This window comes from Escherichia sp. UTM R2 (assembly GCF_048593455.1).
GTDB lineage: Bacteria > Pseudomonadota > Gammaproteobacteria > Enterobacterales > Enterobacteriaceae > Escherichia > Escherichia coli.
This window is the reverse complement of the sequence record NZ_JBFWDY010000002.1, coordinates 1,898,544-1,955,601: the sequence shown is the minus strand read 5'-3', so window position 1 is coordinate 1,955,601 and position 57,058 is coordinate 1,898,544. Positions and strand designations below refer to the sequence as shown.

Sequence of the window (57,058 nt, the reverse complement as noted above, 5' to 3'; positions counted from 1 at the left end):
TTCGCGAACTGTTCAACATCGCTTGCCAGCAGCACGTTGTGGCTGTAATCGAGCAGATTCAGGTAGCGGTCAAAGATTTTGGCCGAAAATGCCTGATCGAGGTCGAACTGGCGATAATGAGAACGGGTGAAGCGCGACGTTACGCGCTCACTTACCGTCGCATGCTGCGTCTCTTCCTTTAATACCGGAATTTGATCAGCACGCGTGATATCTTCTACAGCGAAGGTCTGGCCTGCTATTGCAAGCAGGCCAGCTAACGCGGTAAGCCTAAAAAACATGTTCATGCCTGGCCCGGCCTCCGTTTCAGAACACCAGGTGTTCTGCGCGCACAATCAAAGACATACCCGAATTCAGCTGGACGCGGACGCCGTCTTTGGTGATTTCTAATACGGTGGCATCCATCGCGTTTTGACCCGCTTTCACCTTCAGGGCTTGTCCGACAGTCAGAGCTGAAATGTCAGAAACCGGGGTGTGCTGTTCTTCGCGAGGTGCTTTTACTGTTTTTGGCGCTTTCTCTACCGGCTTTTGCGCACGAGGTTTACGTTCAGCGCCTTCTTTGCGGCGTGGCGTGGTCGGACGTGGCTTGCGTTCGCGGCGCGGTGCGTCTTCTTTCTCACCAGCAGCTGCGGCAGCTTCGCGTTTTTTCGCTTGCTGTTCAGCACGCTGTGCCTGAACACGCGCTTTCGCTTCTTCAAGCTGCTTGCGAGCATGCTCTACATGTTGCTCGTCCAGCTCACCGCATGGGTTGCCGTCAAGATCGACACGCGTTGCGCCGGGTTTAACACCGTAAAGATAACGCCAGCTCGAAGTGTAGAGACGTAAAGCGGATCGTAATTGCGTTTTGCTCAGGTTCATTTCCCCGGCAACACGATCGACCAAATCCTGAAAAATACCGATTTTCAGCGGACGCGCTTCACCTTCCGCACTGAAACAGTGGGGAAAACGTTCGGCCAGAAACGCGATTACTTCTTTACTGCTATTCAACTTAGGTTGATTTTCCATGAAATTTCCTGATTACAACGGACGTAGCCAACAAGCGCAGGCATGAACAGGCGTCATTATAATGACGCTACCAGTAAATGCTACGTTATCCGTTGATTATCCTGCGACGCTCGCAAAGAATTTTTTGTAATCCGTCGTTGCAAGCACTTTTTCAAGCTGTGCCACAAGCTGACGTAAGCCTTGCTCGTCCTCGTCTGTAAAGCGACCGAAGACGGTACTATCGATGTCAAGAACACCAATAATCTGATTTTTCACCACCAGCGGCAGAACAATTTCAGAATTACTCGCCGCATCACAGGCAATATGCCCGTCAAACGCGTGAACATCCTCGATACGCTGCACTTGATTGCGGGCAACCGCAGTGCCGCACACCCCGCGCCCGACGGGTATCCGGACACAGGCAATTTTGCCCTGAAATGGTCCGAGTACCAGTGTATCGTCCTCAAGCAAATAAAAACCTGCCCAGTTTACGTCAGTGAGACGCTCGTATAACAACGCACTGGTGTTCGCAAGCGTTGCCAGAAAACTGGTTTCTCCCGCCATCAGCGCGTTAAAGTCGCGATTTAAATCCGCGTAAAATTCTGTTTTGTTCATTATATAATCACTTGTTTGTCTTACCTGGAACTGCCAGCCTATTAAAATAAGCATTAAATGCGTTAATGCTCAAGATCATTCCCATCATGGGTTAAGATTAATGTTAATTCTTATTACATTTGGCACGTCATGGCTCTTAACACACCACAAATTACGCCGACAAAAAAGATAACAGTGAGGGCAATCGGCGAGGAACTGCCGCGTGGTGATTACCAACGTTGCCCGCAATGTGACATGCTGTTTAGCCTGCCCGAGATAAATTCTCATCAGAGTGCCTATTGTCCGCGCTGTCAGGCAAAAATTCGCGACGGGCGCGACTGGTCGCTAACGCGCCTGGCGGCAATGGCTTTCACCATGCTGTTGCTGATGCCGTTTGCCTGGGGCGAACCGCTGTTGCATATCTGGCTGTTAGGTATTCGTATCGACGCCAACGTCATGCAAGGCATCTGGCAAATGACCAAACAGGGCGATACGATAACGGGGGCGATGGTCTTTTTCTGCGTTATTGGTGCCCCCCTCATTCTGGTGTCCTCCATAGCATATTTATGGTTTGGTAACCGACTGGGAATGAATTTACGTCCGGTACTGCTGATGCTTGAGCGACTTAAAGAGTGGGTAATGCTGGATATCTACCTGGTCGGCATTGGCGTTGCTTCTATAAAGGTACAGGATTATGCCCATATCCAGGCGGGTGTCGGCTTGTTCTCTTTTGTGGCGTTGGTGATTTTAACGACGGTGACGTTGTCACATCTTAATGTCGAGGAGCTGTGGGAGCGATTTTATCCGCAGCGCCCCGCTACGCGTAGGGACGAGAAACTTCGTGTCTGTCTTGGGTGCCATTTTACCGGCTATCCTGATCAGCGTGGTCGCTGCCCGCGTTGCCATATCCCGCTACGCCTGCGTCGCCGTCATAGTTTGCAAAAATGCTGGGCGGCGCTGTTAGCGTCAATCGTTTTGTTGTTACCTGCCAACCTGTTGCCTATTTCTATCATTTATCTGAACGGAGGACGGCAGGAAGATACAATTCTTTCCGGAATTATGTCGCTGGCAAGTAGCAACATTGCAGTTGCGGGAATCGTGTTTATCGCCAGTATTCTGGTACCGTTTACTAAAGTGATCGTCATGTTCACTTTACTGTTGAGCATTCATTTTAAATGCCAGCAAGGTTTACGCACACGCATTCTGTTACTGCGGATGGTGACCTGGATTGGTCGCTGGTCGATGCTCGACCTGTTTGTCATATCTTTAACCATGTCGCTGATTAATCGCGATCAGATCCTCGCTTTTACTATGGGACCGGCTGCGTTTTATTTCGGCGCAGCGGTAATTTTGACTATTCTTGCTGTGGAATGGCTGGACAGCCGCTTACTTTGGGATGCACATGAGTCAGGAAACGCCCGCTTCGACGACTGAAGCGCAGATTAAAAATAAACGCCGTATCTCACCTTTCTGGCTGCTGCCGTTCATCGCGCTAATGATTGCCGGTTGGCTGATTTGGGACAGTTATCAGGACCGGGGTAATACCGTCACCATCGACTTTATGTCGGCGGATGGTATTGTCCCGGGCCGTACGCCTGTTCGTTATCAGGGCGTTGAAGTCGGAACAGTGCAGGATATCAGCCTCAGCGACGATCTTCGTAAGATTGAAGTCAAGGTCAGCATCAAGTCCGATATGAAAGATGCGCTGCGCGAAGAGACTCAGTTCTGGCTGGTGACGCCAAAAGCATCGTTGGCAGGTGTCTCCGGGCTGGACGCCCTCGTCGGTGGTAACTATATCGGCATGATGCCAGGTAAAGGTAAAGAGCAGGATCACTTTGTCGCACTCGATACCCAACCGAAATATCGACTGGACAATGGCGATCTGATGATCCACCTGCAAGCCCCCGATCTCGGTTCGCTGAACAGCGGTTCATTGGTCTATTTCCGCAAGATCCCTGTGGGAAAAGTCTACGACTATGCCATCAATCCCAACAAGCAAGGCGTGGTGATTGATGTCCTGATCGAGCGGCGTTTTACCGACCTGGTGAAAAAAGGTAGCCGTTTCTGGAACGTTTCCGGCGTTGATGCCAACGTCAGTATCAGTGGCGCGAAGGTGAAACTGGAAAGTCTGGCGGCACTGGTTAACGGTGCGATTGCCTTCGATTCACCTGAAGAGTCGAAACCTGCCGAGGCGGAAGATACCTTTGGTCTGTATGAAGATCTGGCCCACAGCCAGCGCGGCGTAATAATAAAACTGGAACTGCCGAGTGGGGCAGGATTAACCGCCGACTCGACGCCATTAATGTATCAGGGACTGGAAGTCGGACAGCTAACTAAACTGGATTTAAATCCTGGTGGTAAAGTCACTGGGGAAATGACCGTTGATCCCAGCGTCGTTACCCTGCTTCGTGAAAATACCCGCATCGAATTACGTAATCCGAAATTATCCCTTAGCGATGCCAATCTCAGCGCCCTGCTGACTGGCAAAACCTTCGAGTTGGTACCCGGCGATGGCGAGCCACGCAAAGAGTTCGTTGTTGTGCCAGGCGAAAAAGCACTGCTGCATGAACCTGATGTTCTGACGCTGACCCTGACCGCGCCGGAAAGTTACGGTATTGATGCGGGTCAGCCGCTCATTCTTCACGGCGTGCAGGTAGGCCAGGTTATCGATCGTAAACTCACCAGCAAAGGCGTCACCTTTACCGTCGCCATCGAGCCTCAGCATCGCGAACTGGTAAAAGGCGATAGCAAATTTGTCGTCAACAGCCGTGTCGATGTGAAGGTGGGGCTGGATGGCGTTGAGTTTCTCGGTGCCAGCGCCTCAGAATGGATCAATGGCGGGATACGTATTCTGCCGGGCGATAAAGGCGAGATGAAAGCCAGCTATCCACTGTATGCCAATTTGGAAAAAGCGCTGGAGAACAGCCTTAGCGATTTACCCACCACAACCGTGAGTTTGAGTGCAGAGACGCTGCCGGATGTGCAGGCAGGATCGGTAGTGCTGTACCGTAAATTTGAAGTTGGTGAAGTGATTACCGTGCGTCCGCGAGCTAACGCGTTTGATATCGATCTGCATATTAAGCCGGAGTATCGCAACCTTCTGACCAGCAATAGCGTGTTCTGGGCAGAAGGCGGGGCGAAAGTTCAGCTGAATGGTAGTGGTCTGACCGTACAGGCATCCCCGCTCTCCAGAGCATTAAAGGGAGCCATTAGCTTCGACAACCTCAGCGGTGCCAGCGCCAGTCAGCGTAAAGGCGATAAGCGTATTCTGTATGCTTCCGAAACAGCGGCCCGTGCGGTTGGCGGGCAGATTACGCTTCACGCTTTCGATGCCGGAAAACTGGCGGTCGGGATGCCAATTCGCTATCTCGGTATTGATATCGGGCAAATCCAGACGCTGGATCTGATTACCGCACGCAATGAAGTACAGGCAAAGGCGGTACTTTACCCGGAATATGTCCAGACCTTTGCTCGCGGTGGTACGCGCTTCTCAGTGGTCACACCGCAAATTTCGGCAGCTGGCGTTGAGCATCTTGATACTATCCTCCAGCCGTATATCAACGTCGAACCAGGCCGGGGCAATCCTCGCCGCGACTTTGAATTACAAGAGGCCACCATTACTGATTCGCGTTACCTGGATGGCTTAAGCATTATTGTTGAAGCGCCGGAAGCCGGTTCGTTAGGCATCGGTACGCCTGTGCTGTTCCGTGGTCTGGAAGTCGGTACGGTTACAGGAATGACGCTGGGGACATTGTCAGATCGCGTGATGATTGCGATGCGCATCAGTAAACGCTATCAACACCTGGTGCGTAACAATTCCGTCTTCTGGTTGGCATCGGGTTACAGTCTGGACTTTGGTCTGACGGGCGGCGTAGTGAAAACCGGCACCTTTAACCAGTTTATCCGTGGCGGCATCGCCTTCGCCACGCCTCCGGGGACGCCACTGGCACCGAAAGCCCAGGAAGGCAAGCACTTCCTGTTGCAGGAAAGTGAACCGAAAGAGTGGCGTGAATGGGGTACTGCGCTTCCCAAATAATGCCCACTGCTCCGGCGTGCCTGCGCCGGAGCGTTTATGCTAAACTGCGCGCCTGTTTTTTTGCCAGTGGTATATGCTCGTGGCCCAACACACCGTTTATTTCCCGGACGCCTTTCTGACGCAAATGCGCGAAGCGATGCCTTCGACGCTCTCTTTTGATGATTTTCTTGCCGCCTGTCAGCGCCCGTTGCGCCGCAGTATTCGCGTTAATACGCTGAAAATCTCCGTTGCTGATTTCCTGCAATTAACCGCTCCTTATGGCTGGACGCTTACGCCAATTCCGTGGTGTGAAGAAGGTTTCTGGATTGAACGCGACAATGAAGATGCATTGCCATTGGGTAGTACCGCCGAGCATTTAAGCGGCCTGTTTTATATTCAGGAAGCCAGTTCAATGTTGCCCGTCGCCGCCTTGTTTGCTGACGGTAATGCACCACAGCGGGTGATGGATGTCGCTGCTGCGCCAGGCTCCAAAACGACGCAAATTGCCGCACGGATGAATAACGAAGGGGTAATCCTTGCCAATGAGTTTTCCGCCAGTCGGGTAAAAGTGTTACATGCCAATATCAGCCGCTGTGGCATCAGTAATGTTGCGCTCACACATTTTGATGGCCGCGTGTTTGGTGCGGCAGTGCCAGAAATGTTCGATGCCATTTTGCTGGACGCTCCCTGCTCCGGCGAAGGCGTGGTGCGTAAAGATCCCGATGCGCTAAAAAACTGGTCACCAGAAAGCAATCAGGAAATCGCAGCTACCCAACGGGAGCTTATCGACAGCGCCTTTCATGCATTACGTCCTGGTGGTACGCTGGTTTACTCGACCTGTACCTTAAACAGGGAAGAAAACGAAGTCGTTTGCCTGTGGCTGAAAGAGACTTACCCTGACGCAGTAGAGTTTTTACCACTTGGCGATCTCTTCCCTGGTGCAAACAAAGCGCTGACCGAGGAAGGCTTTTTGCATGTTTTCCCACAAATTTACGACTGCGAAGGCTTCTTCGTTGCTCGTCTGCGTAAAACTCAGGCCATTCCCGCCTTACCCACCCCAAAATACAAAGTGGGCAATTTCCCGTTCAGCCCGGTGAAAGATCGCGAAGCCGGACAAATTCGTCAGGCGGCTGCAAGTGTTGGTTTAAACTGGGATGAAAATCTGCGCCTCTGGCAGCGTGACAAAGAACTGTGGTTGTTCCCGGTGGGCATTGAAGCCCTGATCGGTAAAGTCCGATTTTCTCGCTTGGGGATTAAACTTGCCGAAACGCACAACAAAGGTTATCGCTGGCAGCATGAAGCAGTTATTGCCCTTGCCACCCCCGACAATGTGAACGCTTTTGAACTGACACCGCAGGAAGCGGAGGAGTGGTATCGCGGGCGCGATGTTTACCCGCAAGCCGCGCCAGTGGCGGATGACGTGTTGGTTACTTTCCAGCATCAGCCGATTGGTTTAGCCAAACGGATTGGTTCGCGACTGAAAAACAGCTACCCGCGTGAACTGGTGCGGGACGGGAAACTTTTTACCAGTAACGCATGACAGCGCACAAAAAAAGCGCACTTTTTGACTGGCACATTCGGCGGCCTCAACTAGGCTGAAAAATGGTGCGATCGGACTGGTCGTACCACAATCGGCAGCTAAATGGAGAGCACGAAGATGAAAACCAGTGTGCGCATAGGCGCTTTTGAAATCGACGACGGCGAATTACACGGTGAATCGCCGGGTGATCGAACGTTAACCATTCCTTGTAAATCTGACCCCGATTTATGTATGCAACTGGATGCCTGGGATGCTGAAACCAGTATCCCTGCCCTGCTAAATGGCGAACACTCTATCCTTTACCGTACCCGTTACGATCAACAATCTGATGCCTGGATTATGCGTCTTGCCTGATCCAAATAGAACCCGTCGGCATGGCGGGTTATTTGTCCTGGTTATTCCCCCGTTGTAAAATCTCTCCTAAACTTAACGGTACGGCACCACACTTCGGGGATGAAATGTTCGCGCTGGTACTTTTTGTTTGCTACCTGGATGGCGGTTGTGAAGATATTGTTGTGGATGTCTACAACACGGAACAGCAGTGTCTTCATTCTATGAGCGATCAACGGATCCGCCAGGGCGGTTGTTTTCCGATTGAGGATTTTATAGATGGTTTCTGGCGACCTGCGCAGGAGTACGGTGATTTTTAATTATTGCAATTGCACAAGAGTCAGTTCGCCCCCAAAGGCAGCACCGGTATCAATATAATGCAGGTTGCCAATATCCACGCGATGTCGCAACGGTGTATGACCAAACCAGAAATGATCAGCACCTGTAATTCCCTGCCCTTTTGGGCGTTCACCTAATCGTGAGCGGCTCCACAAGACCTGATGCAAATCAACGTCCTTTTGCCATTCATAAACATCATCTGGATAATCGGCATGAGCAATAACATGTTTGCCGGTGCGGCTGTGTACTTCAAGAATAAAGGGCAAATGCTGACATTTTTCCAGCGCCGTTTTCGCTTGTTTCTGTTGATTATCTGCCAGCGCAATAAACCAGTCGCCGCCATTCATCAACCACAAAGACATCTGCTGGGATGCCAGCGCATCCATCGCCATCTGTTCATGATTGCCTCTTACCGCACGAACCCAATGTTGTTCCAGTAACTGCAGACAACGTAAACTTTGCGGCCCACGATCGATAACGTCTCCCACTGAGATAAGTAAATCTCGCCACGGATCAAAACGACAATGCCATAATTTGCGGCGCAACTGCTCAAGACAACCGTGTATATCGCCAGAAAGCCAGATATGTCGCCATTGATGACCCGCAATTCTCTGATAAACGGGCGCAGGCTGTTTCATCAATATTTTCCTCCCGCGCTAAAGATCACATAATCTTAACAAGAATGTTAAAAAACGCTGGACTCAGACAGTAGAGTGTGTGTTATGGTTGACTATAAAGTCAGCGAAGGAAATGCTTCTGGCTTTTAACAGATAAAAAGAGACCGAACACGATTCCTGTATTCGGTCCAGGGAAATGGCTCTTGGGAGAGAGCCGTGCGCTAAAAGTTGGCATTAATGCAGGCTTAGTTGCCTTGCCCTTTAAGAATAGATGACGACGCCAGGTTTTCCAGTTTGCGTGCAAAATGGTCAATAAAAAGCGCGGTGGTCATCAGCTTAAATGTTAAAAACCGCCCGTTCTGGTGAAAGAACTGAGGCGGTTTTTTTATTGGAAATCAAAAGGCTATTTTAGGTAATTAACAGAGTTTTTCAGCTCGTTCTATAAACGGTGCCAGACTCATTTTTTCGCCGGGATTGTTAGGATCATCAATCTGAATCACCGAAATGGGTTGGGCTTTAGTCTTCCCACTGGCAACTTCCTTTTGTGCGATATCGTTTAAAGGATACTGCACGAGGGTACTTGGGTTGATGACATACAAAGCATTACCCGGTCGGCAAGTCAGCATCACCTCTTCGCGATTAAACGCCCATTTGTCTTTACCCACTTCAAAACGGCTGACGGTAATCACCTGCGGTGCCGCCAGCGCCGCTGCAGAACTGGTGAGTAACAGAAACGCCAGAATACTTTTTTTCATCATTTTCGTAATCCATCAAAAAGGTTCGAGAGTCGCAAGCAGGCTGATGATCACCAGCACTACCGCACCTATCGCCCATTCGAGTTTAGTCATCCACACAAACCAGGGTGCCGCACGATCTTCATCCTGCCTCATGCGCGGTACAAGAACATAACGATTAGCCAGCGCAATGACCACCATAATCATCACCAGGATGGCTTTGAGCAATAAGAGTTGGCCCCAGTAAGTCGTAAGCGTGGGGGGAAATCCGGTAATCAACAATGCATTAAGCACGCCGCTTGCCAGTACGCCGATCACCGCAAAATGCCCGCACCAGGAAAAACGCATCAGCGCCTGAATAGTCTGGTGTCGCCAACGGCCTTTGATGAGTTGCATACACCAGAGCACCGGCAGTAATCCCCCAAACCACGCCGCCGCACAAATCAGGTGAATCGCGTGATTAGTCTGATGGATTTTCTCCGTTACCCCTTCATTCAGCGTCGCATGCCCCACTCCCGCCAGCAGAAAAAATTGCGCGGTAGTGAGCATAAACAGCAAACGTGGCATATTCCGCGGTTGCATAAGGGCGACGATCAACGTTACGAGGGCGAGAACAATTTGCCATAACCAGACGCCACCAAACTGCGTTTGTAAAACAGCCTGCCAAATGTTTGGCGAAAATACATCTGTCCATCCCGTTCCCATCAACCCGCCCTGAACGGCGAGCATTGCAGTGGCACTGATCAAACTCCAGACGGCAGCGTGCTGTTGTAAACGCAGAAAACGCTTCGCCAGCAAACGACGAATCGTTAAGGGGGCCAGCCAGGCACCGTACATTGCGAAGCCAAAAACCAGCATCAGCGAGGTGAAATGGATAAATCGCAGCGCGATCCAGGTAAACGCCAGCATGATTTATTTCACGCTAAAGGTGTAGTGTCCTTTCGTTTTATGCCCGTCCACCGAAACAACATGCCAGTCAACGGTGTAGGTTCCGGGTTTCAGCGAATCGGCCAGTGGAACAATCAGTTGCTTTTGGTCCTGCTCATTTCGCTTCGCCGGTAATGTTTTAATATTTTCGTTTTTTGGCCCCGTGATTTTTGCACCACTGAATCCTGTTTCCACACCTTCCGAGAAGTTTAAAGTGATTGCCTGCGGTGCAGCTGTCACTTGCGCGTTTGCCGCAGGATACTGATGCGTTAAATGCGCATGTGCCCAGACGGAAGGTGTCACCAACGAAGTGGTCAGGATTGCCAGCGCGTAGCGAAGGGAGCGTGCAGTTGAAGCCATATTATCTATTCCTTTTTGTAATAACTTTTTTACAGAGCATAACCTTGTCTAATGTCTGAGTCGAGGATCATCAATTCCGGCTTGCCATCCTGGCTCACTCTTAGTAACTTTTGCCCGCGAATGATGAGGAGATTAAGAATGCTGAAGAATCTGGCTAAACTGGATCAAACAGAAATGGATAAAGTGAATGTCGATTTGGCGGCGGCCGGGGTGGCATTTAAAGAACGCTACAATATGCCGGTGATCGCTGAAGCGGTTGAACGTGAACAGCCTGAACATTTGCGCAGCTGGTTCCGCGAGCGGCTTATTGCCCACCGTTTGGCTTCGGTCAATCTGTCACGTTTACCTTACGAGCCCAAACTTAAATAAAACTTATACAGGGTTACACTTTCTTACATAACGCCTGCTAAATTATGAGTATTTTCTAAACCGCACCCATAATTTGCAGTCATTTTGAAAAGGAAGTCATTATGTCGTTCTGGAAAGTTGCAGCAGCGCAATATGAGCCTCGTAAAACCTCACTCACCGAACAGGTAGCTCATCATCTGGAGTTTGTGAGGGCCGCCGCCAGGCAACAATGTCAGCTGTTAGTTTTTCCATCGCTTTCTTTACTGGGGTGTGATTATTCGCGACGTGCCCTTCCTGCCCCACCCGATCTCTCACTGTTAGACCCGCTTTGTTATGCCGCAACGACCTGGCGAATGACCATCATTGCCGGCCTTCCCGTTGAATATAACGATCGCTTTATTCGTGGAATTGCGGTGTTCGCACCGTGGCGAAAAACGCCTGGGATCTACCATCAGAGTCATGGTGCATGTCTGGGCCGTCGTTCCAGAACCATCACGGTGGTCGATGAACAACCGCAAGGTATGGATATGGACCCGACCTGTTCACTGTTTACGACAGGGCAATGTCTGGGAGAACCCGACCTGCTGGCGTCGGCCCGTCGCTTACAATTTTTTTCACATCAGTACTCGATTGCCGTGCTGATGGCAAATGCCCGTGGTAACAGTGCACTATGGGATGAATATGGTCGTCTCATCGTTCGCGCCGATCGTGGTTCATTATTGTTAGTCGGTCAGCGTTCATCACAGGGTTGGCAAGGCGATATCATTCCATTACGCTAGGCTTTTTCGGCCTGGAGCATGCCATGTTGCGCATTATCGATACAGAAACCTGCGGTTTGCAGGGAGGGATCGTTGAGATTGCCTCTGTTGATGTCATTGACGGAAAAATCGTCAACCCCATGAGCCACCTGGTGCGCCCCGATCGTCCTATTAGTCCACAAGCGATGGCGATTCATCGCATCACCGAAGCCATGGTCGCCGATAAACCGTGGATTGAAGATGTGATCCCACACTATTACGGTAGTGAATGGTATGTCGCGCATAACGCCAGCTTTGACCGCCGCGTACTGCCTGAGATGCCCGGTGAGTGGATTTGCACTATGAAACTGGCCCGTCGTTTGTGGCCAGGGATCAAGTACAGCAATATGGCGTTATATAAAACACGGAAGCTCAATGTACAGACGCCGCCGGGCCTGCATCATCACCGCGCGTTGTATGACTGTTATATCACCGCCGCGTTGCTTATCGATATTATGAACACCTCCGGCTGGACGGCAGAACAGATGGCCGATATCACCGGACGTCCGTCGTTGATGACGACCTTCACCTTTGGCAAATACCGTGGCAAAGCGGTTTCCGACGTTGCCGAACGCGATCCGGGCTATCTGCGCTGGTTATTTAATAACCTGGACAGCATGAGCCCGGAGCTGCGTTTAACACTGAAACATTATCTGGAAAATACTTAATCCGCAGGCGTAGCGGGTAATGTTCCCTGCGCCAGCGCGACCAGAAAAGCATATTCCATCGCTACGCCTTCGTACGATTTAAAGCGACCAGATTTACCGCCATGGCCTGAGTCCATGTCGGTACAGAGCAATAAAAGATGGTCATCGGTTTTCAGCTCGCGCAATTTAGCGACCCATTTTGCCGGTTCCCAATATTGCACCTGAGAATCGTGCAAACCGGTCGTTACCAGTAAATGCGGATAAGCCTGTGCGGTGACGTTGTCATATGGGCTGTAGCTTTTCATATACTCGTAATATTGCGGATCCTGCGGATTCCCCCACTCTTCAAACTCACCAGTGGTAAGAGGAATTGATTCATCAAGCATTGTTGTTACAACATCAACAAACGGTACCTGGGCGATAACGCCGTGGAATAATTCCGGGCGTTGATTAATTGCAACGCCCATCAACATGCCCCCCGCACTCCCGCCCATCGCATAACAAAGCGAAGGAGAGCCATAGCCCAGTTTTAACAATGCATCGCAGGCATCAAGATAATCATTAAACGTATTTTTCTTCTTCAGAAATTTTCCGTCTTCGTACCATTGTTGCCCCAGCTCACCACCGCCGCGAACATGGACAATGGCGTAGACAAAGCCACGATCTAATAAACTCAAGCGGCTAAAACTGAAATCGGCATCAATACTTGCGCCGTAAGAACCATAGCCATACACCAGCAACGGGTTGTGTCCTTTGCGAAAATGTTTGCGATGGTAGACCAACGAAACCGGAACTTCGACGCCATCACGGGCGACTATCCACAGGTGTTCACTGCGGTAATTCGCCGCATCAAAACCGGGCACTTCTGTTTGTTTTAATACACGACGCTCACCGGTATCCATATCCAGTTCAAACAAAGTGTCTGGTGTGGTCATGGAAGAATAACCATAACGCAATCGCGCGGTTTCAGGTTCTGGATTGTAGGCAATCCAGGTCACATAGGCTGGATCATCAAAGGCAATACCAATGACTTCCCGGGTCTTGCGGTTAATTTGGCGCAAACTGGTTAACCCGCGCTGACGCTCTTCAACCACCAGCCAGTCGGTAAACAGCGTAAACCCTTCCAGCATGATGTTTTCGCGTGGCGGAATTAACTCTTCCCACTGTTGCTCATCACGCATACGGGTACGGTATAAGCCAAAGTTTTTGCCGTGGCGGTTGGAACGCAGATAAAAACGATGCTGGTAGTGATCAAGGCTGTATTCGTGATCTTTGCGGCGCGGCAGAAAAACAAACGGCTCGGCATCGGCCATTTCCGCGTCCAGCAGGCGAACTTCACTGGTGGTGGCGCTGGCCAAATGAATAACTACATAGTGCTTCGAGGTCGTTTTATGCAGGCTGACGTAATAGGTATCGTCTTTTTCTTCGTAAATCAGTTTATCTTGCGATGCTGGCGTACCGATGGCGTGACGCCAGACCTGATAAGGCAGCAGCGTCACCGGATGCTTGCGAACATAGTAGAAAGTCCAGGAGTCATTTGCCCAGACAAAGCTGGGTTCAACGTTATCCAGCAGTTCCGGGTACCAGTTACCAGTTTCCAGATTACGAAAACGAATGCCGTACTGGCGTCGGGAAAGAAAATCTTCTGCCAGCGCCATAATGGTGTTATCGGGCGTAATCGCCATTCCGCCCATCGAATAAAACTCACTATGAGCTGCGCGCTTATTGGCATCGAGCAATGTTTCCCACTCATCCCACTCTTCACTGAATGCCGATTGACGCTGGTAGATAGCATATTCACAGCCTGGTTCATAAATATGCCGATAGCGGTAGCCATTTTTGATGTAGGGCGCAGAAACTTCTCGTTGCGGAATGCGGTCGATGATTTCCTTTAAGATGCGATCCTGCAAGGCTTGTTGTGAGGCCATCACCCGATGACCGTAACTATTTTCTTGTTGCAGGTAGTCCAGAACTTCCGGCTGAGAACGCGTATCGTCCCGCAGCCAGTAGTAATTATCGATTCGCGTATCGCCATGAAGCGTCATGGCGTGGGGAATGCGGGCGGCTTTTGGTAGCATGTTATTGTTCTTTCTGGTTGAAACATCTTATAAGGGTGGCAAAACTCACCGGGGATGCAAGCGAAACAGGGGAGTCATTGCTTAGATGATGACAGGTAATGGCGCGGATATCGAATGTTATGCAGACAGAGAAAATCAGCCTGTTCAAATGGCTGTGCGATTCTGGATAGCCCGAAATAGTCAACTTCAGGCTATCCAGAGAGCGGAATTATTCCGCCAAAGTGCGTTTTTGCTGTTCGAGATCGCGTTCAATGCCGTCACGAACATCCTGGGGGATTTTCAGCGCGTCACCCAGTGCATTCAGGTAACTGCGTTCCATAAAATGGTCAATATCAATAGCCGCGCAACTCAGGAAATAGATTTCCAGCGCCTCTTCTTCATTGCGGACCCCGGTAGCCAGGCGTTGTGGATCCAGCGGTTGTTCGATTGCCTGCTCAATGAGTACACGCCCCTGCTCTTCCACGCCGGCTTCACGCAATTGCTGGTCGATTGCCGCACGTTCTTTGGCATCAATATGACCATCACTTTTAGCGGCAAAGACCAGCGCAAGGATCAAACGTTCTGTACGCTCATCCAGCGGCGTACTTTGCGCGCCAAACTGCGGTTCGTCCTGATGCGCCGCGCGAATTTTATCTTTGTATTTATTCCACAGCACCGTACCCGCTACCGCTCCGCCGCCAACCAGTAACGCGTTGGTGCCATATTTCGTAAGAAGTTTACGTGCTGATTTATTTGCGACCAGCAGCCCAGCCAGTCCGCCTAATGCGCCTGGCACTAACAGTTTGCCCAATCCCTGATCCGCAGACGAGGAGGTAGAAGAACTGCTTTGCCCAAGCAGGGATTGCAGTTGATTTAACCAGTTAGCCATATTTGCTCCTCAATAACCATTTTTAGTGCCTGTAGCATAGCGGATGAGGATGTCAGAAAATGTATATCGAGACAAAAGATGCGCAAATAAGCGGGGCGGTAGGCCGTTATTCAAAGAAATTCGCGCCAGGTAAGGTATTTACTGTATATCAGGTGATAAGGGTATTTTAGGTGAAAGTAGTTTGTCGTTTTGAGTGGCATTGTTTGATGCTGATTGCCCGATGCGACGCTGTTGCGTCTTCTCAGGCCTACGATTGTGGTGCGTTCTGGGGCGGACAAGGCACTCGCGCCGCATCCGCCAACGGTCAATCGAATTATCAGAAGCCATTAACGCCGCTGATATTCCGCCATTCCCGCTTTGCAGTCCACGCTGACCTGGTAATGAATATCGGCACTTTTACCACGCACGGTTAGCGGTACTGACCATTTATCATCTTTACCCTGAATGTCCTGCAAACTGACCCAAGCCACGGGATCGGCCTGACCGACAATTTTTTGATCATCTGCCCAGCGCGCCACGCGATTTTGTTGATAATCACGTTTTACGCTCGCGGCAATTCCGGCAGCATCCAGACCTTCACACTTTGGGAAAGTGACCGACTTGCTGGTTTCATTATTGGCAGCGAAAACTGATGCGCAGGCAGAAACCAACAACAGCCCTAAAAACGCCCCTCTTTTTTTCATGTTTTTCTCCATAGCACAATGATTCAGGAGAAAGCATGGTACAAATTGTCAGGAGCGCAAGTTGCTTCAGGCCGCGTGTGAGGCATCTTCCTCTTCGGATTCAGCACCGACGACCTGTGGGGACGGTAATTTGCCGGTTTTCAGAATGGTGCTCAGCACATCTTTTTGTTCTGCCAGCCATAGCGAAAGGGCTTCACGTTGCTCGTCTTCCATTTGCACTGGAGAATTTGTCAGCCAGGTGTCAAGCAGATCCGCCGTATCAAGCATTTTATCATAAGCATCGGCTTCCTTTTTGCTGGTAAACGACATTTTCTCTTCGCCCTCACGAATGACTACGTATTTAACTTCAACCGCCATTTGCAGCCTCTCATAATAACTGTGATTTTATACAGTATATTTCTTTTCGGTTGAGAAATCAACATCAGCAATAAAGACACGCGCAAACGTTTTCGTTTATACTGCGCGCGGAATTAATCAGGGGATATTCGTTATGACGTTATTAGGCACTGCGCTGCGTCCGGCAGCAACTCGCGTGATGTTATTAGGCTCCGGTGAACTGGGTAAAGAAGTGGCAATCGAGTGTCAGCGTCTCGGCGTAGAGGTGATTGCCGTCGATCGCTATGCCGACGCACCAGCCATGCATGTCGCGCATCGCTCCCATATCATTAATATGCTTGATGGTGATGCATTACGCCGTATGGTTGAACTGGAAAAACCACATTATATCGTGCCGGAGATCGAAGCTATTGCCACCGATATGCTGATCCAACTTGAAGAGGAAGGACTGAATGTTGTCCCCTGCGCTCGCGCAACGAAATTAACGATGAATCGCGAGGGTATCCGTCGCCTGGCGGCAGAAGAGCTGCAGCTGCCCACTTCCACTTATCGTTTTGCCGATAGCGAAAGCCTTTTCCGCGAGGCGGTTGCCGCCATTGGCTATCCCTGCATTGTAAAACCGGTGATGAGCTCTTCCGGCAAGGGGCAGACGTTTATTCGTTCTGAAGAGCAACTTGCTCAGGCATGGGAGTACGCTCAGCAAGGCGGTCGCGCCGGAGCGGGCCGCGTAATTGTTGAAGGCGTCGTTAAGTTTGACTTCGAAATTACCTTGCTAACCGTCAGCGCGGTGGATGGCGTCCATTTCTGTGCACCGGTAGGTCATCGCCAGGAAGATGGCGACTACCGTGAATCCTGGCAACCACAGCAAATGAGCCCGCTTGCCCTTGAACGTGCGCAGGAGATTGCCCGTAAAGTGGTGCTGGCGCTGGGCGGTTATGGGTTGTTTGGTGTCGAGTTGTTTGTCTGTGGCGATGAGGTGATTTTCAGTGAAGTCTCCCCTCGCCCGCATGACACCGGGATGGTGACGCTAATTTCTCAGGATCTCTCGGAGTTTGCCCTGCATGTACGTGCCTTCCTCGGACTTCCGGTTGGCGGGATCCGCCAGTATGGTCCTGCAGCTTCTGCCGTAATCCTGCCACAACTGACCAGTGAGAATGTCACGTTTGATAATGTGCAGAATGCCGTAGGCGCAGGTTTGCAGATTCGTTTATTTGGTAAGCCGGGAATTGATGGCAGCCGTCGTCTGGGTGTTGCGCTGGCGACCGCTGAGAGTGTTGATGAAGCGATTGAGCGCGCGAAGCACGCCGCCGGACAGGTAAAAGTACAGGGTTAAACCCGGCAAAAAAACGCTACAAAAATGCCCGATACGCGATCGGGCATTTTGACTTTTACAGCTTAGCGCCTTCTACAGCTTCACGCGCCAGCTTAGTAATGCGGTCGTAATCGCCCGCTTCCAGCGCATCTGCCGGAACCAGCCAGGAACCACCGATGCACAGCACGCTTTTCAGCGCCAGGTAGTCACGGTAGTTAGCCGGAGAAATACCACCTGTCGGGCAGAAACGGACCTGGGAGAACGGACCCGCGATCGCCTGCAGGGCTTTCACGCCGCCGTTAGCTTCAGCCGGGAAGAATTTGAACTCTTTCAAACCGTAGTCCATACCCAGCATCAGTTCGGAAACAGTGCTGATCCCCGGAATCAGAGGAATAGTCCCTTCGGTAGCAGCTTTCAGCAGCGGCTCGGTCAGACCCGGGCTAATTGCGAACTGTGCACCCGCTTCGGTGACTTCTGCCAGCTGCTGTGGATTCAGCACCGTACCGGCCCCCACAATCGCTTCAGGCACTTCTTTGGCGATAGCACGGATAGCGTCAACTGCACACTCGGTACGCAGAGTCACTTCCAGAACGCGCACCCCACCAGCAACCAACGCTTTTGCCATCGGCACCGCGTGTTCCAGTTTTTTTACCACGATAACCGGTACAACCGGGCCGGTGGTCAGGATTGATTCTGCACTTGTTTTCCAGTTTTTCATCAGAGTTTTCTCTCGCCTGATTACAAATTTGTCGTCTTAAAAAGTGATACAGGTTGCGCCCTGTTCGGCACCGGACAGTTTTTCACGCAAGGCGCTGAATAATTCACGTCCTGTTCCCACGCGTGACGCGCTCAGGTCAGGAATGTGCGGTTCGCGAGCAGCCAGTTCCGCTTCGTCTACCAGCAGCGTCAGTTCGCCTGTCTGTCCATTCACACGAATGATGTCCCCGTCGCGCACTTTTGCCAGCAGCCCGCCATCGTAGGCTTCTGGTGTTACGTGGATAGCTGACGGCACTTTACCTGAAGCGCCGGAGAGTCGTCCATCGGTAACTAACGCAATTTTGAAACACCGGTCCAATAATACACCAAGTGGCGGCATGAGTTTATGTAATTCTGGCATTCCGTTCGCTTTTGGCCCCTGATGACGGACAACAACGACACAATCGCGGTCCAGCAAACCCGCTTCAAAGGCCGGCATAACGTCATGCTGGCTTTCAAAAACAACCGCTGGCGCTTCAATCACCTGGTTCTCAACCGGCACGGCAGAGGTTTTCATAACCGCACGGCCCAGGTTACCGCTTAACACTTTTGTCCCACCATGATGAGAGAAAGGTTGTTCGAAGGAAGCGATCACATTGCTGTCGAGTGATTTTTCCGCCCCTTCCCGCCAGTCCAGTTCACCATTATTCAGCCATGGTTCAAGGGTATAACGAGACAGACCAAAGCCTGCCACCGTATTGACATCTTCATGCAGCAGGCCTGCTTTGAGCAGTTCACGCACCAGAACCGGTACGCCACCTGCCGCCTGGAAGTGGTTAATATCGGCCGGACCGTTCGGGTAGAGACGTGCCATCAGCGGTACAACATCAGAAAGGTCAGAGAAGTCATCCCAGTTAATCTGAATACCGGCCGCGCGCGCCATCGCCACCAGGTGCATGGTGTGGTTAGTGGAACCACCGGTCGCCAGCAGTGCAACGATACCGTTCACCACCACTTTCTCATCGATCATCTTACCGATCGGCATCCATTCATTACCATTACCGGTCATGCGTGTAACCTGACGCGCAGCGGCAGCGGTCAAAGCATCGCGCAGCGGAGAATCCGGATGAACAAAAGAAGAGCCTGGCAACTGCATCCCCATAAACTCCACCACCATCTGGTTGGTGTTGGCAGTACCGTAGAAAGTACATGTTCCCGGCGCATGGTAAGACGCGGCTTCTGACTCCAGTAAGGCCATGCGGTCCACTTTACCTTCGGCATAAAGCTGACGAATACGCACTTTTTCTTTATTTGGCAAACCGCTTGCCATCGGTCCAGACGGCACAAACACCGCAGGCAAATGACCAAACGACAGGGCTGCCATCGTCAGACCCGGGACAATCTTGTCGCACACACCGAGGAACAGAGCACCATCAAACATGTTATGGGACAGCCCGACCGCCGCAGACATCGCTATCACTTCGCGGCTTAGCAGCGACAATTCCATTCCATCCTGCCCCTGGGTGACACCATCACACATCGCCGGAACACCGCCCGCAACCTGACCAACCGCATTCGCTTCATGCAGGGCTTTACGAATGATTTCTGGATAGTGTTCATAAGGCTGGTGAGCGGAGAGCATGTCGTTATAGGAGGTGATGATGGCGATATTGTTACGCAACATGCTTTTCAAAGAGGCTTTGTCTTCTGGCTGGCAGGCAGCGAAACCGTGTGCCAGGTTACCGCATGCCAACTGCGAACGATGAACGGTCGACGTTTTCGCTTGTTCTATCCGGGCGAGATAAGCAGAGCGAGTCTCGCGCGAACGTTCAATGATTCGATTTGTTACGCGTAACAATTGTGGATTCATAAAGGCTCCTGAAATTGAGTTGTCAGAGCAGGATGATTCACAACGCGTTTCATTCAGAGGATTTATGACTGAAACGCCTGTAACCGGAGCTCATAGGGCAAAAACGTTTCAGTCAGTGTAATAAAAAAAGCCTCGTGGGTGAATCCGCACGAGGCCTGAAAGTGTAAAAATTGTTCTACAATCTGCGCAAGATCATGTTACCGGTAAAATAACCATAAAGGATAAGCGCAGATATTACTCAAACTCATTCCAGGAACGACCATCACGGGTAATCATCGCCACCGAGGCAACGGGTCCCCAGGTTCCGGCCTGATACGGTTTCGGCGCATCATTGTCCATCGCCCACGCCTCAGTAATGGAGTCTACCCATTTCCAGGCTTCTTCCACTTCATCACGACGTACAAACAGTGCCTGAATACCACGCATGGTTTCCAGCAGCAGACGTTCATAGGCATCCGCCAGATGCGTCTGATTAAAGGTTTCTGAATAGCTCAGATCCAGCTTGGTGATTTGCAGGTTATGTTTGTGGTCAAGGCCAGGAACTTTATTCAGTACCTGGATATCCACGCCTTCATCAGGTTGCAGACGGATAGTCAGTTTATTCTGCGGCAGATCCTGCCACGACTCTTTAAACAGATTCAGTTCAGGTGTTTTGAAATAGACCACGACTTCAGAACATTTGGTCGGCAGACGTTTACCAGTACGCAGGTAGAATGGCACACCGGCCCAGCGCCAGTTATCAATGTCGACGCGGATCGCCACGAAGGTTTCTGTATTGCTGCTCTTGTTCGCGCCCTCTTCTTCCAGATATCCCGGCACTTTTTTGCCCTGGGCGAAGCCCGCAGTATATTGCCCGCGTACGGTTTTTTCGCGTACGTTGGAGCGGTCGATGCGGCGCAGGGACTTCAGTACTTTCACTTTTTCATCGCGGATGCTGTCTGCGCTCAGGTCAGATGGCGGAGACATCGCAATCATGCAGAGAATTTGTAGCAGGTGGTTCTGAATCATGTCACGCATCTGACCGGCTTTATCAAAATAGCCCCAGCGCCCTTCGATCCCCACTTCTTCTGCCACGGTAATCTCAACATGATCAATGGTGCGATTGTCCCAGTTATTCACAAACAGGGAGTTAGCAAAACGCAGCGCCAACAGGTTCAGCACCGTTTCTTTACCAAGATAGTGGTCGATACGGTAAACCTGGCACTCCTCGAAGTATTCGCCAACCTGATCATTGATTTCCTGCGAGGTCGCCAGCGACGTCCCCAGCGGTTTCTCCATGACTACGCGTGCCGGTTTAGCATTCAGTTTTGCCTCGCCAAGCCCTTTGCAAATTGCGCCAAAAGTGCTGGGCGGCATGGCAAAGTAGTTAATGGTGATACGATTTTTTTGATCCAGCATCGCGCCGAGACGGCTGAATGCAGCAGTGTCATTGACATCGAGATTACAAAAATCCAGACGTGCACTCAGGGTGTCCCATAAACCTTCATCAATGGTTTCTTTCATGAAAGTTTCGAGCGCCTCGCGGACAACTTTGGTATATGCCGCTTTATCCCAGTCAGCACGCCCTACGCCGATAATCCGGGTGTCCGGGTTGAGCTGACCGGCTTTTTCCAGTTGATACAGGGAAGGCAGCAATTTACGACGCGCAAGGTCGCCTTTCGCGCCGAAAATGACCAGGTCACAGGCCTGGGCTGTTTGCGTTACCGCCATGTCATTCTCCTTAAGTTAACTAACCCGGTACTTAAGCCAGGGTATACTTGTAATTTTCTTACGGTGCACTGTACTGCTTTTACGAGCTTGCGAAAACTGTAAACGCTTATCCACCCGTGCGATTACGGGAAAAGCGCGCAAAGTGCGGCAAAACTGATAAAAAAATCATCGTTTTCCATTGGGTAAAAATCTGACACTGATCATGTTATGAAAAAAAATAACAACTTTTTTATCTGCTTTTGTCATTAACACGGCACACAGGCGTAATATCTGACAAAACTGCATTTCGATTTCTTTCAGTGCGGAAATCGTCATTACCCGTGAGTCTCTTTACATCATGAATATGCTGGAAAAAATCCAGTCTCAGCTGGAACATTTGAGCAAATCAGAGCGCAAAGTTGCCGAGGTCATTCTGGCTTCGCCCGATAACGCGATCCATTCGAGTATTGCTGCTATGGCACTGGAAGCCAATGTTAGCGAACCGACGGTGAATCGTTTCTGTCGCAGCATGGACACGCGCGGTTTTCCTGATTTTAAACTTCATCTGGCACAGAGTCTGGCGAATGGCACTCCCTATGTTAATCGCAATGTCAATGAAGATGACAGCGTTGAATCATACACAGGGAAAATATTTGAGTCCGCAATGGCAACGCTCGATCATGTCCGTCATTCACTGGATAAATCTGCCATCAACCGCGCCGTCGACTTGCTCACTCAGGCAAAAAAAATCGCCTTTTTCGGATTAGGCTCTTCAGCCGCCGTTGCCCACGATGCGATGAATAAGTTCTTTCGTTTTAATGTTCCGGTGGTGTACTCCGATGATATTGTGCTGCAACGCATGAGTTGTATGAATTGTAGCGACGGAGACGTGGTGGTGCTGATTTCTCACACTGGAAGAACAAAAAATCTGGTCGAGCTGGCGCAGCTGGCTCGCGAAAACGACGCAATGGTGATTGCCCTCACCTCTGCGGGTACCCCGCTCGCCCGGGAAGCAACGCTGGCAATTACCCTCGACGTACCGGAAGATACTGACATTTATATGCCCATGGTTTCTCGACTTGCACAGCTGACCGTGATAGATGTGCTGGCGACAGGATTTACTTTGCGACGCGGTGCAAAATTCAGAGATAACTTGAAGCGGGTCAAGGAAGCGCTGAAGGAATCGCGTTTTGATAAGCAGTTACTTAATTTAAGTGACGATCGCTAAAAACGACTGTCACTGTCCTAATCTTATACGACATCCGAATGAGATTAATTTATCGCCATCGCGGCGTTATTTCATTCGGATTTCATGTTCAAGCAACACCTGGTTGTTTCAGTCAACGGAGTATTACATGTCCAGAAGGCTTCGCAGAACAAAAATCGTTACCACGTTAGGCCCAGCAACAGATCGCGATAATAATCTTGAAAAAGTTATCGCGGCGGGTGCCAACGTTGTACGTATGAACTTTTCTCACGGCTCGCCTGAAGATCACAAAATGCGCGCGGATAAAGTTCGTGAGATTGCCGCAAAACTGGGGCGTCATGTGGCTATTCTGGGTGACCTCCAGGGGCCCAAAATCCGTGTATCCACCTTTAAAGAAGGCAAAGTTTTCCTCAATATTGGGGATAAATTCCTGCTCGACGCCAACCTGGGTAAAGGTGAAGGCGACAAAGAAAAAGTCGGTATCGACTACAAAGGCCTGCCTGCTGACGTCGTGCCTGGTGACATCCTGCTGCTGGACGATGGTCGCGTCCAGTTAAAAGTACTGGAAGTTCAGGGCATGAAAGTGTTCACCGAAGTCACCGTCGGTGGTCCCCTCTCCAACAATAAAGGTATCAACAAACTTGGCGGCGGTTTGTCGGCTGAAGCGCTGACCGAAAAAGACAAAGCAGACATTAAGACTGCGGCGTTGATTGGCGTAGATTACCTGGCTGTCTCCTTCCCACGCTGTGGCGAAGATCTGAACTATGCCCGTCGCCTGGCACGCGATGCAGGATGTGATGCGAAAATTGTTGCCAAGGTTGAACGTGCGGAAGCCGTTTGCAGCCAGGATGCAATGGATGACATCATCCTCGCCTCTGACGTGGTAATGGTTGCACGTGGCGACCTCGGTGTGGAAATTGGCGACCCGGAACTGGTCGGCATTCAGAAAGCGTTGATCCGTCGTGCGCGTCAGCTAAACCGAGCGGTAATCACGGCGACCCAGATGATGGAGTCAATGATTACTAACCCGATGCCGACGCGTGCAGAAGTCATGGACGTAGCAAACGCCGTTCTGGATGGTACTGACGCTGTGATGCTGTCTGCAGAAACTGCCGCTGGGCAGTATCCGTCAGAAACCGTTGCAGCCATGGCGCGCGTTTGCCTGGGTGCGGAAAAAATCCCGAGCATCAACGTTTCTAAACACCGTCTGGACGTTCAGTTCGACAATGTGGAAGAAGCTATTGCCATGTCAGCAATGTACGCAGCTAACCACCTGAAAGGCGTTACGGCGATCATCACCATGACCGAATCGGGTCGTACCGCGCTGATGACCTCCCGTATCAGCTCTGGTCTGCCAATTTTCGCCATGTCGCGCCATGAACGTACGCTGAACCTGACTGCTCTCTATCGTGGCGTTACGCCGGTGCACTTTGATAGCGCTAATGACGGCGTAGCAGCTGCCAGCGAAGCGGTTAATCTGCTGCGCGATAAAGGTTACTTGATGTCTGGTGACCTGGTGATTGTCACCCAGGGCGACGTGATGAGTACCGTGGGTTCTACTAATACCACGCGTATTTTAACGGTAGAGTAAGTACGTTGCCGGATGCGGCGAAAACGCCACATCCGGCCTACAGTTCAATGATAGTTCAACAGATTTCGAATATTCTGAAGCAAACTTGAACTTATCATCAGGCGAAGGCCTCTCCTCGCGAGAGGCTTTTTTATTTGATGGGATAAAGATCTTTGCGCTTATACGGCTGGATTTCGCCCGGTTTGCGAGTTTTCAGCAATTTTAGTATCCAGGTGTATTGTTCTGGTCGCGGACCAACAAAAATCTCGACTTCTTCATTCATCCGCCGCGCAATCGTATGATCATCCGCCTCTAACAGATCATCCATCGGTGGGCGCACCTGAATCGTCAGACGATGCGTCTTGCCATCATAAATCGGAAACAGCGGTACAACGCGCGCACGGCACACTTTCATCAAACGACCAATCGCGGGCAACGTCGCTTTATAGGTGGCAAAGAAATCCACAAATTCGCTGTGCTCTGGGCCATGATCCTGATCGGGTAAATAATATCCCCAGTACCCCTGACGTACCGACTGGATGAATGGTTTAATACCGTCATTTCTCGCATGCAGACGACCGCCAAAGCGACGACGCACCGTGTTCCAGACATAATCAAAAACCGGGTTGCCCTGATTATGGAACATCGCTGCCATTTTCTGCCCTTGCGAGGCCATCAGCATGGCAGGAATATCGACGGCCCAACCGTGCGGCACCAGAAAGATAACTTTCTCGTTATTACGCCGCATCTCTTCGATGATCTCCAGCCCTTGCCAGTCAACGCGCGGCTGAATTTTCTCCGGTCCGCGTATTGCCAACTCAGCCATCATTGCCATCGCTTGCGGCGCGGTGGCAAACATCTCATCAACAATCGCTTCGCGTTCAGCTTCACTACGTTCTGGAAAGCAGAGCGACAGATTGATTAACGCACGACGGCGTGAGCTTTTTCCCAGTCGTCCGGCAAAACGTCCCAGCCGTGCCAGAATGGGATCACGGAACTTTGGCGGCGTTAAAGCGATACCCGCCATCGCTGCTACACCCAGCCATGCTCCCCAGTAGCGCGGGTGGCGAAAGGATTTATCAAACTCAGGAATGTATTCGCTATTATTTTTTTTCGTTTCCATGCTTTTCCAGTTTCGGATAAGGCAAAAATCAATCTGGTGATAGTGTAGCGGCGCAACTTGCCCCGCACCAAATAAAAAAAGCCGGTACTGACTGCGTACCGGCTGCGAATGGATGTTAATTAATCAAACCGTAGCTGCGGCACAATCTCTTTGGCCTGCGCCAGGAATTCGCGACGATCGGAGCCGGTCAGCCCTTCAGTACGCGGCAGTTTTGCCGTCAGCGGGTTTACGGCCTGCTGGTTTATCCATACTTCATAGTGCAGATGCGGCCCAGTTGAACGTCCGGTATTACCGGAAAGCGCGATACGGTCGCCACGTTTCACCTTCTGTCCCGGTTTCACCAGAATCTTGCGCAAGTGCATATAACGCGTGGTGTAGCTGCGACCATGACGAATAGCCACATAATAACCTGCTGCGCCACTGCGTTTGGCAACCACCACTTCACCGTCACCCACTGAAAGCACTGGCGTACCTTGTGGCATGGCGAAATCAACACCTCTGTGTGGTGCAACGCGACCTGTCACCGGATTAGTTCGACGCGGGTTAAAGTTAGACGAGATACGGAACTGTTTCGCCGTCGGGAATCGCAAGAATCCTTTCGCCAGACCAGTACCGTTACGATCGTAGAATTTGCCATCTTCAGCGCGGATAGCGTAATAATCTTTACCTTCTGAACGCAAACGTACGCCCAGCAGCTGGCTTTGCTCACGTTTACCATCAAGCATTTCTCGAGACATTAACACCGCAAATTCATCGCCTTTTTTCAGTTTGCGGAAATCCATTTGCCACTGCATGGCTTTAATCACTGCGCTCACTTCGGCGCTGGTTAAACCGGCGTTTCTGGCGCTGGCAACAAAGCTCCCCCCGACGGTACCTTTCAGCAGATTGTTAACCCACTCTCCTTGCTGCATTTCGCTGGTCATTTTAAAACCGTTAGCGGCAGTACGGTCATAGGTTCGGGTTTCACGACGAGACACTTCCCAGGTGAGGCGCTGCAGTTCGCCGTCCGCGGTTAATGTCCAGGAGAGTTGTTGACCGATTTTCAGGTTACGCAATTCTTTGTCGGCCGCAGCCAGTTGGGTGATATCACCCATATCAATACCATACTGATTGAGAATGCTGCTTAGCGTATCGCCAGTGGAAACAACATATTCATGCACGCCCGCTTCACCGGCGATTTTGTCATCCAGTTCGTCCTGGGGAATGGCTTCATCTTCTTGTGCAGCTTGATCAATCGGCTCACTGGCTTCAGGTAAGAGCGAACGAATTTCGTTCTGTTCCAGCTCAATGGTTTTGACAATTGGCGTGGCATCACGGTGATAAACATAAGGCCGCCAGACAGCGACGGCCAGAGTAAGAACGGTGAGCGACCCCAACATAACGCGGTGTGGTCGCGGTAAATTATTAAACGCCAGGGCGACAGAGCGGGCTATCTGTTGCACGTAATCACTTCCTCATTAATCTCCTTTCAGGCAGCTCGCATACTGGTTGGCTAATTGACTCAGGAATTCTGAATAGCTTGTTTTACCCAGTTTGATATTCGTCCCCAGGGGATCCAACGTTCCCATACGAACGGATGTCCCTCGTGCGACGCTCTCAACGACCGCTGGCCTGAACTGTGGCTCAGCAAAAACGCAGGTTGCTTTTTGCTCAACCAACTGTGTTCTTATTTCATGTAAACGCTGCGCGCCAGGTTGAATCTCAGGGTTAACGGTAAAATGACCAAGCGGTGTCAGTCCAAACTGTTTTTCGAAATAGCCGTAAGCATCGTGAAAAACGAAATAACCTTTCCCCTTGAGCGGCGCGAGCTCGTTACCAACCTGCGTTTCGGTTGAGGCTAATTGTGCCTCAAAATCCTTCAGGTTGGCGTCAAGTTTGGCTCGACTTTGCGGCATAAGTTCCACTAATTTTCCATGGATTGCAACCGCTGTAGCCCGCGCTATCTCTGGGGAAAGCCAAAGATGCATGTTGAAATCGCCGTGATGGTGATCTTCGTCACTTTTTTCCGCGTGGTCGTGATCATCATCATCGCCGTGAATACTTTTCATCAGTAGCGGTTTCACATCTTCAAGCTGCGCAATCGTTACCTGCTTCGCTCCTGGTAATTTGCTTACCGGTTTTTGCATAAACGCTTCCATCTCCGGGCCAACCCAAACGACTAAGTCCGCGTTCTGTAAGCGTTTTACATCCGATGGACGCAGTGAATAATCATGTTCTGAAGCGCCGTCAGGCAGTAAAACCTCCGTTTCTGTTACACCATCAGCAATGGCAGAAGCGATGAACCCAACGGGTTTAAGCGAAGCGACAACGGCGGCATCTGCGGCCTGTGTTGCACCTCCCCAGAGAGCGGCGGATAATGCTGCGAAAAGAAGCGTTTTTTTATGTAACATAATGCGACCAATCATCGTAATGAATATGAGAAGTGTGATATTATAACATTTCATGACTACTGCAAGACTAAAATTAACATGACAAGTCTGGTTTCCCTGGAAAATGTCTCGGTTTCTTTTGGCCAACGCCGCGTCCTCTCTGATGTGTCGCTGGAACTTAAACCTGGAAAAATTTTGACTTTACTTGGGCCAAATGGCGCAGGTAAGTCGACACTGGTACGGGTAGTGCTCGGGCTGGTAACACCCGATGAAGGGGTTATCAAGCGCAACGGAAAACTGCGCATCGGCTATGTACCGCAGAAGCTGTATCTCGACACCACGTTGCCACTGACCGTAAACCGTTTTTTACGCTTACGCCCTGGTACACATAAAGAAGATATTTTGCCTGCACTGAAACGTGTCCAGGCCGGGCACCTGATTAACGCACCGATGCAAAAGCTCTCTGGTGGCGAAACGCAGCGTGTACTATTAGCGCGAGCATTGTTAAATCGCCCGCAATTATTAGTGCTGGATGAACCCACTCAAGGCGTGGATGTAAATGGCCAGGTGGCGTTATATGACCTTATTGACCAACTGCGTCGTGAACTGGATTGTGGCGTTTTAATGGTTTCTCACGATCTGCATCTGGTGATGGCAAAAACCGATGAAGTGCTGTGCCTGAATCACCACATTTGTTGTTCCGGCACACCGGAAGTTGTTTCCCTGCATCCGGAGTTTATTTCAATGTTTGGTCCTCGTGGTGCTGAACAACTGGGTATCTATCGCCATCATCATAACCATCGTCACGATTTACAGGGACGAATTGTTTTGCGTCGGGGAAATGATCGCTCATGATTGAATTATTATTTCCCGGTTGGTTAGCCGGGATCATGCTCGCCTGTGCCGCGGGTCCGCTGGGTTCGTTTGTAGTCTGGCGTCGTATGTCTTATTTCGGTGATACGCTGGCTCATGCCTCATTACTTGGCGTCGCGTTTGGTTTGTTGCTGGACGTGAATCCATTCTATGCGGTGATTGCCGTTACGCTGCTGCTGGCGGGCGGTCTGGTATGGCTGGAGAAGCGTCCACAGCTGGCGATCGACACGTTATTAGGGATTATGGCGCACAGTGCCCTGTCGCTGGGCCTGGTGGTCGTTAGTCTGATGTCTAATATTCGTGTTGATTTGATGGCTTACTTGTTCGGTGATTTGCTGGCAGTGACGCCGGAAGATCTCATCTCCATCGCCATTGGCGTGGTCATCGTGGTGGCTATTTTGTTCTGGCAATGGCGCAATTTGCTGTCGATGACGATTAGCCCGGATCTGGCGTTTGTTGATGGTGTGAAATTACAGCGCGTGAAATTGTTATTGATGCTGGTGACGGCATTGACGATTGGTGTAGCGATGAAATTTGTCGGTGCGTTGATTATTACTTCGTTGCTGATTATTCCTGCAGCTACTGCGCGTCGCTTTGCCCGCACGCCGGAACAGATGGCTGGTGTCGCTGTTTTGGTGGGGATGGTGGCAGTGACTGGCGGTTTAACCTTTTCCGCATTTTACGATACGCCGGCGGGTCCGTCGGTAGTGCTATGTGCGGCACTGTTATTTATTCTCAGTATGATGAAAAAGCAGGCCAGTTAATCTGTCGCTGAACACATTTGTCGGATGCGGCGCGAGCGCCTTATCCGACCTACGGTTCGGTATCTCTGGTAGTCTTGGTAAGACGCGAACAGCGTCGCATCAGGCATATTGCCAGTGCCGGATGCGGCGCGAGCGACCAATCCGACTTACGGCATTTCTGGCGGCGTTATGCCAAAGTGATTCCACGCCCGCGTCGTCGCCATACGCCCACGCGGTGTACGCTGCAAAAAGCCTTGCTGAATCAAATAAGGTTCCAGCACATCCTCAATGGTTTCACGTTCTTCGCCAATGGCTGCCGCCAGGTTATCCAGACCTACAGGTCCACCAAAGAACTTATCGATTACCGCCAGCAACAATTTGCGGTCCATATAATCGAAACCTTCAGCATCGACATTCAACATATCCAACGCCTGAGCAGCGATATCTGCCGAGATGGTGCCATCGTGCTTCACTTCGGCGAAATCACGCACTCGACGCAGCAGACGGTTGGCAATGCGCGGCGTACCGCGAGCGCGACGAGCAACTTCCAGCGCGCCGTCATCACTCATCTCAAGCCCCATAAAGCGTGCGCTGCGACTGACGATATATTGCAGATCCGGCACCTGATAAAACTCCAGACGTTGCACAATACCAAAACGGTCGCGCAACGGTGATGTCAGCGAACCTGCGCGCGTGGTTGCACCAATCAGGGTAAACGGCGGCAAATCAATTTTAATGGAGCGTGCCGCCGGACCTTCACCAATCATGATATCCAGTTGGTAGTCTTCCATTGCCGGGTACAGCACTTCTTCAACAACTGGCGATAAACGGTGGATCTCATCAATAAACAGCACGTCATGCGGTTCAAGGTTAGTGAGCATCGCAGCCAAATCGCCCGCCTTTTCCAGCACCGGACCAGAAGTCGTGCGTAAATTAACGCCCATTTCATTGGCGACAATGTTGGCAAGCGTAGTTTTACCCAACCCCGGAGGACCAAAAATCAACAAATGATCGAGGGCATCGCCGCGCAGTTTCGCTGCTTTGATGAAAATCTCCATCTGTGAACGAACCTGCGGCTGACCAACATACTCTTCCAGTAATTTAGGGCGAATGGCGCGATCTGCTACATCTTCCGGCAAAGTGGTACCGGCAGAAATCAGACGGTCTGCTTCAATCATCCTTTACCTCATAACGCGGCGCGTAGGGCTTCGCGAATTAATGTTTCACTGCTGGCGTCAGGGCGAGCGATTTTGCTCACCATGCGGCTGGCTTCTTGTGGTTTATAGCCCAGCGCCACCAGCGCAGCAACCGCTTCCTGTTCAGCATCGTTGGTTGCCGGGCTGGCAGGCGACGTGAGCACCAGATCGGCGGCTGGCGTAAAGAGATCGCCATGCAGACCTTTAAATCGGTCTTTCATTTCAACAATCAAGCGTTCGGCGGTTTTTTTGCCAATACCCGGCAGTTTCACCAGCGCCCCCACTTCTTCACGCTCAACGGCATTAACGAACTGCTGCGCTGACATTCCGGAGAGGATCGCCAGCGCCAACTTCGGGCCGACGCCGTTGGTTTTGATCAACTCTTTGAACAACGTGCGCTCTTGTTTATTGTTAAAACCGTACAGCAGCTGCGCGTCTTCACGCACCACAAAGTGGGTGAAAACGATCGCTTCCTGTCCCGCTTCAGGGAGTTCATAAAAACAGGTCATCGGCATATGCACTTCATAGCCTACGCCGCCCACTTCAATTAACACCAGCGGGGGTTGTTTTTCAATGATGATGCCTCTGAGTCTGCCTATCACATGACGCTCCTGCGTAATGAATCAAAGATAATGCTGTATGATAAAAAAATGCTGGATAGATATCCAGCGAAGGATGAAGAAAACTTGCGAGGTGTCTCGATGATCTGAAAAATGGCACAGTATAATTTATTCTACAGGTTATTTTGGAAGCAAATATTTTAATATTACATATTCAGTGAAAAATGCGTAATAAAAATATACATTGCGCCTCCTGAAAAAATAAATTTTTTATGCTATTACGTATATTCGTATCTATTTCAATGGAATGACAACGTGAATATTAATTACCCTGCTGAATATGAAATTGGAGATATCGCCTTTACATGTATAGGTGCTGCCTTATTTGGTCAAATATCAGCTGCATCAAATTGTTGGAGTAATCACGTCGGGATCATTATCGGTCATAACGGTGAAGACTTCCTGGTTGCAGAAAGCCGGGTTCCCCTCTCAACCATCACTACGCTATCCCGTTTTATTAAACGCTCTGCTAATCAACGCTATGCTATAAAGCGATTAGACGCTGGGCTGACAGAACAACAAAAACAACGAATTGTTGAACAGGTTCCCTCCCGGCTACGCAAACTTTACCACACCGGTTTTAAATACGAATCTTCGCGCCAGTTCTGTTCAAAATTTGTCTTTGATATTTATAAAGAGGCGCTATGTATTCCGGTGGGTGAAATAGAGACGTTTGGAGAATTGTTAAATAGCAATCCGAATGCAAAACTCACTTTCTGGAAATTCTGGTTCCTGGGTTCTATTCCGTGGGAGCGTAAAACCGTTACGCCAGCCAGTTTGTGGCATCATCCGGGTTTGGTGTTGATTCATGCGGAGGGAGTGGAAACGCCTCAGCCGGAACTGACCGAGGCGGTATAACTTAACGCAGTCGCCCTCTCGCCAGGTTCAGCCGCGATTCGCTCATCTGCATCGCATTCTGACTAACGTGGCAGTGGGTGATGGCAATCGCCAACGCATCAGCGGCATCCGCCTGTGGATTAGCGGGCAGTTTCAGCAAGGTGCGGACCATATGCTGCACCTGGCTTTTTTCGGCGCTACCAATACCCACCACCGTTTGCTTCACCTGACGTGCAGCATATTCAAATACCGGCAACTCCTGATTCACCGCCGCCACAATCGCCACGCCGCGCGCCTGGCCCAGTTTCAGGGCTGAGTCAGCGTTCTTTGCCATAAAGACTTGTTCAATGGCGAAATAATCAGGCTGGAACTGGGTGATGATTTCCGTCACGCCCGCATAGATGAGTTTCAGACGAGACGGTAAATCATCCACTTTGGTGCGTATGCATCCGCTACCCAGGTAGGACAGTTGCCTACCTACCTGGCGGATGACGCCGTAGCCGGTCACGCGCGAACCCGGATCAATGCCGAGAATAATAGCCATCACGCGTCTCCGTTTTGCTGTTTAGCAGGCCTCATCAGAGAGTCGCTGCGACCTCATCAGAGATTTCACCGTTATGGTAAACTTCCTGCACGTCGTCGCAATCTTCCAGCATATCGATCAGACGCATCAGTTTCGGTGCGGTTTCTGCATCCATATCAGCTTTGGTAGACGGGATCATGGAAACTTCCGCGCTGTCTGCTTTCAGACCTGCCGCTTCCAGAGCGTCGCGCACTTTACCCATTTCTTCCCATGCAGTGTAGACATCAATCGCGCCGTCATCATAGGTCACAACGTCTTCAGCACCTGCTTCCAGTGCTGCTTCCATGATGGTGTCTTCATCGCCTTTCTCGAAGGAGATCACGCCTTTTTTGCTGAACAGATAAGCTACGGAACCATCAGTACCGAGGTTACCGCCACATTTGCTGAATGCATGACGCACTTCAGCAACGGTACGGTTGCGGTTGTCAGACAGACATTCAATCATGATTGCCGTGCCGCCAGGACCGTAACCTTCGTAGATGATGGTTTCCATGTTTGCATCATCATCACCGCCCACACCACGTGCAATTGCGCGGTTCAGTGTGTCGCGGGTCATGTTGTTAGACAGTGCTTTATCAATTGCTGCACGCAGACGCGGGTTAGCGTCCGGATCGCCACCGCCCAGCTTAGCCGCGGTTACCAGCTCACGAATGATTTTAGTGAAGATTTTACCGCGCTTAGCATCCTGCGCAGCTTTACGATGTCTGGTGTTGGCCCATTTACTATGACCTGCCATAAAAATATCTCCAGATAGCCCTGCCTGTTCAGGCAGCGTTAATTACAAACTGTTCAATCGCCTGCCGGTTGCTCCAGGACTTAGTGAGCGCCGCCGCAGCAGGCGCATCAAGCCACTTGTAAGCCAGATGTTCAGTGAAAACGATCTGCCGCTCGTGCGGAAGCGCAAGACAGAACCATGATTCCGTATTACGCGTCACGCCCGGCGCATAGCGATGACGTAAATGTGAAAAAATTTCAAACTCTACCGTGCGCTGACAGTCAATTAAGGTCAGTTGTTCAGCGACAACATCAATGGTGACCTCTTCCTTTACTTCGCGCATGGCAGCTTGCGGCGCGGTTTCACCCTCTTCCACGCTGCCGGTTACCGACTGCCAGAAATCGGGATCGTCACGCCGCTGCAACATCAGCACCCGTTTCGTATCTTGTGCGTAGATGACCACTAAGATCGAAACGGGACGCTTATACACTTTATCCTTCACGCTGCCTCTTCGTTGACTGCCTTCGCTCATCCCATTCACATAGTTATCTATGCTCATGGGAGTTCACTCAGTTGCCGCCTCGATGCAACGCGAATGATTTCGTGTATTTGAGTCATATCAGTTATTCTCAGCCTTCTTCACAACCTGAATGCTCAGCTCAGCCAGTGCAGTCGGGTTAGCAAAGCTCGGTGCTTCAGTCATCAGACACGCTGCCGCCGTGGTTTTCGGGAAGGCGATAACGTCACGGATATTGTCGGTGCCGGTCAGCAGCATGGTCAGACGGTCAAGACCGAATGCCAGACCTGCGTGCGGCGGAGTACCGTATTTCAGAGCGTCGAGCAGGAAGCCGAATTTCTCGCGCTGTTCCTCTTCGTTGATACCCAGAATACCAAACACCGTCTGCTGCATATCACCATTATGGATACGTACTGAACCACCGCCCACTTCGTAACCATTGATGACCATATCGTAAGCGTTCGCCACCGCATTTTCCGGTGCAGCTTTCAGTTCTGCAGCCGTCATATCTTTCGGTGAGGTGAACGGATGGTGCATTGCCGTCAGGCCGCCTTCACCGTCGTCTTCAAACATCGGGAAGTCGATAACCCACAGCGGTGCCCATTTGCTTTCGTCGGTCAGACCAAGGTCTTTACCCACTTTCAGGCGCAGTGCACCCATCGCGTCGGCAACAATTTTCTTGTTGTCGGCACCGAAGAAAATCATATCGCCATCTTGCGCGGCAGTACGATCCAGGATGTCTTCGATGATTTCTGCATTAAGGAACTTCGCTACCGGGCTGTTGATACCTTCCAGACCTTTCGCGCGTTCGTTAACTTTGATGTAAGCCAGACCTTTCGCGCCGTAGATTTTAACGAAGTTACCGTATTCGTCGATCTGCTTACGGGTCAGCGATGCGCCGCCCGGAACGCGCAGAGCCGCTACGCGACCTTTCGGATCGTTCGCCGGACCTGCAAATACAGCAAACTCAACAGATTTCAGCAGATCAGCAACGTCAGTCAGTTCCATCGGGTTACGCAGATCCGGTTTATCAGAACCATAACGGCGTTCTGCTTCCGCAAAGGTCATTACCGGGAAATCGCCCAGATCCACACCCTTCACTTCCAGCCACAGATGACGCACCAGCGCTTCCATCACTTCACGCACTTGCGGCGCGGTCATGAAAGAAGTTTCCACATCGATCTGAGTAAATTCAGGCTGACGGTCAGCACGCAGGTCTTCGTCACGGAAGCATTTAACGATCTGATAGTAACGGTCAAAACCGGACATCATCAGCAGCTGTTTGAACAACTGCGGGGATTGCGGCAGTGCGTAGAATTTACCTTTGTGCACACGAGAAGGCACCAGGTAGTCACGCGCGCCTTCCGGCGTGGCTTTGGTCAGCATCGGAGTTTCGATGTCGAGGAAGCCGTGGTCATCCATAAAACGGCGCACCAGGCTGGTGATTTTAGCGCGGGTTTTCAGGCGCTGAGCCATTTCCGGACGACGCAGGTCGAGGTAGCGGTATTTCAGACGCGCTTCTTCGGTGTTGACGTGGTTAGAGTCAAGCGGCAGAACATCTGCGCGGTTGATGATAGTCAGCGAGGACGCCAGCACTTCGATTTCGCCGGTCGCCATATCGCGGTTAATATTTTTTTCGTCACGCGCACGTACGGTGCCCGTGACCTGAATGCAGAACTCATTACGCAGTTCAGAGGCCAGCTTTAACGCGTCCGCACGATCCGGATCGAAAAATACCTGCACGATACCTTCGCGGTCGCGCATATCGATGAAGATCAGGCTACCAAGATCACGACGACGGTTGACCCAACCACACAGAGTCACCTGCTGCCCCACGTGGGACAAACGGAGCTGTCCACAATATTCTGTACGCATGAGATATCCCTTAACTTAGCTGCCGGCGGATGCCCCCTGCTGCGCAGGTGACCAAGTCGCAGCGTTAGCTGTATGTCACAACTGAATGAAAAAAGGCGGCTATTATACTGGAAATTCTGCCGCACCGTAAGAGCCTGGCCCGCGCTGGAACGCCTCGTTACCACTTTATATCGGGCCTGAAATCAGACTCTACGCCAGTTTGCTATAAAGGTGTTGCCCGAACTCATAAAAATTAACAAAATTTGTCGTTCCGCCATCGGCTAATCGCATTAAGGTGTGAGGCACGATTTTGTTTTTTCAGGAGTCATTATGCTTGAACTTAATGCTAAAACCACTGCGCTGGTGGTGATCGATTTACAAGAAGGCATCTTACCTTTTGCCGGTGGTCCACATACTGCCGCTGAGGTAGTTAATCGCGCCGGGAAGCTGGCGGCGAAATTTCGCGCCAGCGGTCAGCCCGTGTTTCTGGTGCGCGTTGGCTGGTCTGCCGATTACGCTGAAGCATTAAAACAGCCGGTCGATGCGCCCTCACCGGCTAAAGTGTTGCCCGAAAATTGGTGGCAACATCCTGCTGCATTAGGTGCAACCGACAGCGATATCGAAATCATCAAACGTCAATGGGGTGCGTTTTACGGTACGGATCTGGAGTTGCAATTACGCCGCCGAGGTATCGATACAATAGTGTTATGTGGGATCTCGACCAATATCGGTGTTGAATCCACCGCCCGCAATGCCTGGGAACTTGGCTTTAATCTGGTGATTGCCGAAGACGCCTGTAGTGCCGCCAGCGCCGAGCAGCACAATAACAGTATCAACCATATCTACCCGCGCATCGCCCGTGTGCGTAGCGTGGAAGAGATCCTCAACGCGTTATGATTTACATCGGTCTACCGCAATGGTCGCATCCTAAATGGGTGCGGTTGGGGATCACCAGCCTTGAAGAGTATGCCCGCCACTTTAACTGCGTGGAGGGCAACACCACGCTTTACGCCCTGCCGAAACCCGAGGTTGTCCTGCGCTGGCGTGAGCAGACCACAGATGACTTCCGCTTCTGTTTTAAGTTTCCGGCGACCATTTCGCATCAGGCAGCATTACGGCATTGCGATGATTTAGTGACTGAATTTTTGACCCGCATGTCACCGTTGGCTCCGCGCATTGGGCAATACTGGCTGCAACTGCCTGCCACATTCGGCCCACGGGAGCTGCCTGCGCTTTGGCATTTTCTCGATTCTCTTCCTGGCGAATTTAATTATGGCGTGGAAGTCCGCCATCCACAGTTTTTCGCCAAAGGAGAAGAGGAACAAACGCTTAATCGCGGTTTACATCAGCGCGGCGTTAATCGGGTGATTTTAGACAGCCGCCCGGTTCATGCAGCACGTCCACACAGTGAAGCTATTCGCGACGCTCAACGAAAAAAACCTAAAGTTCCGGTACATGCTGTACTGACGGCGACAAATCCGCTGATCCGTTTTATCGGTAGTGATGATATGACGCAAAACCGGGAATTATTTCAGGTCTGGTTACAAAAATTAGCGCAGTGGCATCAGACCACTACGCCTTATCTTTTTTTACATACGCCAGACATTGCCCAGGCACCGGAACTGGTACATACCCTGTGGGAAGACTTACGTAAAACGCTTCCAGAGATCGGAGCAGTTCCGGCTATTCCACAGCAATCTTCTCTTTTCTGAATTTGCCACCTATCATAGACAGGTGCCATCGGCCATTTTAAAGGGAGTTTGTATGGTAAGCGCGCTGTATGCCGTTTTAAGTGCGTTGTTATTAATGAAGTTCTCTTTTGATGTCGTTCGCCTGCGAATGCAGTACCGCGTTGCCTATGGCGACGGCGGTTTTAGCGAACTGCAAAGCGCTATTCGCATTCATGGTAACGCGGTGGAATATATTCCCATCGCGATTGTGCTGATGCTGTTTATGGAAATGAATGGCGCAGAAACCTGGATGGTGCATATTTGCGGCATCGTTTTGCTTGCTGGTCGTCTGATGCATTATTACGGTTTTCATCACCGTCTGTTCCGCTGGCGACGTTCCGGCATGAGCGCCACCTGGTGTGCGCTGTTGCTGATGGTGCTGGCGAATCTTTGGTATATGCCCTGGGAGTTGGTTTTCTCCCTGCGTTAGCGCACAATACGCCACTTTCTTTTTCCCGGATTTTTACGTTATGTCTCACCGCGACACGCTATTTTCTGCCCCTATCGCCAGACTGGGCGACTGGACCTTTGATGAACGGGTAGCTGAAGTCTTCCCGGATATGATCCAGCGTTCCGTACCCGGCTATTCCAATATTATTTCCATGATTGGTATGTTAGCCGAGCGCTTCGTTCAACCTGGTACGCAGGTTTACGATCTGGGTTGTTCTCTGGGCGCGGCGACGCTCTCGGTGCGTCGCAACATTCATCATGATAATTGCAAAATTATTGCCATCGACAACTCCCCGGCGATGATTGAACGCTGCCGTCGTCATATTGACGCCTATAAAGCCCCTACGCCAGTAGACGTCATTGAAGGTGATATTCGCGATATCGCCATTGAAAACGCATCGATGGTGGTGCTGAATTTTACCCTGCAATTCCTGGAACCTTCCGAGCGCCAGGCATTACTGGATAAAATTTATCAAGGACTGAACCCGGGCGGCGCGCTGGTGCTTTCGGAAAAATTCAGTTTCGAAGATGCCAAAGTTGGTGAACTGTTGTTCAACATGCACCACGACTTTAAACGTGCCAACGGTTACAGCGAACTGGAGATCAGCCAGAAGCGCAGCATGCTGGAAAACGTGATGCTGACCGATTCCGTGGAAACCCATAAAGCACGCCTGCATAAAGCCGGTTTTGAGCATAGTGAGCTGTGGTTCCAGTGCTTTAACTTTGGTTCACTGGTGGCATTAAAAGCAGAGGACGCTGCATGATCGACTTTGGTAACTTTTATTCTCTGATTGCCAAAAATCATCTTTCACACTGGCTCGAAACGCTGCCCGCGCAGATTGCTAACTGGCAGCGCGAGCAGCAGCACGGGTTGTTTAAGCAGTGGTCAAATGCGGTGGAGTTTCTACCTGAAATTAAACCGTATCGTCTTGATTTATTGCATAGCGTTACGGCAGAAAGCGAAGAGCCACTGAGCGCAGGGCAAATTAAACGCATTGAAACGCTGATGCGCAACCTGATGCCGTGGCGCAAAGGGCCGTTCTCACTGTATGGCGTCAACATCGATACCGAATGGCGTTCCGACTGGAAATGGGATCGTGTTCTGCCCCATCTTTCTGATTTAACCGGACGCACCATTCTGGATGTCGGCTGCGGCAGCGGTTATCACATGTGGCGCATGATTGGCGCAGGCGCGCACCTCGCGGTGGGGATCGACCCTACGCAACTGTTTCTGTGCCAGTTTGAAGCGGTGCGTAAACTACTGGGTAATGATCAGCGCGCGCATTTGTTACCGTTAGGTATTGAACAACTTCCGGCACTGAAAGCCTTTGATACCGTCTTTTCGATGGGCGTGCTTTACCATCGCCGTTCACCGCTGGAGCATCTATGGCAGTTGAAAGATCAACTGGTCAATGAAGGTGAACTGGTGCTGGAAACGCTGGTTATTGATGGTGATGAGAACACGGTGCTGGTACCAGGCGATCGTTACGCGCAAATGCGTAATGTCTATTTCATCCCTTCCGCGCTGGCGCTGAAAAACTGGCTGAAGAAGTGTGGTTTTGTAGATATCCGCATTGCGGATGTGAGCGTTACCACCACAGAAGAGCAGCGACGCACCGAATGGATGGTTACCGAATCGCTGGCCGATTTCCTCGACCCACATGATCCGGGTAAAACGGTGGAAGGTTATCCGGCACCTAAACGCGCGGTGCTGATTGCGCGCAAGCCGTAAAGGTCTGGTATTACTGCCGGATGCGGCGTGAACGCCTTATCCGGCCTACAAAACCTTGCTAATTCAATATATTGCAGGGACTATGTAGGCCTGATAAGCATAGCGCATCAGGCAGCTTTACGTTTGCATAACCTCAGCGCCCGTTTCCGGGCGCTATTCACGTCTTACGCCTGAACAGCTGGCTGATCAAACGCCGTTAACTTCGGTGCATTGCCCGTATATTTTTCGATATACACCAACGCTGAGTTACCGGCACAGGCATTTGCCAGCTGCGAGCTGGGGATATCCGCCGTTAACACGTTCGCACTGCCGTTTTTACACAAGCCATTTTCCAGATCTGGCCATGCACCTTCATGCACGCATACCACGCCTTTTTTGATCCCGTCAGTCACCACCGCGCCTGTCAAAATCTGACCACGTTTGTTCCAGACACGCACCAGATCGCCATTCGCAATACCAAAGCGTGCAGCATCTTCGGTGTGAATAGTGATTGGTTCACGATCTGCAACCGCATATTTTTTACGCAGTTCCGCATAGTTAAGCTGACTATGTAAACGGTGTGCCGGATGTGCGGTCAGAAGCTGCAACTGCTTCTCGTCGGCGGTACCCTTCCACTCATCAGGCGCAAGCCAGGTTGGGTGTGCCGGGCAATCCTTATAGCCAAATTTTTCCAGCGTTTTGGAGTAAATCTCAATTTTGCCGCTTGGCGTACCCAGCGCATTTTTCACCGGATCGGCGCGGAAATCACCATAACGAACGTACTGTTCGTTCTTCTCGCTGCGGCGCATTTCGATCAGTTTATTTTGCTGCCAGAAGGCATTAAACATCGGCATAGTCACGCGTTGCGCACGGGCACCTTTCTGAGCGGCATCATAGAAAAATTTCAGCCACGCCATTTCATCTTTACCTTCGGTATAGATCTCTTTTCCGCCAGGTTTCAGTAATTCCGCAAGATCGGCAAACACATCAAAATCGTTTCGCGCTTCAAATTGCGGAGCGACAGCCTGCTTCATCGGCACAATATGCTGGTTGCTGTAATCACCGGTCATCGTCAAGTCATTGCGCTCAAACGATGTGGTGATCGGTAATACGATATCTGCATGTTTAGCAGCTGCGGTCCAGTAGCATTCAGAAACGACGATCATCTCCGGTTTCTGCCATGCTTTAATCAGACGATTAGTATCCTGGTGATGGGTAAAGTTACCGCCACCCGCCCACCAGATCATTTTGATATTCGGATACGTTTGCTCTTTACCGTTATGCTGATATTTGCCGCCAGGATTTTCCAGCGCATCGACGATACGGGCAACAGGAATCGCCGTCATTCCGCCATCATCAGCGGCCTCGCTGGCCTGTCCGGCAATCGCCGCAGACATTTCCGGCAGCACGCCGCCAACACGTGTCGGGTTGCCACCATTGGAGTAATGATAAGAGAAACCAAAACCGCCGCCCGGTGTACCAATCTGCCCTAACATCGCCGCCAGCGTCACCAGCATCCAGTGTTTCTGTTCACCATATTGCTGGCGCTGAATTCCCCAGCCTGCCATCAGCATTGTGCGATTCGCCGCCATCAGTTCAGCGAGTTTGACTATCTGCGCTTCCGGTACGCCAGTAATTTCCGCCGCCCAGGCCGCGCTCTTCGGAGTATTATCGCTCTTACCTGTCAGATATTCTTCAAACTGCGGATACCCGGTGGTGTATTTTTCAAGGAACACTTTATCGTGTTTGCCTTGTGTCATCAGGGTATGCGCAATCCCTAACATCAGTGCCACGTCGGTGCCCATATTCGGCGCGATCCAGGTGGCATTATCGCCAAAGAACTCAATGGTTTCGGAGCGGATAGGATCAATGGCAATCACTGGTTTGCCAGATTTTTTCAGCTGATGGAAGTATTCCAGCCCTTGCTCATCGGTACTGCTCCAGGCAATTTTTAAGGTATTCAGCGGGTTCATCCCCCACAGCACCACAACCTGGCTGTTTTCCAGAATCAGCGGCCAGGAGGTCTGCTGTTCATACACCTCTACAGAACCGACCACATGCGGCATGATCACCTGTGCTGCCCCGGTTGAATAATCGCCGCTATGCCCGGAATAACCGCCCGCGAGGTTCATATAACGTTGCAGTAAGGTTTGCGCTTTATGCAACACGCCAGAAGAGCGCCAGCCGTAAGATCCGGCAAAAATGGCCGATGGTCCGTTAGCTTTACGAATACGATCGTGTTGCTCATGAATCAGTTTTAATGCTTGTTCCCAGCTCACCTGTACATAGGTATCTTCGCCTCGACCTTTCGCCGGTTGCAGTGGATTATCGAGATAGCTTTTTCTCACCATCGGATGCTGAATACGCGCCGTGGTGTGTACCTGATCCGCCGCCGTAGACTGTAAGGAGTTCGGTATGGTTTTCGCCAGCGCGCCTGTCGAAGAAACAATCTTGCCGTCCTTCACTTCTACGTTCATCGCTCCCCAGCGTCCCGCGGTGAGGATTTTACCGCCCTTCTCTTCTGCCCATGCGGGTAGCGGTGCTGCCGATGTCACCACCAGCGCTCCAGCGGCAATACCGCTGTGTTTAATAAATTCACGTCTTGTTAATGTCATAACTTCCTCCCTGATCAACGAGGATCACTGTTTCTCGGTAATATCTTTGGCGTTGTACTGGAAATACCGCGTTAAAATGTCCAGTTCGTTTTCGCTCATGCTGGTTCGTGCCCCCATTCCTTTGGCAATGGACGGCCACGCATTGACGGTGTAATGGTCGGCGGCAATAGGGGCATGACAACCAGCGCAATAGGTATCGTCAAGTTTTTCAGCGTATTGCCATAGCGGTTTACGGTCCGCTAATGCGGGATCGGTAAGCGCACCCTGTAAAGACGCCTGACGCCATTGATTGCCGTATTCGTCAGCCTGCCATTCCCCGTTTACCGTGAGCGCCTTGATACCTTCTTCACTTAATGTGGCTAGCGCCAGCCGTTGACCTGCCGCCAGGTAGAGCGTGTTTTCACTGCCCTGCATTTGATAACCCTGCAACAGAACGATCGGCTGTTTGCCACTGGCATCAACGACGGTGAGATCGGTACCAGGATTCACGGTAGCCAGCTCGCCTATGCGAGAAGTTTTGAAAGGATAAATATGTGCGCCATTAGTCACTGAAGTAGCGGTCTGACTTTCCAGCTCATGCGCCGCGTTGTCATCCATTTTTATTTCTGGCGGAAAATGGGCAATGCCTTTATGACAATCGATACAGGTTTCGCCGCCCTTTTGTGCTTTGTTATGCATTTTCTGCGCAGATTCACTTTGCGAGGCAATATCCATGGCATCAAAAGAATGGCAACTACGGCACGTTGCAGAGTCAGTTGCTTTTAATTCTTTCCATACTGTTTCGGCCATTTCCTGGCGATGAGTTTCGAACTTATCGTCACTGTCTATTTTGCCGCTAACAAATTCATGATAAATATCTTTAGATGCTTTTAATTTAGCAAATAAATAATCCATCCCTGACTTTGGAATATGGCAATCGGCACATTCCGCACGTATCCCTTTCTGGTTCGAAAAGTGGACAGTTCCCTGATATTCCTCAAAAGGTTTACTCATCGAGTGGCAGGAAAGGCAAAATGCTGTATCCGACGTTTTATGTAAGGCTTTTTGCGCCAGCAATAACCCGCCGCCACCAACCACAACCGCTATCAGCAAAAACAATAACCCAATGCGTTTTTTCCCTCGCATAGATTCCTCTAAATAAATTCCAGAACACCGAAATCATTGTATAATTAAATACACAACGAATTAACCGCTTGCATAACTCGGCACAACACTGCCTGAAATAATCGATAAAGAATATGATTTATTACAATGTAATCATTAATTGCTAAGGAATAACCCAGTTGCTATTTAGAATATATATTTATCAGTTTTAGCAATTTAAATCCCATAATCAATGTGAATATAAAAAATATTTTTAGCACAACGCTATGCGCACTGTCACCCGCTCAACAGATCACGGTTATCGTTCGTTTTTTATACTGCTCAGGGATAAAAAAAGGCCCCTGTTGAAATTGCAGGGGCCTGGTACGAGCAAGCATCATATTGGGCGACATGATGCAACGGTAAAAATCATTTGGCCTGATGGCGTTCAATGATTCCTTTCATTTCAGCAACCGCCGCCCCGTCTACGACATAACGCGAATACTCGTCCGCGTGTGCATCTGATGACATAGACAATCCTTGATTACGATAACGCATCGGTGAGGCTTGCCACGCTCCCGCGGAGCTATGGACTTCCAGCACTCCGGCATCGAGGAAGTGGTGCAGGTTTTCTGCACGGACTCCTGCTCCGGCCATAATGATTGGAGCATCACGATGGGCAATAAGTTCCATAATTTTTGATAAACCTTGCAGTGCGTCTGATTTTTGCCCTGATGTCAGCACCCGGGCAATGCCCAATTCCGCAAGATTATTGAGTGTATTTAGAGGGTTAGCGCACATATCAAAGGCGCGATGAAAAGTCACTGCCAGCGGACCGGCAGCAGCCATTATTTTTTCCATTCGTGGCATATCGACATTCCCGTCAACATCGAGAACGCCCGTCACCAGTCCAGGAAAACCTAATTCGCGGACCGTGCGCACATCCTCAAGAATGGCGGCAAACTCACCGTCGCTGTAGCAAAAATCACCACCGCGTGGGCGAATTATCGGATGCACAGGGATCGTCACCCGCTGGCGCACGGATTTCAGTACACCCAACGACGGCGTTAAGCCCCCCTCTTTTGGGGCTGCGCATAATTCAACTCTGTCTGCGCCGTTTTGCTGCGCCGTTAGTGCACATTCCATGCTGTAACAGCAAATTTCCAGTAATGCCATTTTTACTCCTTAATTACGCCGACTGCTCGCTGGCAACGATCTCTTCAATGGACCACGGATGAAACTTAATAGTTGTTTTGCCATCGGTGACCGCCAGCGTCGGATTCGGTAATCGCTCATGCTCACCTTTTGGCGAACTGGTTTTCACTGAGATCCCCGGTAGGCTGAGTCCTTCATCAGAAAGCAATGCCAGCGCACGGGCATTCAGCGTTTCTGGATCACCCGGCAGAACGATTTCAATATGTTCCCAACCTTCGTGTGGGTAACGTTTTTCCCCGGGCCACGGTAGCTCCACAATAGAAAACTGCCAGTGCGCAACCTGTACCGGTTCATGCAATTTAAACAGACAAATCGGTCTGCCATTGATCATATTTTCTGACAAAAGCTCGCCACACTGTTCAAACCCGCGACGCCAGCGTTCAGCAGTGGCGTTTTGATGGCAACGCAAAGAAATGTGATCGGCAGTCAGCGGAGTGATATTCAACCCCAGACGGCGGGAAAGTTCATCTAATGCGTGGGTAAATCGCGGTAAATCCGATGCAATATCCTGCAGCTCGTCGATAGATTGCCAGTTCGCCATAATCACTCTTCGTCTTTCAGTAAAAGCGTTAATTTACCCTGTTGCCCTGTGCCAACCAACCGCTGATTTCACGCCGCTTCTGATGCAATAGTGAAAACGGCAATACGCCACGCGCACGTTGCTGACGAAAACAGCCATTTGCAGTATACTCCCGCCCTAATTTCTTTAACTGGTGCGGGCAATTTTTGCTCGCTTCATCAATGTAAGGTATTCCGGTGAATATTCAGGCTCTTCTCTCAGAAAAAGTCCGTCAGGCCATGATTGCGGCAGGCGCGCCTGCGGATTGCGAACCGCAGGTTCGTCAGTCAGCAAAAGTTCAGTTCGGCGACTATCAGGCTAACGGCATGATGGCAGTTGCTAAAAAACTGGGTATGGCACCGCGACAATTAGCAGAGCAGGTGCTGACTCATCTGGATCTTAACGGTATCGCCAGCAAAGTTGAGATCGCCGGTCCAGGCTTTATCAACATTTTCCTTGATCCGGCATTCCTGGCTGAACATGTTCAGCAGGCGCTGGCGTCCGATCGTCTCGGTGTTGCTACGCCAGAAAAACAGACCATTGTGGTTGACTACTCTGCGCCAAACGTGGCGAAAGAGATGCACGTCGGTCACCTGCGCTCTACCATTATTGGTGACGCAGCAGTGCGTACTCTGGAGTTCCTCGGTCACAAAGTGATTCGCGCAAACCACGTCGGCGACTGGGGCACTCAGTTCGGTATGCTGATTGCATGGCTGGAAAAGCAGCAGCAGGAAAACGCCGGTGAAATGGAGCTGGCTGACCTTGAAGGTTTCTACCGCGATGCGAAAAAGCATTACGACGAAGATGAAGAGTTTGCCGAGCGTGCACGTAACTACGTGGTAAAACTGCAAAGCGGTGACGAATATTTCCGCGAGATGTGGCGCAAACTGGTCGACATCACCATGACGCAGAACCAGATCACTTACGATCGTCTCAACGTGACGCTGACCCGTGATGACGTGATGGGCGAAAGCCTCTACAACCCAATGCTGCCAGGAATTGTGGCGGATCTCAAAGCCAAAGGTCTGGCAGTAGAAAGCGAAGGGGCGACCGTTGTATTCCTTGATGAGTTTAAAAACAAGGAAGGCGAACCGATGGGCGTGATCATTCAGAAGAAAGATGGCGGCTATCTCTACACCACCACTGATATCGCCTGTGCGAAATATCGTTATGAAACACTGCATGCCGATCGCGTGCTGTATTACATCGACTCCCGTCAGCATCAACACCTGATGCAGGCATGGGCGATCGTCCGTAAAGCAGGCTATGTACCGGAATCCGTACCGCTGGAACACCACATGTTCGGCATGATGCTGGGTAAAGACGGCAAACCGTTCAAAACCCGCGCGGGTGGTACAGTGAAACTGGCCGATCTGCTGGATGAAGCCCTGGAACGTGCACGCCGTCTGGTGGCAGAAAAGAACCCGGATATGCCAGCCGACGAGCTGGAAAAACTGGCTAACGCGGTTGGTATTGGTGCGGTGAAATATGCGGATCTCTCCAAAAACCGCACCACGGACTACATCTTCGACTGGGACAACATGCTGGCGTTTGAGGGTAATACCGCGCCATACATGCAGTATGCATACACGCGTGTATTGTCCGTGTTCCGTAAAGCAGAAATTGACGAAGAGCAACTGGCTGCAGCTCCGGTAATCATCCGTGAAGATCGTGAAGCGCAACTGGCAGCTCGCCTGCTGCAGTTTGAAGAAACCCTCACCGTGGTTGCCCGTGAAGGTACGCCGCATGTGATGTGTGCTTACCTGTACGATCTGGCCGGTCTGTTCTCTGGCTTCTACGAGCACTGCCCGATCCTCAGCGCAGAAAACGAAGAAGTGCGTAACAGCCGTCTGAAACTGGCACAACTGACGGCGAAGACGCTGAAGCTGGGTCTGGATACGCTGGGTATTGAGACTGTAGAGCGTATGTAATCGATTTTTCGTGAGAGTGAAGCCTGATCAGGGTTACCTGATCAGGCTTTTTTATTGCCATCTAAATGTATTCTGAAAATGGACATGCCATCGTTTTCTCACTGTTGGGTAAGAAGTCAGAAGCGTAATATCCGGCCCCAGGGAAACGATAACGGTTGAATTTAAGGAATACCGCAGTGTTTAAATTTCTTGTATTAACATTAGGCATTATCTCTTGCCAGGTTTACGCAGAAGATACGCTTATAGTAAACGACCATGACATTTCAGCCATCAAAGATTGTTGGCAAAAAAATTCAGATGATGATAGTGACATTAACGTGATCAAATCATGCCTGCGACAAGAATACAATCTCGTCGATGCGCAATTAAATAAAGCCTATGGTGAAGCTTATCGTTATATAGAACAAGTGCCACGCACAGGTGTAAAAAAACCTGATACCGAACAACTTAACTTGCTTAAAAAATCACAGCGAGCCTGGCTGGATTTTAGGGACAAAGAATGTGAATTAATCCTTTCAAATGAGGACGTTCAGGATTTAAGTGACCCTTATTCTGAATCAGAATGGCTCTCATGTATGATCATACAGACCAATACGCGAACTCGCCAGTTGCAGCTATACCGTAACTCTGAAGATTTTTATCCAAGCCCTTTGACAAGAGGATAATTCACATATTTTTGGCATGTTTTGTTGCAAGCTATTCCTGATAAATAATTGCAACAAAACATCGAGCCTTTTTCACTGAGTTATTAAACATACTCGCGAGCGCGTAATTTTTTTGTCCTTCAGCGATAATTCACAATCACTTCATTACGTTGTACTTTCAGCGGCGGAATTAACCGCCCACCGCCAGGCACTTCCCAGATAAAGCGCAACGGTTCTGCTGCCGCTATACCGGAAAAGGCCACGGTGGTTCCGCTCTGCCCCTCTAATTCGACACAACGAGATTGCGAACACAAGCGAACCCGCAGTCCTGAAGGTGTCGGGCCGATAAGCTGATAACGCCACGCTACCAGCGTCATCAATCCTGAAGCAGGTTGTCGCGTAGAAAGAGGCGCAGACGACATCGACTCACCGCGATGATTTAGCGTAATTCCTACACTACTTGCCTGCCACATCCCCTCCCCGGCGGCTTGCACCAGCAGCGGAAACAATAATATTGCTAATAAGGTTCTCATTATTTGCCGCCAATTATCGCCGTCATGCGGATATGTCGGTTATCAGACAGTTCCAGATTCGACAGGACCACTAACTGCGGCAAGCTGCGGCGCAGGAAGCGAGACAATAATGGTCGCAGCGCGTGGTTCACCAACAATACTGGCGGCGCACCCAGCATCTCCTGACGGGATAGCGCTTCCTGAGTTTGCGCCAGTAAACGATCCGCCAGCCCTGGCTCCAGTCCTCCCCCGCCCTGCAGCGCCTGTAGTAACAAACGTTCCAGCGGTGTATCGAGGCCAATAACATGGACTTCATCTTTGCCAGGAAACCACTGCTGGGTAATCGCCCGTCCCAACGCCACGCGCACGACGGCGGTTAATTCATGTGGATCGCTTTGGATGGGCGCATGTTCCGCCAGCGTTTCGAGAATGGTGCGCATATCGCGAATCGGTACTTTTTCATCGAGGAGATTTTGCAGCACTTTATGCAGTGTGGTGAGCGTGACGACGCCAGGAACGAGATCTTCCGTCAGCTTTGGCATCTCCTGGGCGACGCGATCCAACAGCTGTTGCGCCTCCTGACGACCAAACAGCTCTGCGGCATGCTGGCTAATGAGGTGGTTAAGATGCGTTGCTACCACCGTGCTGGCCTCAACCACTGTGTACCCCTGAATCTGCGCCTGTTCTTTTAGCGCACTTTCAATCCAGATAGCATTCAGGCCAAATGCCGGATCGACGGTCGCCTCACCAGGTAACGTCCCGGCAGCGGTTCCAGGGTTAATCGCCAGCCAGCGCCCCGGATAAGCATCACCACTGCCAATCTCCACGCCTTTCATCAAAATGCGATAGCGGGCAGGTTGCAGATCCATATTGTCGCGAATGTGCACCACTGGCGGCAGAAATCCCATCTCCTGGGCAAATTTCTTGCGGATACTGCGTATACGGCCCAACAACTCACCATCCTGCTGGAAATCGACCATCGGGATCAGTCGATAACCCACTTCCATTCCCAGAGAATCTTCCAGTTGTACATCGTTCCACGTCGCTTCGACAACGGTATTATTCTCTGCCATTTTTACCGGTTTGGGTTCGGCAGGCGCTTTTTGTTCGCGTCCGCGTATCCACCAGGCCAGCCCGAGCAATCCGGCAGTGAACAGCAAAAATACCAGGTTCGGCATTCCAGGCACCAGGCCGAGTAAACCGAGCACGGCGGCGCTTAACAACATAACGCTTGGGTTACTGAAAAGCTGATTCACCATCTGCTCGCCAACATCCTGATCGGTGCTGACACGCGTAACGATGACCCCCGCGGCGGTAGAAATCACCAGCGCCGGAATTTGTGCCACCAGACCGTCGCCAATGGTCAATAGCGTATAACTTTCCGCCGCGTGTCCCATGCTCATGCCATGTTGCAGCACGCCGACCAGCAACCCGCCGACAACGTTAATGACCATGATGAGGATCCCGGCGATGGCATCGCCGCGAACAAACTTACTTGCCCCGTCCATTGAGCCGTAAAAATCGGCTTCCTGAGTCACTTCGGAGCGGCGTTTTTTCGCCTCATCTTCACCAATCAATCCGGCGTTAAGGTCGGCGTCAATCGCCATCTGCTTACCCGGCATACCATCGAGAACAAAGCGCGCACCCACTTCTGCGATACGCCCGGCACCTTTGGTAATGACCATAAAGTTGATGATCACGAGAATGACAAACACCACGATACCGATAGCGAAATTGCCACCAACGAGGAAGTGACCGAACGCTTCGACCACCTTCCCTGCCGCCGCCGCGCCGGTATGCCCTTCCATTAAAATGATACGGGTTGAAGCCACGTTAAGTGCCAGACGCAACAGCGTGGTAAACAACAGAATGGTCGGAAACGCAGCAAACTCAAGCGTGCGCTGGGTAAACATCGCCACCAGCAACACCATGATCGACAAGGCAATATTGAAGGTAAACAACAGGTCGAGTATGAATGCGGGCAGTGGCAGCACCATCATCGACAAGATCAACAGGATCAAAATCGGTCCGGCAAGGATCTGCCATTGTGTCGATTTCAGGTTTGCGGGCAGGCGCAGCATCGCGGCCAGATTACTCATGGGTCGGTTTCTCGTTAATAAAATCCAGGGCTTCCGGCACCGGAAGATGAGTAGGTTGTACAGGGCGCTGTCCACCAGCCAGACGCCAGCGTTTCAGTTGCCAGACCCAGGCCAGCACTTCCGCCACCGCGGCGTACAGTTGACCCGGGATTTGTTGACCAATCTCCGCATGTCGATACAGCGCTCGCGCCAGCGGCGGCGCTTCAAGCGTCGGGACGTTATTTTCAGCGCCAATTTCACGAATGCGCAGCGCGACCAGCCCTGCACCTTTAGCGACCACTTTCGGTGCGCTCATTTTGTTTTCGTCATACTGCAACGCTACCGAATAGTGGGTCGGGTTATTGACAATGACATCCGCTTTCGGCACATCGGCCATCATCCGACGCCGTGCGGCAGCTCGCTGCATCTGACGGATCCGTCCTTTAACATGGGGGTCGCCTTCGCTTTGTTTGAACTCATCACGAATATCCTGCCGCGACATTCGCAGCTTTTTCAGGTGGCTGAAGATTTGGAAAAAGACGTCAAATCCCACCATTGGAATGACACCAAGCACCACCAGCAGTGCGCATAGCCCTACCAAATCCATCGCATTACCCATGGCGGTAATCGGAGACTCGGCCATTAAGCGCATCATCTGCGGCCAGTGATGCCAGAGAAAAAACCCCGTCACGCTGCCAACCAGGATGGTTTTCAAAATTGCTTTAAGCAACTCCGCGCCAGTCTGAGCCGAGAACATCCGTTTAATGCCCGGTAGCGGGTTGAGTTTGGAAAACTTCGGCTGCAAGGATTTGCCGCTAAATACCAGCCCTCCCAGCATGACCGGAGAAATGAGCGCCACCAGTACCACGCCGCTAATCAGTGGCAGCAGCGCCAGCATGGCTTCTCTGATCAGCAGAATAATCTGCCCGAGGATCAGATTCGGGTCTTTGATAATACTGTGATCAAAATGCAGCCCAGCGGAGAGCATGCCCGACAATCGACGGGCCAGCGACACACCGCCAAACCAGATAACACTAACGCCCACCAGCAAAATCAGCAGTGAGGTCAGTTCACGGGAACGCGGGATTTGCCCCTCTTCCCGCGCTTTTTCTAGTCGGTGAGGTGTGGGGGCTTCTGTTTTGTCGTCGCTCTCGTCAGACACGTCGCCAATCCTGGAAAGAGTATTAAGCGTGAATGATGCCAGAGCGCAAAGCGTTCAATGGTTTGAGTAAGGGGCAAAACAGGCGGGATTTAGGGCTTTTGCTGCCACACATCAAGCATAGTGTGCGTTTGTCGGATGCGGCGTCATCGCCTTATCAGACCGCCTGATATGACGTGGTCACGCCACATCAGGCAATACAAATCAAAATCCAAGACTATCCAACAAATCGTCCACCTGATCCTGACTGGCTACCACACCGGCTTTGCTGGTATCGACCTGAGGTCCATTAAGCAAACTCTGGTTTTCACGTTTTGGACGCGACTCCTGTTCCGGGATGTTTTCCAACAGCACCATCAGCAACTGGCGTTCGATCTCCTGAATGACATCCATCATCCGCTTAATGACCTGCCCGGTGAGATCCTGAAAATCCTGCGCCATCATGATTTCCAGCAGTTGCGCGTTAGTAAAGCTGGTATGCGCGGGTACATCTGCCAGAAATTGTCGTGTATCTGTTACCAGTTCACGGGCGTCGGCAAGGTCAATCGGATCGGCAAACCAGTCATCCCAACGTTGGGTTAACGCTTTTGCTGATTTCTCCATTTGATCCTGATGCGGTTGTGACGCCTCAACACTGTTCAGCGCCCGCTCCGCAGCCTGGGCGGTCATCTGCACAACATAGTACAAACGATCGCGCGCATCGGGGATGGCTTCCGCCGCTTCGGCAATGGCCTGATCCAGCCCCAGTTCCCGCAAACTGTCGCGCAGCATACGCGTCAGGCTGCCGATGCGCGCAATGATATCGCCAGCTGAATGCTCGTCAGCAGGTTTGATTGATGGTTGCATCATAGTCGCATCCTCACATGCCCAGTTTCTCAAAGATTTTGTTGAGTTTTTCCTCCAGCGTCGCGGCGGTAAATGGCTTCACCACATAGCCACTGGCCCCCGCTTGCGCCGCAGCAATGATGTTCTCTTTCTTCGCTTCTGCAGTCACCATTAACACTGGCAATGCCGACATCGCGCCATCCGCACGAATTGTTTTCAGCAATTCCAGGCCATCCATATTGGGCATGTTCCAGTCGGAGATAACAAATCCATAACCGCCTGCCTGCAACTTATTGAGAGCGTCGACGCCATCTTCCGCTTCCTCAACATTATTGAATCCCAGCTCTTTCAGCAGGTTACGCACTATGCGTCGCATGGTGGAAAAGTCATCCACAACCAAAAATTTAAGTTCTTTATCCGCCATTTCACACTCCTGATTTAAATACGTATCGCCTGTCCGGCACTAATTTTTGCCAACATTTGCTGGCTTACCTGGCTAAGATCGACCACTTCGCAGACACCACCCATATTGATGGCCTCGCGCGGCATGCCGAACACCACGCAACTTGCTTCGTTTTGCGCAAGGGTCCATGCCCCCGCCTGACGCATCGCCAACATTCCTGCCGCGCCGTCGTTGCCCATACCGGTCAGGATCACCCCAACCGCATTACGCCCCGCCTGTTTGGCGACAGAATGGAACAACACATCTACCGAAGGCCGATGACGGTTAACCGCCGGGCCATCATGAATTTTGATTTGGTAATTTGCGCCACTACGCGCCAGCTCCATATGCCGATCGCCCGGCGCGATATAGGCATGCCCCGGCAAAACACGTTCTCCGTCTTCGGCTTCTTTAACCCCGATCTGACAAAGCTTATTAAGTCTGTCGGCAAAAGAGCGGGTGAAACCAGGCGGCATATGCTGGGTAATTAACAGTGCCGGGCTGGAAAGCGGCAACGGTTGCAGTACGTGACGAATTGCCTCAGTTCCACCCGTTGAAGCACCAATCGCAATCAGTTTTTCAGAACTCAACAACGGCCCTGCCTTCAGCGTTGTCGGTGCCGACAATGGCTTATGTGCTGCAAGGCTCGCCTTTGCTGCTGTACGCACCTTTTCAGCAATCATTTCGCTATACGCCAGCATTCCTTCGCGAATACCCAGTTGCGGTTTGGTGACAAAATCTATCGCCCCCAGCTCCAGCGCGCGCAGCGTGACTTCTGACCCTTTGCCGGTCAGGGAAGAAACCATCACTACGGGCATTGGACGCAAACGCATTAATTTTTCGAGGAAATCCAGTCCGTCCATCCGCGGCATTTCAACATCCAGCGTCAGCACATCGGGATTGAATTTCTTAATCAAGTCACGCGCGACCAGCGGATCAGGCGCGGTCGCCACCATTTCCATGTCGCTATGGCTGTTGATGATTTCTGTCATGATCTGGCGCATCAGTGCCGAATCATCGACAGATAACACCCTGATTTTGCTCATCGTTAATCCTTACTTAGCGCATACACCGTCTGACCACGCAGCGTGAAGCGGCGCTCAAGGTGGCTAAAGTTTTCAGAGTGACCCGCAAACAGCAATCCGTCGGGTTTAAGGAGCGGAACAAAGCGGCGCAAAATCTCCTGCTGGGTATTTTGATCGAAGTAGATCATGACGTTACGACAGAAGATCGCATCAAACGGCCCCGGCACGGTGTACTGTTTCGCCAGTAGATTCAGCGGGGCAAAATCAACATAGTTCGCCAGCTCCTGACGCACGCGTACCAGCCCTTCATGCGGTCCCGTCCCTCGCATGAAATACCGTTGCAGTTGCTGCGGCGTCAGGTTTTTCAACTCTTCATGGCGATAAATACCGCTTCTGGCTTTTTCCAGCACTTTGGTGTCGATATCACTGGCAAACACTTTCCAGCGTCCGGGCGCGGTGCCCAATGTGTCAGCCAGCGTCATCGCAATGCTGTACGGCTCTTCGCCGGTCGAAGCCGCCGCGCTCCATACGCGATACTCGCCAGAACGGCGACGTGCGTGATCCGCGAGCAGAGGGAAATGGTGTGCCTCACGGAAAAATGCCGTCAGATTCGTGGTCAGCGAATTGATAAACGCCTGCCACTCACCGCTGTGCTGATTAGATTCCAGCAAGTTCAGATAATGACCGAAATCCGTCAGTCCCAGCGAACGCAAACGACGAACCAGTCGGTTGTAAACCATGTCGCGTTTATGGTCAGCCAGAACGATCCCGGCTCGTTGATAGATCAATTGACTTATCCGCCGAAAATGCGCGTCGGAAAGCGCCAGGCGCTCGGTCATCTGTAACAATAAAGACGTTTGCCCACAGGGCAGAGATGAAGTCATAGCGCCTTCTCAATCACTTCAGGATACCACTGGCGCAATTTGTAACTGCACCGACTCATGTCGTGCTACTTCATATTCTTCAAGGGTAAATACCGCCACACGCGACGAAAGATGGTCGGCCTGATTCGCCAGTTGTTCCGTTGCCACCGCCGCTTCTTCTACCAGCGAGGCGTTCTGCTGAGTCACCTGATCCATCTGGCTGACAGCCTGTGCAACCTGCTCAATCCCCCGCTGTTGTTCTTCCGACGCAGAGGCAATTTCTCCCATAATGTCGTTCACGCGGGTCACCGAACTGACAATATCGATCATGGTCGCGGCGGCGTTATTCACCAGTTTCGAACCCTGCTGGACACGATTGACTGACTCTTCGATCAGCCCTTTGATCTCTTTTGCTGCCTGCGCGCTACGGCTGGCAAGATTGCGCACTTCACCTGCCACTACCGCAAAACCACGCCCCTGCTCTCCGGCGCGAGCCGCTTCCACTGCCGCATTCAGGGCCAGAATATTGGTCTGGAAAGCAATTCCGTCGATAACGCTGATAATGTCGCCAATTTTTTGCGAGCTGGTGGCGATCTCCTGCATGGTGTGAGTCATGGTACTGACCTGAACACCGCCCGCCTGCGCCGTTGTCGCGGCATTTTTTGCCAGTTCCGACGCCTGTCGTGCGTTATCGGCGTTTTGCCCTACCGTGGCGGTTAATTGCTCCATACTGGCGGCCGTTTGTGCCAGCGATGCCGCCTGCTGTTCGGTACGACTTGAGAGATCGTTATTGCCTGCGACAATCTCCGCGATACCAATGTGCATCTCCTGGCTTCCCTTACGCACATCACTTACCGTCCCACGCAAAGCCTGCTGCATGGTCTTCAGACTGGCAAAAATGGCGGTGATCTCATTACGACCATATACCGCAATCGGACGCGCCAGATTACCCGCAGCAATGCTGTCAAAATGGCTACCGATAATGGCCAGTGGTTGAACAATCATCTTGCGCGTCCACCACAGCGCACTGCTGATGTAGATCGCCGCAACAATAATCATGCTGATAAACACCAGTGCCGAAATCTGATAGTTACGCTGGCTTTGCGCACTGGCGGCTTCCAGCACATGGTTGATCTCCAGCTGCCAGGCCTCAAAGTTAACGTCAAACGCATTCTGTGATCCCTGCACCGGCGCAGTGAGGAAATCCGAAAGTTGATTACTTTCAAGCCAGGTCGCCTGATGTTCGAGATCGTTGTGCCAGCGGGCAAAACTTTTCTCCGTCTCTTTTTGCAATGCCCTGACGTGCTCGTTGCCCGCAGTCATCGCCATAAAACTTTTAAACAGCGTGGTGGATTGCGTCAGACTGGCGCGCGCCGTCGTCATCAACGTTTTAATGTCATCCGCCGGATAGCTAAGTGCCGTCAGAGTGCCCGCTTTGTTCAGCGCGGTACTGGCCTGTAACATTACCGCCCGAGTTTGCGCTAATGCCGCACGTTGCTGATTGCTCTGCTCGACCTGATTCAGTCGTTGCAAATCGTCGCGAAATGCCCAAAAAGACATGCCGTTACTGCCAATCTGCAAGATCCCGCAGAGAATCAAAATTAAAAACAGCGTGGTCGAAATTCGAATACGATTAAACATCAACGCTCCCCATCAGGCGGCAATGACCGCGTTAGTAAATACTCGTCAAAATGTTTCCCAGTTTGGATCTTGTTCAGCAATTCGCAGTCGTGGCTGTGCCGGTGGTTGCTCACTGGCAGGACGGGATGGTGTTTGCGGTTTATTGGTGAGTGGGCTGGCTGCCAGACGGAACGCGGAAACCGCTTGCGTTAAACGACTCGCCTGTTCTTCCAGCGCAGCGGCGGCGGCAGCTGATTCCTGCACCAGCGATGCGTTCTGTTGCGTGACGCGATCCATTTCCGAAACCGCCAATGCGACTTGATCGATGCCACGGCTCTGTTCATCCGATGCCGATGCAATCTCGCCCATAATGTCAGTCACGCGAGTGACAGCATTGACGATATTGTTCATTGTTTCCCCGGCGCTTTCGACCAGCACCGAACCGGTATCAACGCGTGAGACGGAGTCTTCAATGAGGGCTTTGATCTCTTTTGCCGCCTGGGCGCTGCGACTGGCAAGATTACGCACTTCACCCGCCACCACGGCAAAACCACGGCCCTGTTCACCCGCACGCGCGGCTTCAACCGCGGCATTCAGCGCGAGGATATTAGTCTGGAAGGCAATACCG

General features: G+C 51.2%; 58 protein-coding genes and 1 pseudogene (2 of these 59 only partly in view). 21 read left to right on the top strand and 38 right to left on the bottom strand.

Features of this window, described 5'->3' with window-relative positions; translation table 11 throughout:
- The 3 genes from prc to msrC form a co-directional block, all read right to left on the bottom strand.
- On the bottom strand, positions 1-284 hold the 5' portion of the coding sequence (prc, locus tag AB4H76_RS10295; protein ID WP_020218849.1) for a carboxy terminal-processing peptidase. Its footprint begins 1,765 nt before the window's first position; the window shows 284 of its 2,049 coding nt (coding positions 1-284); its start codon is at positions 282-284; its stop codon lies beyond the left edge, outside the window.
- Between the two features lie 19 nt (positions 285-303).
- Entirely contained in the window at positions 304-1,002 is a 699-nt protein-coding gene (proQ, locus tag AB4H76_RS10290) for an RNA chaperone ProQ (RefSeq protein WP_000431370.1), read from the bottom strand.
- A gap of 96 nt (positions 1,003-1,098) precedes the next feature.
- On the bottom strand, positions 1,099-1,596 hold the full coding sequence (msrC, locus tag AB4H76_RS10285) for an L-methionine (R)-S-oxide reductase (RefSeq protein ID WP_001043882.1): 498 nt from the start codon (positions 1,594-1,596) through the stop codon (positions 1,099-1,101).
- A 129-nt stretch (positions 1,597-1,725) separates the two neighbouring features.
- Between msrC and yebS the strand changes: the two genes are divergently transcribed.
- From yebS to AB4H76_RS10260, 5 genes are all read left to right on the top strand, one after another.
- Positions 1,726-3,009, top strand: a complete 1,284-nt coding sequence (gene yebS / locus AB4H76_RS10280) for a membrane integrity lipid transport subunit YebS (protein WP_001207283.1) — start codon at positions 1,726-1,728, stop codon at positions 3,007-3,009.
- Positions 2,978-5,611, top strand: a complete 2,634-nt coding sequence (gene yebT / locus AB4H76_RS10275; RefSeq protein WP_001297532.1) for a lipid-binding membrane homeostasis protein YebT — start codon at positions 2,978-2,980, stop codon at positions 5,609-5,611. Before yebS ends, yebT begins: the two co-directional genes overlap by 32 nt.
- Positions 5,612-5,690: 79 nt before the next feature.
- A complete protein-coding gene (gene rsmF, locus AB4H76_RS10270) occupies positions 5,691-7,130 on the top strand; it encodes a 16S rRNA (cytosine(1407)-C(5))-methyltransferase RsmF (RefSeq protein ID WP_001351758.1) in 1,440 nt (479 codons plus the stop codon).
- A 117-nt stretch (positions 7,131-7,247) separates the two neighbouring features.
- Positions 7,248-7,484, top strand: a complete 237-nt coding sequence (locus AB4H76_RS10265; RefSeq protein WP_001338166.1) for a YebV family protein — start codon at positions 7,248-7,250, stop codon at positions 7,482-7,484.
- A gap of 104 nt (positions 7,485-7,588) precedes the next feature.
- A complete protein-coding gene (locus AB4H76_RS10260; protein WP_001338167.1) occupies positions 7,589-7,780 on the top strand; it encodes a YebW family protein in 192 nt (63 codons plus the stop codon).
- On the opposite strand, the gene pphA is transcribed toward AB4H76_RS10260, so the two are convergent.
- The 4 genes from pphA to yobA all read right to left on the bottom strand — a co-directional run bounded on the left by pphA (position 7,781) and on the right by yobA (position 10,437).
- Positions 7,781-8,437, bottom strand: coding sequence for a protein-serine/threonine phosphatase (gene pphA / locus AB4H76_RS10255; protein ID WP_000812732.1), 657 nt, complete (start codon positions 8,435-8,437; stop codon positions 7,781-7,783).
- A gap of 395 nt (positions 8,438-8,832) precedes the next feature.
- A complete protein-coding gene (locus tag AB4H76_RS10250) occupies positions 8,833-9,174 on the bottom strand; it encodes a YebY family protein (protein ID WP_000976472.1) in 342 nt (113 codons plus the stop codon).
- A gap of 12 nt (positions 9,175-9,186) precedes the next feature.
- Positions 9,187-10,059 carry a copper homeostasis membrane protein CopD gene (copD, locus tag AB4H76_RS10245; protein WP_000879295.1) on the bottom strand — a complete coding sequence of 291 codons (873 nt, stop codon included), beginning with the start codon at positions 10,057-10,059 and terminating at the stop codon, positions 9,187-9,189.
- Between the two features lie 3 nt (positions 10,060-10,062).
- Positions 10,063-10,437, bottom strand: a complete 375-nt coding sequence (yobA, locus tag AB4H76_RS10240) for a CopC domain-containing protein YobA (RefSeq protein ID WP_000168747.1) — start codon at positions 10,435-10,437, stop codon at positions 10,063-10,065.
- 138 nt (positions 10,438-10,575) lie between these two features.
- Here yobA and holE point away from each other — a divergent pair, with 138 nt between their 5' ends.
- From holE to exoX, 3 genes are all read left to right on the top strand, one after another.
- Positions 10,576-10,806: a DNA polymerase III subunit theta gene (gene holE / locus AB4H76_RS10235; protein ID WP_000916763.1), complete on the top strand. Its 231-nt coding sequence runs from the start codon at positions 10,576-10,578 to the stop codon at positions 10,804-10,806.
- A gap of 101 nt (positions 10,807-10,907) precedes the next feature.
- Positions 10,908-11,564, top strand: a complete 657-nt coding sequence (gene yobB / locus AB4H76_RS10230) for a carbon-nitrogen hydrolase family protein YobB (RefSeq protein WP_000011658.1) — start codon at positions 10,908-10,910, stop codon at positions 11,562-11,564.
- A gap of 23 nt (positions 11,565-11,587) precedes the next feature.
- Positions 11,588-12,250 carry an exodeoxyribonuclease X gene (gene exoX, locus AB4H76_RS10225; RefSeq protein ID WP_000944256.1) on the top strand — a complete coding sequence of 221 codons (663 nt, stop codon included), beginning with the start codon at positions 11,588-11,590 and terminating at the stop codon, positions 12,248-12,250.
- On the opposite strand, the gene ptrB is transcribed toward exoX, so the two are convergent.
- The 4 genes from ptrB to yebG form a co-directional block, all read right to left on the bottom strand.
- Complete coding sequence (gene ptrB, locus AB4H76_RS10220; RefSeq protein ID WP_000936951.1) at positions 12,247-14,307, bottom strand: oligopeptidase B; 2,061 nt, start codon at positions 14,305-14,307, stop codon at positions 12,247-12,249. The two genes, exoX and ptrB, sit on opposite strands and share 4 nt — an antisense overlap.
- A gap of 208 nt (positions 14,308-14,515) precedes the next feature.
- A complete protein-coding gene (locus tag AB4H76_RS10215; protein WP_000024745.1) occupies positions 14,516-15,175 on the bottom strand; it encodes a tellurite resistance TerB family protein in 660 nt (219 codons plus the stop codon).
- Between the two features lie 326 nt (positions 15,176-15,501).
- Positions 15,502-15,858 (bottom strand): protein YebF, encoded by a 357-nt coding sequence (gene yebF, locus AB4H76_RS10210; protein ID WP_001295500.1) that lies wholly within the window; start codon positions 15,856-15,858, stop codon positions 15,502-15,504.
- 66 nt (positions 15,859-15,924) lie between these two features.
- Positions 15,925-16,215 (bottom strand): DNA damage-inducible protein YebG, encoded by a 291-nt coding sequence (gene yebG / locus AB4H76_RS10205; RefSeq protein ID WP_000257738.1) that lies wholly within the window; start codon positions 16,213-16,215, stop codon positions 15,925-15,927.
- 133 nt (positions 16,216-16,348) lie between these two features.
- Here yebG and purT point away from each other — a divergent pair, with 133 nt between their 5' ends.
- On the top strand, positions 16,349-17,527 hold the full coding sequence (gene purT, locus AB4H76_RS10200; RefSeq protein ID WP_077491401.1) for a formate-dependent phosphoribosylglycinamide formyltransferase: 1,179 nt from the start codon (positions 16,349-16,351) through the stop codon (positions 17,525-17,527).
- Between the two features lie 55 nt (positions 17,528-17,582).
- On the opposite strand, the gene kdgA is transcribed toward purT, so the two are convergent.
- From kdgA to zwf, 3 genes are all read right to left on the bottom strand, one after another.
- A complete protein-coding gene (gene kdgA, locus AB4H76_RS10195) occupies positions 17,583-18,224 on the bottom strand; it encodes a bifunctional 4-hydroxy-2-oxoglutarate aldolase/2-dehydro-3-deoxy-phosphogluconate aldolase (RefSeq protein WP_000800512.1) in 642 nt (213 codons plus the stop codon).
- A 36-nt stretch (positions 18,225-18,260) separates the two neighbouring features.
- Positions 18,261-20,072 carry a phosphogluconate dehydratase gene (edd, locus tag AB4H76_RS10190; RefSeq protein ID WP_001069467.1) on the bottom strand — a complete coding sequence of 604 codons (1,812 nt, stop codon included), beginning with the start codon at positions 20,070-20,072 and terminating at the stop codon, positions 18,261-18,263.
- Between the two features lie 234 nt (positions 20,073-20,306).
- Complete coding sequence (zwf, locus tag AB4H76_RS10185) at positions 20,307-21,782, bottom strand: glucose-6-phosphate dehydrogenase (RefSeq protein WP_000301727.1); 1,476 nt, start codon at positions 21,780-21,782, stop codon at positions 20,307-20,309.
- A gap of 337 nt (positions 21,783-22,119) precedes the next feature.
- Here zwf and hexR point away from each other — a divergent pair, with 337 nt between their 5' ends.
- Together hexR and pyk are read left to right on the top strand one after the other, a co-directional pair.
- Positions 22,120-22,989, top strand: a complete 870-nt coding sequence (gene hexR / locus AB4H76_RS10180) for a DNA-binding transcriptional regulator HexR (RefSeq protein ID WP_001056706.1) — start codon at positions 22,120-22,122, stop codon at positions 22,987-22,989.
- 127 nt (positions 22,990-23,116) lie between these two features.
- Complete coding sequence (gene pyk / locus AB4H76_RS10175) at positions 23,117-24,559, top strand: pyruvate kinase (protein WP_000091148.1); 1,443 nt, start codon at positions 23,117-23,119, stop codon at positions 24,557-24,559.
- Between the two features lie 130 nt (positions 24,560-24,689).
- On the opposite strand, the gene lpxM is transcribed toward pyk, so the two are convergent.
- The 3 genes from lpxM to znuA form a co-directional block, all read right to left on the bottom strand.
- The gene (lpxM, locus tag AB4H76_RS10170) at positions 24,690-25,661 is read right to left on the bottom strand and encodes a lauroyl-Kdo(2)-lipid IV(A) myristoyltransferase (RefSeq protein WP_000448381.1); all 972 of its coding nucleotides are present in this window, start codon (positions 25,659-25,661) and stop codon (positions 24,690-24,692) included.
- Positions 25,662-25,780: 119 nt separating this feature from the next.
- The gene (gene mepM, locus AB4H76_RS10165; protein ID WP_001184045.1) at positions 25,781-27,103 is read right to left on the bottom strand and encodes a murein DD-endopeptidase MepM; all 1,323 of its coding nucleotides are present in this window, start codon (positions 27,101-27,103) and stop codon (positions 25,781-25,783) included.
- Between the two features lie 15 nt (positions 27,104-27,118).
- Entirely contained in the window at positions 27,119-28,051 is a 933-nt protein-coding gene (gene znuA, locus AB4H76_RS10160; RefSeq protein ID WP_001300644.1) for a zinc ABC transporter substrate-binding protein ZnuA, read from the bottom strand.
- Between the two features lie 78 nt (positions 28,052-28,129).
- Between znuA and znuC the strand changes: the two genes are divergently transcribed.
- Complete coding sequence (gene znuC / locus AB4H76_RS10155) at positions 28,130-28,885, top strand: zinc ABC transporter ATP-binding protein ZnuC (RefSeq protein WP_000202996.1); 756 nt, start codon at positions 28,130-28,132, stop codon at positions 28,883-28,885.
- Entirely contained in the window at positions 28,882-29,667 is a 786-nt protein-coding gene (gene znuB / locus AB4H76_RS10150; protein WP_000571479.1) for a zinc ABC transporter permease subunit ZnuB, read from the top strand. The genes znuC and znuB overlap by 4 nt, the downstream gene beginning before the upstream one ends.
- 146 nt (positions 29,668-29,813) lie before the next feature.
- On the opposite strand, the gene ruvB is transcribed toward znuB, so the two are convergent.
- From ruvB to yobI, 3 genes and pseudogenes are all read right to left on the bottom strand, one after another.
- Positions 29,814-30,824, bottom strand: a complete 1,011-nt coding sequence (ruvB, locus tag AB4H76_RS10145) for a Holliday junction branch migration DNA helicase RuvB (protein ID WP_000568519.1) — start codon at positions 30,822-30,824, stop codon at positions 29,814-29,816.
- A gap of 8 nt (positions 30,825-30,832) precedes the next feature.
- Positions 30,833-31,444 carry a Holliday junction branch migration protein RuvA gene (gene ruvA / locus AB4H76_RS10140; RefSeq protein WP_000580327.1) on the bottom strand — a complete coding sequence of 204 codons (612 nt, stop codon included), beginning with the start codon at positions 31,442-31,444 and terminating at the stop codon, positions 30,833-30,835.
- A gap of 138 nt (positions 31,445-31,582) precedes the next feature.
- Positions 31,583-31,647: pseudogene (gene yobI, locus AB4H76_RS10135) on the bottom strand (stress response small protein YobI).
- A 70-nt stretch (positions 31,648-31,717) separates the two neighbouring features.
- Between yobI and AB4H76_RS10130 the strand changes: the two are divergent.
- A complete protein-coding gene (locus tag AB4H76_RS10130; RefSeq protein ID WP_001024904.1) occupies positions 31,718-32,320 on the top strand; it encodes a YebB family permuted papain-like enzyme in 603 nt (200 codons plus the stop codon).
- 1 nt (position 32,321) lies between these two features.
- Here AB4H76_RS10130 and ruvC read toward each other — a convergent pair whose 3' ends face one another.
- The 4 genes from ruvC to aspS all read right to left on the bottom strand — a co-directional run bounded on the left by ruvC (position 32,322) and on the right by aspS (position 35,989).
- A complete protein-coding gene (ruvC, locus tag AB4H76_RS10125) occupies positions 32,322-32,843 on the bottom strand; it encodes a crossover junction endodeoxyribonuclease RuvC (RefSeq protein WP_001295503.1) in 522 nt (173 codons plus the stop codon).
- A gap of 34 nt (positions 32,844-32,877) precedes the next feature.
- Positions 32,878-33,618, bottom strand: a complete 741-nt coding sequence (locus tag AB4H76_RS10120) for a YebC/PmpR family DNA-binding transcriptional regulator (RefSeq protein ID WP_000907234.1) — start codon at positions 33,616-33,618, stop codon at positions 32,878-32,880.
- Between the two features lie 28 nt (positions 33,619-33,646).
- The gene (nudB, locus tag AB4H76_RS10115; RefSeq protein WP_001300367.1) at positions 33,647-34,099 is read right to left on the bottom strand and encodes a dihydroneopterin triphosphate diphosphatase; all 453 of its coding nucleotides are present in this window, start codon (positions 34,097-34,099) and stop codon (positions 33,647-33,649) included.
- A gap of 117 nt (positions 34,100-34,216) precedes the next feature.
- Positions 34,217-35,989 (bottom strand): aspartate--tRNA ligase, encoded by a 1,773-nt coding sequence (aspS, locus tag AB4H76_RS10110; protein ID WP_001258678.1) that lies wholly within the window; start codon positions 35,987-35,989, stop codon positions 34,217-34,219.
- Between the two features lie 309 nt (positions 35,990-36,298).
- Here aspS and AB4H76_RS10105 point away from each other — a divergent pair, with 309 nt between their 5' ends.
- Genes AB4H76_RS10105 through cmoB form a run of 5 tightly spaced genes read left to right on the top strand, consistent with a single transcriptional unit; the run spans position 36,299 to position 39,880 of the window.
- Positions 36,299-36,865 (top strand): hydrolase, encoded by a 567-nt coding sequence (locus AB4H76_RS10105; RefSeq protein ID WP_000891599.1) that lies wholly within the window; start codon positions 36,299-36,301, stop codon positions 36,863-36,865.
- Positions 36,862-37,680 carry a DUF72 domain-containing protein gene (locus AB4H76_RS10100; RefSeq protein ID WP_000639274.1) on the top strand — a complete coding sequence of 273 codons (819 nt, stop codon included), beginning with the start codon at positions 36,862-36,864 and terminating at the stop codon, positions 37,678-37,680. Before AB4H76_RS10105 ends, AB4H76_RS10100 begins: the two co-directional genes overlap by 4 nt.
- 52 nt (positions 37,681-37,732) lie before the next feature.
- Complete coding sequence (locus AB4H76_RS10095) at positions 37,733-38,128, top strand: MAPEG family protein (protein WP_000252980.1); 396 nt, start codon at positions 37,733-37,735, stop codon at positions 38,126-38,128.
- Between the two features lie 40 nt (positions 38,129-38,168).
- Positions 38,169-38,912: a carboxy-S-adenosyl-L-methionine synthase CmoA gene (gene cmoA, locus AB4H76_RS10090; RefSeq protein ID WP_000019588.1), complete on the top strand. Its 744-nt coding sequence runs from the start codon at positions 38,169-38,171 to the stop codon at positions 38,910-38,912.
- Positions 38,909-39,880, top strand: coding sequence for a tRNA 5-methoxyuridine(34)/uridine 5-oxyacetic acid(34) synthase CmoB (gene cmoB / locus AB4H76_RS10085; RefSeq protein ID WP_000564725.1), 972 nt, complete (start codon positions 38,909-38,911; stop codon positions 39,878-39,880). Before cmoA ends, cmoB begins: the two co-directional genes overlap by 4 nt.
- A 164-nt stretch (positions 39,881-40,044) precedes the next feature.
- Here cmoB and torZ read toward each other — a convergent pair whose 3' ends face one another.
- The 4 genes from torZ to AB4H76_RS10065 all read right to left on the bottom strand — a co-directional run bounded on the left by torZ (position 40,045) and on the right by AB4H76_RS10065 (position 45,313).
- Positions 40,045-42,474 (bottom strand): trimethylamine N-oxide reductase TorZ, encoded by a 2,430-nt coding sequence (torZ, locus tag AB4H76_RS10080; RefSeq protein ID WP_000176796.1) that lies wholly within the window; start codon positions 42,472-42,474, stop codon positions 40,045-40,047.
- A 24-nt stretch (positions 42,475-42,498) separates the two neighbouring features.
- Positions 42,499-43,599 (bottom strand): NapC/NirT family cytochrome c, encoded by a 1,101-nt coding sequence (locus tag AB4H76_RS10075; RefSeq protein WP_001214316.1) that lies wholly within the window; start codon positions 43,597-43,599, stop codon positions 42,499-42,501.
- A gap of 387 nt (positions 43,600-43,986) precedes the next feature.
- Positions 43,987-44,733, bottom strand: coding sequence for a copper homeostasis protein CutC (gene cutC, locus AB4H76_RS10070; RefSeq protein WP_001185727.1), 747 nt, complete (start codon positions 44,731-44,733; stop codon positions 43,987-43,989).
- Positions 44,734-44,746: 13 nt separating this feature from the next.
- Entirely contained in the window at positions 44,747-45,313 is a 567-nt protein-coding gene (locus tag AB4H76_RS10065; protein WP_001295504.1) for a VOC family protein, read from the bottom strand.
- 215 nt (positions 45,314-45,528) lie between these two features.
- On the opposite strand from AB4H76_RS10065, the gene argS reads away from it, so the two are divergent.
- Positions 45,529-47,262, top strand: a complete 1,734-nt coding sequence (argS, locus tag AB4H76_RS10060) for an arginine--tRNA ligase (protein ID WP_001025322.1) — start codon at positions 45,529-45,531, stop codon at positions 47,260-47,262.
- A 41-nt stretch (positions 47,263-47,303) separates the two neighbouring features.
- Here the strand turns inward: argS and yecV are convergent, their stop codons facing one another.
- Positions 47,304-47,348 (bottom strand): protein YecV, encoded by a 45-nt coding sequence (gene yecV / locus AB4H76_RS10055; RefSeq protein ID WP_211180499.1) that lies wholly within the window; start codon positions 47,346-47,348, stop codon positions 47,304-47,306.
- A 90-nt stretch (positions 47,349-47,438) separates the two neighbouring features.
- Between yecV and AB4H76_RS10050 the strand changes: the two genes are divergently transcribed.
- Entirely contained in the window at positions 47,439-47,927 is a 489-nt protein-coding gene (locus AB4H76_RS10050) for a lysozyme inhibitor LprI family protein (protein WP_001300831.1), read from the top strand.
- A gap of 119 nt (positions 47,928-48,046) precedes the next feature.
- Here AB4H76_RS10050 and flhE read toward each other — a convergent pair whose 3' ends face one another.
- From flhE to tar, 9 genes are all read right to left on the bottom strand, one after another.
- Positions 48,047-48,439: a flagellar protein FlhE gene (gene flhE, locus AB4H76_RS10045; RefSeq protein WP_001259583.1), complete on the bottom strand. Its 393-nt coding sequence runs from the start codon at positions 48,437-48,439 to the stop codon at positions 48,047-48,049.
- The gene (gene flhA / locus AB4H76_RS10040; protein ID WP_000066982.1) at positions 48,439-50,517 is read right to left on the bottom strand and encodes a flagellar biosynthesis protein FlhA; all 2,079 of its coding nucleotides are present in this window, start codon (positions 50,515-50,517) and stop codon (positions 48,439-48,441) included. The genes flhE and flhA overlap by 1 nt, the downstream gene beginning before the upstream one ends.
- Complete coding sequence (gene flhB, locus AB4H76_RS10035) at positions 50,510-51,658, bottom strand: flagellar biosynthesis protein FlhB (RefSeq protein WP_001278936.1); 1,149 nt, start codon at positions 51,656-51,658, stop codon at positions 50,510-50,512. The genes flhA and flhB overlap by 8 nt, the downstream gene beginning before the upstream one ends.
- A 201-nt stretch (positions 51,659-51,859) precedes the next feature.
- Positions 51,860-52,504: a protein phosphatase CheZ gene (cheZ, locus tag AB4H76_RS10030; protein ID WP_000983609.1), complete on the bottom strand. Its 645-nt coding sequence runs from the start codon at positions 52,502-52,504 to the stop codon at positions 51,860-51,862.
- Positions 52,505-52,514: 10 nt separating this feature from the next.
- Positions 52,515-52,904: a chemotaxis response regulator CheY gene (gene cheY, locus AB4H76_RS10025; RefSeq protein WP_000763867.1), complete on the bottom strand. Its 390-nt coding sequence runs from the start codon at positions 52,902-52,904 to the stop codon at positions 52,515-52,517.
- Positions 52,905-52,918: 14 nt separating this feature from the next.
- Positions 52,919-53,968 (bottom strand): protein-glutamate methylesterase/protein glutamine deamidase, encoded by a 1,050-nt coding sequence (gene cheB, locus AB4H76_RS10020; RefSeq protein ID WP_000036371.1) that lies wholly within the window; start codon positions 53,966-53,968, stop codon positions 52,919-52,921.
- A gap of 2 nt (positions 53,969-53,970) precedes the next feature.
- A complete protein-coding gene (cheR, locus tag AB4H76_RS10015; RefSeq protein WP_000204342.1) occupies positions 53,971-54,831 on the bottom strand; it encodes a protein-glutamate O-methyltransferase CheR in 861 nt (286 codons plus the stop codon).
- 18 nt (positions 54,832-54,849) lie between these two features.
- Positions 54,850-56,451, bottom strand: a complete 1,602-nt coding sequence (gene tap / locus AB4H76_RS10010; protein WP_000483223.1) for a methyl-accepting chemotaxis protein IV — start codon at positions 56,449-56,451, stop codon at positions 54,850-54,852.
- Between the two features lie 45 nt (positions 56,452-56,496).
- A protein-coding gene (gene tar, locus AB4H76_RS10005) for a methyl-accepting chemotaxis protein II (protein WP_001297437.1) crosses the window boundary here: on the bottom strand, positions 56,497-57,058 show its end. The gene runs 1,100 nt beyond the window's last position; the window shows 562 of its 1,662 coding nt (coding positions 1,101-1,662); its start codon lies beyond the right edge, outside the window; it ends in the stop codon at positions 56,497-56,499.

What these genes read in the sequence shown, in the direction of transcription:
- flhA (WP_000066982.1), bottom strand. Translation starts at nt 50,517, where the DNA reads ATGAGTAATCTGGCCGCGATGCTGCGCCTGCCCGCAAACCTGAAATCG.
- tap (WP_000483223.1), bottom strand. Translation starts at nt 56,451, where the DNA reads ATGTTTAATCGTATTCGAATTTCGACCACGCTGTTTTTAATTTTGATT.
- cheZ (WP_000983609.1), bottom strand. Translation starts at nt 52,504, where the DNA reads ATGATGCAACCATCAATCAAACCTGCTGACGAGCATTCAGCTGGCGAT.
- cheY (WP_000763867.1), bottom strand. Translation starts at nt 52,904, where the DNA reads ATGGCGGATAAAGAACTTAAATTTTTGGTTGTGGATGACTTTTCCACC.
- cmoB (WP_000564725.1), top strand. Translation starts at nt 38,909, where the DNA reads ATGATCGACTTTGGTAACTTTTATTCTCTGATTGCCAAAAATCATCTT.
- copD (WP_000879295.1), bottom strand. Translation starts at nt 10,059, where the DNA reads ATGCTGGCGTTTACCTGGATCGCGCTGCGATTTATCCATTTCACCTCG.
- zwf (WP_000301727.1), bottom strand. Translation starts at nt 21,782, where the DNA reads ATGGCGGTAACGCAAACAGCCCAGGCCTGTGACCTGGTCATTTTCGGC.
- cmoA (WP_000019588.1), top strand. Translation starts at nt 38,169, where the DNA reads ATGTCTCACCGCGACACGCTATTTTCTGCCCCTATCGCCAGACTGGGC.
- znuA (WP_001300644.1), bottom strand. Translation starts at nt 28,051, where the DNA reads ATGTTACATAAAAAAACGCTTCTTTTCGCAGCATTATCCGCCGCTCTC.
- AB4H76_RS10105 (WP_000891599.1), top strand. Translation starts at nt 36,299, where the DNA reads ATGCTTGAACTTAATGCTAAAACCACTGCGCTGGTGGTGATCGATTTA.
- kdgA (WP_000800512.1), bottom strand. Translation starts at nt 18,224, where the DNA reads ATGAAAAACTGGAAAACAAGTGCAGAATCAATCCTGACCACCGGCCCG.
- znuC (WP_000202996.1), top strand. Translation starts at nt 28,130, where the DNA reads ATGACAAGTCTGGTTTCCCTGGAAAATGTCTCGGTTTCTTTTGGCCAA.
- ptrB (WP_000936951.1), bottom strand. Translation starts at nt 14,307, where the DNA reads ATGCTACCAAAAGCCGCCCGCATTCCCCACGCCATGACGCTTCATGGC.
- cheB (WP_000036371.1), bottom strand. Translation starts at nt 53,968, where the DNA reads ATGAGCAAAATCAGGGTGTTATCTGTCGATGATTCGGCACTGATGCGC.
- pphA (WP_000812732.1), bottom strand. Translation starts at nt 8,437, where the DNA reads ATGAAACAGCCTGCGCCCGTTTATCAGAGAATTGCGGGTCATCAATGG.
- yobA (WP_000168747.1), bottom strand. Translation starts at nt 10,437, where the DNA reads ATGGCTTCAACTGCACGCTCCCTTCGCTACGCGCTGGCAATCCTGACC.
- AB4H76_RS10075 (WP_001214316.1), bottom strand. Translation starts at nt 43,599, where the DNA reads ATGCGAGGGAAAAAACGCATTGGGTTATTGTTTTTGCTGATAGCGGTT.
- ruvC (WP_001295503.1), bottom strand. Translation starts at nt 32,843, where the DNA reads ATGGCTATTATTCTCGGCATTGATCCGGGTTCGCGCGTGACCGGCTAC.
- ruvB (WP_000568519.1), bottom strand. Translation starts at nt 30,824, where the DNA reads ATGATTGAAGCAGACCGTCTGATTTCTGCCGGTACCACTTTGCCGGAA.
- pyk (WP_000091148.1), top strand. Translation starts at nt 23,117, where the DNA reads ATGTCCAGAAGGCTTCGCAGAACAAAAATCGTTACCACGTTAGGCCCA.
- edd (WP_001069467.1), bottom strand. Translation starts at nt 20,072, where the DNA reads ATGAATCCACAATTGTTACGCGTAACAAATCGAATCATTGAACGTTCG.
- cheR (WP_000204342.1), bottom strand. Translation starts at nt 54,831, where the DNA reads ATGACTTCATCTCTGCCCTGTGGGCAAACGTCTTTATTGTTACAGATG.
- AB4H76_RS10065 (WP_001295504.1), bottom strand. Translation starts at nt 45,313, where the DNA reads ATGGCGAACTGGCAATCTATCGACGAGCTGCAGGATATTGCATCGGAT.
- AB4H76_RS10250 (WP_000976472.1), bottom strand. Translation starts at nt 9,174, where the DNA reads ATGATGAAAAAAAGTATTCTGGCGTTTCTGTTACTCACCAGTTCTGCA.
- AB4H76_RS10120 (WP_000907234.1), bottom strand. Translation starts at nt 33,618, where the DNA reads ATGGCAGGTCATAGTAAATGGGCCAACACCAGACATCGTAAAGCTGCG.
- AB4H76_RS10095 (WP_000252980.1), top strand. Translation starts at nt 37,733, where the DNA reads ATGGTAAGCGCGCTGTATGCCGTTTTAAGTGCGTTGTTATTAATGAAG.
- hexR (WP_001056706.1), top strand. Translation starts at nt 22,120, where the DNA reads ATGAATATGCTGGAAAAAATCCAGTCTCAGCTGGAACATTTGAGCAAA.
- cutC (WP_001185727.1), bottom strand. Translation starts at nt 44,733, where the DNA reads ATGGCATTACTGGAAATTTGCTGTTACAGCATGGAATGTGCACTAACG.
- flhE (WP_001259583.1), bottom strand. Translation starts at nt 48,439, where the DNA reads ATGAGAACCTTATTAGCAATATTATTGTTTCCGCTGCTGGTGCAAGCC.
- yebS (WP_001207283.1), top strand. Translation starts at nt 1,726, where the DNA reads ATGGCTCTTAACACACCACAAATTACGCCGACAAAAAAGATAACAGTG.
- AB4H76_RS10265 (WP_001338166.1), top strand. Translation starts at nt 7,248, where the DNA reads ATGAAAACCAGTGTGCGCATAGGCGCTTTTGAAATCGACGACGGCGAA.
- yobB (WP_000011658.1), top strand. Translation starts at nt 10,908, where the DNA reads ATGTCGTTCTGGAAAGTTGCAGCAGCGCAATATGAGCCTCGTAAAACC.
- yebF (WP_001295500.1), bottom strand. Translation starts at nt 15,858, where the DNA reads ATGAAAAAAAGAGGGGCGTTTTTAGGGCTGTTGTTGGTTTCTGCCTGC.
- msrC (WP_001043882.1), bottom strand. Translation starts at nt 1,596, where the DNA reads ATGAACAAAACAGAATTTTACGCGGATTTAAATCGCGACTTTAACGCG.
- exoX (WP_000944256.1), top strand. Translation starts at nt 11,588, where the DNA reads ATGTTGCGCATTATCGATACAGAAACCTGCGGTTTGCAGGGAGGGATC.
- AB4H76_RS10215 (WP_000024745.1), bottom strand. Translation starts at nt 15,175, where the DNA reads ATGGCTAACTGGTTAAATCAACTGCAATCCCTGCTTGGGCAAAGCAGT.
- AB4H76_RS10100 (WP_000639274.1), top strand. Translation starts at nt 36,862, where the DNA reads ATGATTTACATCGGTCTACCGCAATGGTCGCATCCTAAATGGGTGCGG.
- AB4H76_RS10260 (WP_001338167.1), top strand. Translation starts at nt 7,589, where the DNA reads ATGTTCGCGCTGGTACTTTTTGTTTGCTACCTGGATGGCGGTTGTGAA.
- yebG (WP_000257738.1), bottom strand. Translation starts at nt 16,215, where the DNA reads ATGGCGGTTGAAGTTAAATACGTAGTCATTCGTGAGGGCGAAGAGAAA.
- purT (WP_077491401.1), top strand. Translation starts at nt 16,349, where the DNA reads ATGACGTTATTAGGCACTGCGCTGCGTCCGGCAGCAACTCGCGTGATG.
- proQ (WP_000431370.1), bottom strand. Translation starts at nt 1,002, where the DNA reads ATGGAAAATCAACCTAAGTTGAATAGCAGTAAAGAAGTAATCGCGTTT.
- znuB (WP_000571479.1), top strand. Translation starts at nt 28,882, where the DNA reads ATGATTGAATTATTATTTCCCGGTTGGTTAGCCGGGATCATGCTCGCC.
- aspS (WP_001258678.1), bottom strand. Translation starts at nt 35,989, where the DNA reads ATGCGTACAGAATATTGTGGACAGCTCCGTTTGTCCCACGTGGGGCAG.
- yebT (WP_001297532.1), top strand. Translation starts at nt 2,978, where the DNA reads ATGAGTCAGGAAACGCCCGCTTCGACGACTGAAGCGCAGATTAAAAAT.
- torZ (WP_000176796.1), bottom strand. Translation starts at nt 42,474, where the DNA reads ATGACATTAACAAGACGTGAATTTATTAAACACAGCGGTATTGCCGCT.
- holE (WP_000916763.1), top strand. Translation starts at nt 10,576, where the DNA reads ATGCTGAAGAATCTGGCTAAACTGGATCAAACAGAAATGGATAAAGTG.
- lpxM (WP_000448381.1), bottom strand. Translation starts at nt 25,661, where the DNA reads ATGGAAACGAAAAAAAATAATAGCGAATACATTCCTGAGTTTGATAAA.